Annotated in this window: 55 protein-coding genes, 2 tRNA genes and 1 riboswitch (1 of these 58 running past the window's edge); of the genes, 18 read left to right on the plus strand and 39 right to left on the minus strand. The window is 66.3% G+C overall.

Annotated elements, in window-relative coordinates:
* Positions 1-397: 397 nt before the first annotated feature.
* The 17 genes from KAJ83_RS11260 to KAJ83_RS11340 all read right to left on the minus strand — a co-directional run bounded on the left by KAJ83_RS11260 (position 398) and on the right by KAJ83_RS11340 (position 17,734).
* Complete coding sequence (locus KAJ83_RS11260; RefSeq protein WP_210682184.1) at positions 398-835, minus strand: DUF1489 family protein; 438 nt, start codon at positions 833-835, stop codon at positions 398-400.
* A 46-nt stretch (positions 836-881) separates the two neighbouring features.
* Positions 882-1,415, minus strand: a complete 534-nt coding sequence (locus KAJ83_RS11265) for a response regulator (RefSeq protein ID WP_210682185.1) — start codon at positions 1,413-1,415, stop codon at positions 882-884.
* A gap of 133 nt (positions 1,416-1,548) precedes the next feature.
* Positions 1,549-2,454, minus strand: a complete 906-nt coding sequence (locus KAJ83_RS11270; RefSeq protein WP_210682186.1) for a hydroxymethylglutaryl-CoA lyase — start codon at positions 2,452-2,454, stop codon at positions 1,549-1,551.
* A 22-nt stretch (positions 2,455-2,476) separates the two neighbouring features.
* The gene (locus KAJ83_RS11275; protein WP_343221990.1) at positions 2,477-4,495 is read right to left on the minus strand and encodes an ATP-binding protein; all 2,019 of its coding nucleotides are present in this window, start codon (positions 4,493-4,495) and stop codon (positions 2,477-2,479) included.
* Complete coding sequence (locus KAJ83_RS11280) at positions 4,485-5,096, minus strand: gamma-glutamylcyclotransferase family protein (protein WP_210682188.1); 612 nt, start codon at positions 5,094-5,096, stop codon at positions 4,485-4,487. The genes KAJ83_RS11275 and KAJ83_RS11280 overlap by 11 nt, the downstream gene beginning before the upstream one ends.
* Positions 5,084-5,878: an enoyl-CoA hydratase/isomerase family protein gene (locus KAJ83_RS11285; protein WP_343221991.1), complete on the minus strand. Its 795-nt coding sequence runs from the start codon at positions 5,876-5,878 to the stop codon at positions 5,084-5,086. The genes KAJ83_RS11280 and KAJ83_RS11285 overlap by 13 nt, the downstream gene beginning before the upstream one ends.
* 36 nt (positions 5,879-5,914) lie before the next feature.
* Positions 5,915-7,522 (minus strand): carboxyl transferase domain-containing protein, encoded by a 1,608-nt coding sequence (locus KAJ83_RS11290; RefSeq protein ID WP_210682189.1) that lies wholly within the window; start codon positions 7,520-7,522, stop codon positions 5,915-5,917.
* Positions 7,523-7,567: 45 nt separating this feature from the next.
* Complete coding sequence (gene asnB, locus KAJ83_RS11295; RefSeq protein ID WP_210682190.1) at positions 7,568-9,487, minus strand: asparagine synthase (glutamine-hydrolyzing); 1,920 nt, start codon at positions 9,485-9,487, stop codon at positions 7,568-7,570.
* Positions 9,488-9,492: 5 nt separating this feature from the next.
* Positions 9,493-10,452 carry a glycosyltransferase family 2 protein gene (locus KAJ83_RS11300; RefSeq protein WP_210682191.1) on the minus strand — a complete coding sequence of 320 codons (960 nt, stop codon included), beginning with the start codon at positions 10,450-10,452 and terminating at the stop codon, positions 9,493-9,495.
* A complete protein-coding gene (locus tag KAJ83_RS11305) occupies positions 10,446-11,039 on the minus strand; it encodes a 2-hydroxychromene-2-carboxylate isomerase (protein ID WP_210682192.1) in 594 nt (197 codons plus the stop codon). The genes KAJ83_RS11300 and KAJ83_RS11305 overlap by 7 nt, the downstream gene beginning before the upstream one ends.
* 40 nt (positions 11,040-11,079) lie before the next feature.
* Positions 11,080-11,820 carry an SDR family oxidoreductase gene (locus tag KAJ83_RS11310; protein WP_210682193.1) on the minus strand — a complete coding sequence of 247 codons (741 nt, stop codon included), beginning with the start codon at positions 11,818-11,820 and terminating at the stop codon, positions 11,080-11,082.
* A 5-nt stretch (positions 11,821-11,825) separates the two neighbouring features.
* A complete protein-coding gene (locus KAJ83_RS11315) occupies positions 11,826-12,962 on the minus strand; it encodes an acyl-CoA dehydrogenase family protein (protein ID WP_210682194.1) in 1,137 nt (378 codons plus the stop codon).
* A 42-nt stretch (positions 12,963-13,004) separates the two neighbouring features.
* Complete coding sequence (locus tag KAJ83_RS11320; RefSeq protein ID WP_210682195.1) at positions 13,005-13,667, minus strand: SDR family oxidoreductase; 663 nt, start codon at positions 13,665-13,667, stop codon at positions 13,005-13,007.
* Between the two features lie 15 nt (positions 13,668-13,682).
* Positions 13,683-14,906, minus strand: a complete 1,224-nt coding sequence (locus KAJ83_RS11325; protein WP_210682196.1) for an acetyl-CoA C-acyltransferase — start codon at positions 14,904-14,906, stop codon at positions 13,683-13,685.
* A gap of 70 nt (positions 14,907-14,976) precedes the next feature.
* Complete coding sequence (locus tag KAJ83_RS11330; RefSeq protein ID WP_210682197.1) at positions 14,977-16,152, minus strand: isovaleryl-CoA dehydrogenase; 1,176 nt, start codon at positions 16,150-16,152, stop codon at positions 14,977-14,979.
* A gap of 59 nt (positions 16,153-16,211) precedes the next feature.
* Complete coding sequence (locus KAJ83_RS11335; RefSeq protein ID WP_210682198.1) at positions 16,212-16,622, minus strand: MerR family transcriptional regulator; 411 nt, start codon at positions 16,620-16,622, stop codon at positions 16,212-16,214.
* 455 nt (positions 16,623-17,077) lie between these two features.
* The gene (locus tag KAJ83_RS11340) at positions 17,078-17,734 is read right to left on the minus strand and encodes a hypothetical protein (protein ID WP_210682199.1); all 657 of its coding nucleotides are present in this window, start codon (positions 17,732-17,734) and stop codon (positions 17,078-17,080) included.
* A 302-nt stretch (positions 17,735-18,036) separates the two neighbouring features.
* Here KAJ83_RS11340 and KAJ83_RS11345 point away from each other — a divergent pair, with 302 nt between their 5' ends.
* The gene (locus KAJ83_RS11345; protein ID WP_210682200.1) at positions 18,037-18,387 is read left to right on the plus strand and encodes a DUF6614 family protein; all 351 of its coding nucleotides are present in this window, start codon (positions 18,037-18,039) and stop codon (positions 18,385-18,387) included.
* 7 nt (positions 18,388-18,394) lie between these two features.
* Here KAJ83_RS11345 and KAJ83_RS11350 read toward each other — a convergent pair whose 3' ends face one another.
* The 3 genes from KAJ83_RS11350 to clpS form a co-directional block, all read right to left on the minus strand.
* Complete coding sequence (locus tag KAJ83_RS11350) at positions 18,395-18,838, minus strand: nucleoside deaminase (protein ID WP_210682201.1); 444 nt, start codon at positions 18,836-18,838, stop codon at positions 18,395-18,397.
* 13 nt (positions 18,839-18,851) lie between these two features.
* Complete coding sequence (gene clpA / locus KAJ83_RS11355) at positions 18,852-21,269, minus strand: ATP-dependent Clp protease ATP-binding subunit ClpA (RefSeq protein ID WP_210682202.1); 2,418 nt, start codon at positions 21,267-21,269, stop codon at positions 18,852-18,854.
* A gap of 146 nt (positions 21,270-21,415) precedes the next feature.
* Complete coding sequence (gene clpS / locus KAJ83_RS11360; protein WP_210682203.1) at positions 21,416-21,826, minus strand: ATP-dependent Clp protease adapter ClpS; 411 nt, start codon at positions 21,824-21,826, stop codon at positions 21,416-21,418.
* 573 nt (positions 21,827-22,399) lie between these two features.
* Between clpS and KAJ83_RS11365 the strand changes: the two genes are divergently transcribed.
* Positions 22,400-23,044, plus strand: a complete 645-nt coding sequence (locus KAJ83_RS11365) for a ZinT family metal-binding protein (RefSeq protein WP_210682204.1) — start codon at positions 22,400-22,402, stop codon at positions 23,042-23,044.
* 148 nt (positions 23,045-23,192) lie between these two features.
* Here the strand turns inward: KAJ83_RS11365 and KAJ83_RS11370 are convergent.
* Positions 23,193-23,268 (minus strand) — tRNA-Thr (locus tag KAJ83_RS11370).
* Between the two features lie 638 nt (positions 23,269-23,906).
* Here KAJ83_RS11370 and murA point away from each other — a divergent pair.
* Positions 23,907-25,184, plus strand: coding sequence for a UDP-N-acetylglucosamine 1-carboxyvinyltransferase (gene murA, locus KAJ83_RS11375; protein WP_210682487.1), 1,278 nt, complete (start codon positions 23,907-23,909; stop codon positions 25,182-25,184).
* Between the two features lie 182 nt (positions 25,185-25,366).
* Complete coding sequence (locus tag KAJ83_RS11380; RefSeq protein ID WP_210682205.1) at positions 25,367-25,822, plus strand: DUF2948 family protein; 456 nt, start codon at positions 25,367-25,369, stop codon at positions 25,820-25,822.
* Between the two features lie 35 nt (positions 25,823-25,857).
* Here KAJ83_RS11380 and KAJ83_RS19645 read toward each other — a convergent pair whose 3' ends face one another.
* The 3 genes from KAJ83_RS19645 to KAJ83_RS11395 are packed head-to-tail and all read right to left on the minus strand — an operon-like array spanning position 25,858 to position 27,189.
* Entirely contained in the window at positions 25,858-26,421 is a 564-nt protein-coding gene (locus KAJ83_RS19645; RefSeq protein ID WP_210682206.1) for a MarR family winged helix-turn-helix transcriptional regulator, read from the minus strand.
* 25 nt (positions 26,422-26,446) lie between these two features.
* Positions 26,447-26,791 carry a hypothetical protein gene (locus tag KAJ83_RS11390; RefSeq protein WP_210682207.1) on the minus strand — a complete coding sequence of 115 codons (345 nt, stop codon included), beginning with the start codon at positions 26,789-26,791 and terminating at the stop codon, positions 26,447-26,449.
* 56 nt (positions 26,792-26,847) lie between these two features.
* Positions 26,848-27,189 (minus strand): hypothetical protein, encoded by a 342-nt coding sequence (locus KAJ83_RS11395; protein WP_210682208.1) that lies wholly within the window; start codon positions 27,187-27,189, stop codon positions 26,848-26,850.
* A 37-nt stretch (positions 27,190-27,226) separates the two neighbouring features.
* Positions 27,227-27,470, minus strand: a riboswitch (cobalamin riboswitch).
* Positions 27,471-27,722: 252 nt separating this feature from the next.
* On the opposite strand from KAJ83_RS11395, the gene KAJ83_RS11400 reads away from it, so the two are divergent.
* The gene (locus KAJ83_RS11400; RefSeq protein ID WP_210682209.1) at positions 27,723-28,148 is read left to right on the plus strand and encodes a tellurite resistance TerB family protein; all 426 of its coding nucleotides are present in this window, start codon (positions 27,723-27,725) and stop codon (positions 28,146-28,148) included.
* Between the two features lie 7 nt (positions 28,149-28,155).
* Here KAJ83_RS11400 and KAJ83_RS11405 read toward each other — a convergent pair whose 3' ends face one another.
* Positions 28,156-28,635 (minus strand): Lrp/AsnC family transcriptional regulator, encoded by a 480-nt coding sequence (locus KAJ83_RS11405; protein ID WP_210682210.1) that lies wholly within the window; start codon positions 28,633-28,635, stop codon positions 28,156-28,158.
* A gap of 176 nt (positions 28,636-28,811) precedes the next feature.
* On the opposite strand from KAJ83_RS11405, the gene ald reads away from it, so the two are divergent.
* On the plus strand, positions 28,812-29,936 hold the full coding sequence (gene ald, locus KAJ83_RS11410) for an alanine dehydrogenase (protein ID WP_210682488.1): 1,125 nt from the start codon (positions 28,812-28,814) through the stop codon (positions 29,934-29,936).
* Between the two features lie 410 nt (positions 29,937-30,346).
* Here ald and KAJ83_RS11415 read toward each other — a convergent pair whose 3' ends face one another.
* The 3 genes from KAJ83_RS11415 to KAJ83_RS11425 form a co-directional block, all read right to left on the minus strand.
* On the minus strand, positions 30,347-31,657 hold the full coding sequence (locus KAJ83_RS11415) for a beta/alpha barrel domain-containing protein (protein WP_246484463.1): 1,311 nt from the start codon (positions 31,655-31,657) through the stop codon (positions 30,347-30,349).
* Positions 31,658-31,733: 76 nt separating this feature from the next.
* The gene (locus tag KAJ83_RS11420; RefSeq protein ID WP_210682211.1) at positions 31,734-33,116 is read right to left on the minus strand and encodes a class II 3-deoxy-7-phosphoheptulonate synthase; all 1,383 of its coding nucleotides are present in this window, start codon (positions 33,114-33,116) and stop codon (positions 31,734-31,736) included.
* 137 nt (positions 33,117-33,253) lie between these two features.
* Positions 33,254-34,159 (minus strand): bifunctional helix-turn-helix transcriptional regulator/GNAT family N-acetyltransferase, encoded by a 906-nt coding sequence (locus KAJ83_RS11425; RefSeq protein WP_210682212.1) that lies wholly within the window; start codon positions 34,157-34,159, stop codon positions 33,254-33,256.
* A 294-nt stretch (positions 34,160-34,453) separates the two neighbouring features.
* Between KAJ83_RS11425 and KAJ83_RS11430 the strand changes: the two genes are divergently transcribed.
* On the plus strand, positions 34,454-34,924 hold the full coding sequence (locus KAJ83_RS11430; protein WP_210682213.1) for a 2OG-Fe(II) oxygenase: 471 nt from the start codon (positions 34,454-34,456) through the stop codon (positions 34,922-34,924).
* 138 nt (positions 34,925-35,062) lie between these two features.
* Here the strand turns inward: KAJ83_RS11430 and KAJ83_RS11435 are convergent, their stop codons facing one another.
* Positions 35,063-35,833: a GNAT family N-acetyltransferase gene (locus KAJ83_RS11435; protein WP_210682214.1), complete on the minus strand. Its 771-nt coding sequence runs from the start codon at positions 35,831-35,833 to the stop codon at positions 35,063-35,065.
* 7 nt (positions 35,834-35,840) lie between these two features.
* A complete protein-coding gene (locus KAJ83_RS11440) occupies positions 35,841-36,959 on the minus strand; it encodes an ABC transporter substrate-binding protein (RefSeq protein WP_210682215.1) in 1,119 nt (372 codons plus the stop codon).
* A 417-nt stretch (positions 36,960-37,376) separates the two neighbouring features.
* On the opposite strand from KAJ83_RS11440, the gene KAJ83_RS11445 reads away from it, so the two are divergent.
* Positions 37,377-38,231 carry a DMT family transporter gene (locus KAJ83_RS11445; protein WP_210682216.1) on the plus strand — a complete coding sequence of 285 codons (855 nt, stop codon included), beginning with the start codon at positions 37,377-37,379 and terminating at the stop codon, positions 38,229-38,231.
* A gap of 66 nt (positions 38,232-38,297) precedes the next feature.
* Here KAJ83_RS11445 and KAJ83_RS19650 read toward each other — a convergent pair whose 3' ends face one another.
* Positions 38,298-39,611, minus strand: coding sequence for an Hsp70 family protein (locus tag KAJ83_RS19650; protein WP_210682217.1), 1,314 nt, complete (start codon positions 39,609-39,611; stop codon positions 38,298-38,300).
* A gap of 90 nt (positions 39,612-39,701) precedes the next feature.
* Positions 39,702-41,105: a glutathione-disulfide reductase gene (gor, locus tag KAJ83_RS11455; RefSeq protein WP_210682218.1), complete on the minus strand. Its 1,404-nt coding sequence runs from the start codon at positions 41,103-41,105 to the stop codon at positions 39,702-39,704.
* 210 nt (positions 41,106-41,315) lie between these two features.
* Between gor and KAJ83_RS11460 the strand changes: the two genes are divergently transcribed.
* The 3 genes from KAJ83_RS11460 (at position 41,316) to KAJ83_RS11470 (ending at position 42,811) form a co-directional block, all read left to right on the plus strand.
* The gene (locus tag KAJ83_RS11460; protein ID WP_210682219.1) at positions 41,316-41,726 is read left to right on the plus strand and encodes a (2Fe-2S) ferredoxin domain-containing protein; all 411 of its coding nucleotides are present in this window, start codon (positions 41,316-41,318) and stop codon (positions 41,724-41,726) included.
* A 23-nt stretch (positions 41,727-41,749) separates the two neighbouring features.
* Positions 41,750-42,211 (plus strand): hypothetical protein, encoded by a 462-nt coding sequence (locus tag KAJ83_RS11465; protein WP_210682220.1) that lies wholly within the window; start codon positions 41,750-41,752, stop codon positions 42,209-42,211.
* 75 nt (positions 42,212-42,286) lie between these two features.
* On the plus strand, positions 42,287-42,811 hold the full coding sequence (locus tag KAJ83_RS11470; protein ID WP_210682221.1) for a 2'-5' RNA ligase family protein: 525 nt from the start codon (positions 42,287-42,289) through the stop codon (positions 42,809-42,811).
* A gap of 58 nt (positions 42,812-42,869) precedes the next feature.
* Here KAJ83_RS11470 and glmS read toward each other — a convergent pair whose 3' ends face one another.
* The 3 genes from glmS to KAJ83_RS11485 form a co-directional block, all read right to left on the minus strand.
* On the minus strand, positions 42,870-44,708 hold the full coding sequence (gene glmS, locus KAJ83_RS11475) for a glutamine--fructose-6-phosphate transaminase (isomerizing) (protein WP_210682222.1): 1,839 nt from the start codon (positions 44,706-44,708) through the stop codon (positions 42,870-42,872).
* 20 nt (positions 44,709-44,728) lie between these two features.
* Entirely contained in the window at positions 44,729-46,111 is a 1,383-nt protein-coding gene (glmU, locus tag KAJ83_RS11480; RefSeq protein WP_343221992.1) for a bifunctional UDP-N-acetylglucosamine diphosphorylase/glucosamine-1-phosphate N-acetyltransferase GlmU, read from the minus strand.
* A gap of 196 nt (positions 46,112-46,307) precedes the next feature.
* Positions 46,308-46,550, minus strand: a complete 243-nt coding sequence (locus KAJ83_RS11485) for a hypothetical protein (protein ID WP_210682223.1) — start codon at positions 46,548-46,550, stop codon at positions 46,308-46,310.
* 175 nt (positions 46,551-46,725) lie between these two features.
* Between KAJ83_RS11485 and gph the strand changes: the two genes are divergently transcribed.
* The gene (gene gph / locus KAJ83_RS11490; RefSeq protein ID WP_210682224.1) at positions 46,726-47,445 is read left to right on the plus strand and encodes a phosphoglycolate phosphatase; all 720 of its coding nucleotides are present in this window, start codon (positions 46,726-46,728) and stop codon (positions 47,443-47,445) included.
* A gap of 23 nt (positions 47,446-47,468) precedes the next feature.
* On the opposite strand, the gene KAJ83_RS11495 is transcribed toward gph, so the two are convergent.
* A complete protein-coding gene (locus tag KAJ83_RS11495; RefSeq protein WP_210682225.1) occupies positions 47,469-48,461 on the minus strand; it encodes a DUF3108 domain-containing protein in 993 nt (330 codons plus the stop codon).
* Between the two features lie 140 nt (positions 48,462-48,601).
* Between KAJ83_RS11495 and KAJ83_RS11500 the strand changes: the two genes are divergently transcribed.
* Together KAJ83_RS11500 and KAJ83_RS11505 are read left to right on the plus strand one after the other, a co-directional pair.
* Positions 48,602-49,105 (plus strand): anti-virulence regulator CigR family protein, encoded by a 504-nt coding sequence (locus KAJ83_RS11500; protein ID WP_210682226.1) that lies wholly within the window; start codon positions 48,602-48,604, stop codon positions 49,103-49,105.
* A 110-nt stretch (positions 49,106-49,215) separates the two neighbouring features.
* A tRNA-Val gene (locus KAJ83_RS11505) sits at positions 49,216-49,290 on the plus strand.
* A gap of 66 nt (positions 49,291-49,356) precedes the next feature.
* On the opposite strand, the gene KAJ83_RS11510 is transcribed toward KAJ83_RS11505, so the two are convergent.
* The 3 genes from KAJ83_RS11510 to KAJ83_RS11520 all read right to left on the minus strand — a co-directional run bounded on the left by KAJ83_RS11510 (position 49,357) and on the right by KAJ83_RS11520 (position 52,935).
* A complete protein-coding gene (locus KAJ83_RS11510) occupies positions 49,357-50,376 on the minus strand; it encodes a hypothetical protein (protein ID WP_210682227.1) in 1,020 nt (339 codons plus the stop codon).
* Between the two features lie 237 nt (positions 50,377-50,613).
* Positions 50,614-51,744, minus strand: coding sequence for a SpbR family protein (spbR, locus tag KAJ83_RS11515; protein WP_210682228.1), 1,131 nt, complete (start codon positions 51,742-51,744; stop codon positions 50,614-50,616).
* Positions 51,745-51,990: 246 nt separating this feature from the next.
* Complete coding sequence (locus tag KAJ83_RS11520; RefSeq protein ID WP_210682229.1) at positions 51,991-52,935, minus strand: histone deacetylase family protein; 945 nt, start codon at positions 52,933-52,935, stop codon at positions 51,991-51,993.
* 146 nt (positions 52,936-53,081) lie between these two features.
* On the opposite strand from KAJ83_RS11520, the gene KAJ83_RS11525 reads away from it, so the two are divergent.
* The 4 genes from KAJ83_RS11525 to dxs form a co-directional block, all read left to right on the plus strand.
* Complete coding sequence (locus KAJ83_RS11525; RefSeq protein ID WP_210682230.1) at positions 53,082-53,378, plus strand: exodeoxyribonuclease VII small subunit; 297 nt, start codon at positions 53,082-53,084, stop codon at positions 53,376-53,378.
* Positions 53,379-53,397: 19 nt separating this feature from the next.
* Positions 53,398-54,300, plus strand: coding sequence for a polyprenyl synthetase family protein (locus tag KAJ83_RS11530; RefSeq protein ID WP_210682231.1), 903 nt, complete (start codon positions 53,398-53,400; stop codon positions 54,298-54,300).
* Between the two features lie 23 nt (positions 54,301-54,323).
* A complete protein-coding gene (locus tag KAJ83_RS11535) occupies positions 54,324-54,809 on the plus strand; it encodes a GNAT family N-acetyltransferase (protein ID WP_210682232.1) in 486 nt (161 codons plus the stop codon).
* Positions 54,810-54,983: 174 nt separating this feature from the next.
* Positions 54,984-55,796: the beginning of a 1-deoxy-D-xylulose-5-phosphate synthase gene (dxs, locus tag KAJ83_RS11540; protein WP_246484464.1), read on the plus strand. It continues 1,140 nt past the right edge of the window; 813 of the gene's 1,953 nt are visible here — the first part of the coding sequence; it begins with the start codon at positions 54,984-54,986; its stop codon lies off the right edge, out of view.

A 55,796-nucleotide genomic window follows, 5' to 3' on the forward strand; every position in this document is an offset into this window, starting at 1 on the left:
AACCAGCCCCGAAATACCGAACAGCATCGCCGCCCGCATATCCCTTCCGAATTCTTAACAATGTCCGATAAAGCGAGATAACCCCAAGACACCCGAGGATGCCGACCGGAATTCTCCCGCACCCATGAAACCGGGACCGAAAAGCCCCTACGCCGAACCGATTCGGAACCGGCGCAAGAGTTGATCCTACTCTCATGAGTGAGCCGCTTCAAGTATCAGTCGATACCAGCGACCGTGACGGTGGGCGGTTCCGAACGCTTCGTTTCGGCGCCCCGCCGTCCGTGGATCGGGGATATAAGGGTCACCGCCGGGCGAGGCAAGGATAAATTTCGAAGCGGTCGAGAATTTTTTCCAAGCGCTGGCATGCCGGCCTATCCGACCCCCGGTCCACGCCGCCTCACCAGAGGCCCCGAGCCTTGAGCTCCGCCGTGAGATCGGGCGGCAAGCCCCCTTCGGCCCCATGGGAGACGATATCGGGCGGCGCCTCACCCGGCGTCAGGTATCGCCATCCCTGGAACGGCCGATGCGGCCAGGGTTCCGTCGGCACGAGATCCGCGTCGAGCAGGATTCGGCAAAGGGGTTTCTCGTCCGGGTCCTCGGGGTTCTCCCGCGGAGCGGCCTCGAAGCCGAGCACACGTTGACGCGCGGCCATCTGGCCCCGGATGATCCAATAGAGCGATCCGCCACCATCCAGAATTTCCTGCTGACGGCGCGGCCAGTTCCGAGTTGCGTGCCACAGATGAGCGCCGGGAACGGCGAGGCGGCGCTTTTGCCACGCCTTCAGATCCTCCAGCCGATCCACGCCGACGCAGAGTTTGCGTAAATGAAGCACCATGCCATGTCCGTTAAGTTGTAAGTTGCCGCGCGCCGCCCGCGCGTTTTCAAACATCCAGATAATCGGGTCGTCCCGGATAGCGCGCTCCTTTTATCGGGGTCCCGCGCCGACGTTCCGGACCGGCGAAGGACATCTGGCGTCGCCGCCGATCCGGTCCGAAGAAGCCCGGTGCGCGAACATAGGGTCTCGGATACTCGATCACCGCGGTTATGTGATGATAGAGCCCCCGCGCGGACAGGGGTTTCGAGATCAGTTCCGTCACGCCCGCGTCGCGCGCCTCGATAACGCGTTCCCGCTCCGTATAACCCGTCATCATGATCACCGGCAAATAGGGGTTCGGGCTCGTCCGCTCGGTTCGCAATAGGCGGGTGAAGGTGACGCCATCCATAGGTGCCATCAGGTAATCGACCAAGGCGATGTCGAAATCGGCGCTTTCCAGCACCCGGAAAGCGCCATGCCCCTCGCTCGCATCGGCGATTCGCTTGACGCCAAAAGCCTGCAACATCTGTCGGACGAGATGACGCATGGGGACGTTATCCTCGACCACCAGAAAACCCAGCTTGCCGAGATCATATGCCATGCCGAATCACCGCGTGCGAGCCGTGACGGCCCGGCGCGACGCCCTCCTGCCCGCGATCGTCCCAGCGACCGCCCCGACATCCGTCCTAACCCGGCCCTCGTCCGGGCGCAACCGCCTCAACCGGGCGGTACCCTCATAAAGCCCGCGAGGCGAGTGCCCGAGCGACGCGGGAGGCCGGTTCCCGTTCCAAGCGGTCGGAAATGAAACGGGAAGCAACCATCAATCGGTCGAGATCGACGCCGGTATCGATTCCGGAGCGACCCAGGCTATAGACGACATCCTCGCTGGCGACATTGCCGCTCGCCCCCTTGGCATAGGGACAGCCCCCCAGGCCCGCGACCGAACAATCGAAGGTGCGTACCCCATGATCGTACGCCGCCCAGATATTGGCCAGCGCCTGACCGTACGTATCATGGAAATGCCCGGCGAGCGCCGCGACCGGCACGACGGCGGCGACGGCATCCAGCATCGACGCCGTCTCACGCGGGGTGCCGGTCCCGATCGTATCGCCGAGGGATATCTCATAGCAGCCCATCGCGCGCAGGGCGGCGGCCACCTCCGCGACCGCGGCGGGGTCGATCCGCCCCTCATAGGGGCAGCCGAGAACGCAGGAGATATAGCCACGTACGCGTACGCCCCGATCCGCGGCGGCTTCGCAAACCGGTCGAAATCGGTCGAGCGACTCGGCGATCGAGCAATTGATGTTGCGCCGGGAGAAACTCTCCGAGGCGGCGCCGAAGATCGCGACCTCCTCCGCGCCGACGGCCATCGCGGCCTCGAACCCCTTCAGGTTCGGTGTCAACACGGGATAGGCGACGCCGGGCACCCGGTCGATGCCACGATAGACATCGGCCGAATCCGCCATCTGGGGCACCCATTTGGGGGAGACGAAGCTTCCCGCCTCGACCGCCGCGAAACCGGCCGCGGCCAGCCGGTCGATCAACGCGATCTTCGTTTCGGTGGAAACCTCCACCTTTTCGTTCTGCAAGCCATCGCGCGGCCCCACCTCCACCAAGCGTACGCGATCCTCATCCGCCATGGTCCTGCTCCTCTTCGGGGCGTCAGCCGTCCTCGAAGGTTATCAGCGCCTCACCATCCGCCACCGACTCCCCAACGGCGAAGCGGACCGCCGCGATGGTGCCGTCCTTTGGCGCGCGAATCGTATGCTCCATCTTCATCGCCTCCAGCACCATCAGGGCGGCGCCGGCCGAAACGGCCTCCCCCGCCGCGACATGAACGGCCGTCACCTTGCCGGGCATGGGGGCGACCAGCTTGCCGTCGTCGGTCTCGTCGATCCCTGCGGCGGCGAGCCGATCGATCCGATGAATGCGATGGGTTTCCGCGCCGTCGACAACGGTGACGCTCTCCATCCCCACGGCGACGAAGACGGTGCGCTTGATGCCATCCAACTCGACCGCGAGGCGCCCGTCGGGCCGGCGTTCCGCGCGTGCCTCCATCGTCCCGCCGGGGAGGTCCAGCGAATAGGACCCGTCCGCCCGGTAGCGGCACCGCACCCGCACCTCGCCCGCGCCGGTGTCGTAATGGAGATCGTTGAAGCTCGTATCGTTGAGCCGCCACCCGGTCGAAAGCGCCCAGGGCGACCAGGGGTCGCCGCCCGCCGCCGCCGCGCGGCCCGAAGCCTCCGCCCGTCCCACGATCTCGCCGAGCGCGGCGAGCGCCAGCGCGACCTCCGGCACCGCCGCCCCGGCCGGGTGAATGAGGTCGTCCGCATGTTTCTCGATGAAACCGGTATCGAGGCGCGCGGCCGCGAAGGCCGGATGCCGGACGAGACGCGACAGGAATTCCCGGTTGGTGACGAGGCCCGAGACCTCCGTCGCCTCCAACGCGTCGGCCAGACGGGCCAGCGCCCGGTCCCGGTCCGCGCCGTGGGCGATCAGCTTGGCGATCATCGGATCGTAGTGAACCGTCACCGAATCCCCCTCGACGACGCCGCTGTCGATGCGCAGGCCGGGCCGCCCTTCCGGGAAGCGCAACCGGTCGAGGCGGCCGGTCGCGGGCAGGAAGCCGCCATCCGCGTCCTCGGCATAGAGCCTCGCCTCGACCGCGTGGCCGGTGACGGATATCGCCTCCTGGCGAAGCGGCAGCGGGTCCCCGGCGGCCACGCGCAATTGCCATTCCACGAGATCCTGGCCGGTGATGGCCTCCGTCACCGGATGTTCCACCTGCAGGCGGGTGTTCATCTCCATGAAGAAGAAGTCGGCGGGCGCGCCGTCCTCCGCCGTCTCGGCGATGAATTCCACCGTGCCGGCGCCGCGATAGCCGATGGCGCGGGCGGCATCCGTCGCGGCCTTGCCCATCGCGGCGCGAAGGCTGTCGGGCATGAAGGGCGCCGGCGCCTCCTCGATCACCTTCTGATGGCGCCGCTGGACGGAGCAATCGCGTTCGAAAAGATGCACCGCATTGCCGTGCGCGTCGGCGAAGACCTGCATCTCGATATGACGCGGGCGGGTGACGAAGCGCTCGATCAGCACATGCTCGTCGCCGAAGCTCGCCGCCGCCTCGCGTTTGCACCCGGCGAGCGCGTCGGCGAATTCCGCCGATCCGTCGACACGCCGCATGCCCTTGCCGCCGCCGCCGGCCGATGCCTTGATGAGAAGGGGATAGCCGATCTTCTCCGCCTCGGCGGCGAGGAAATCCGGGTCCTGTTCCTGGCCGTGATAGCCGGGGACGAGGGGCACGCCCGCCTCCGCCATCAGCGCCTTCGCCTGTGATTTCGATCCCATGGCCCGGATCGCGTCCGCCGGCGGGCCGATGAAGGCGATCCCCGCCGCCTCCAGCGCATCGGCGAAATGCGCATTCTCCGACAGGAAACCATAGCCGGGATGAACGGCCTGGACGCCGGTTCGCCGGCATGCCTCCACCAGCCGGTCGATCAGCAGATAACTCTCCCGCGCCGGGGCGGGGCCGAGGCGCACGGCCTCGTTCGCCATGCGGACATGCGGTGCCTGCGCATCCGCGTCGGAGAAGACGGCGACCGTGCCGATCCCCAAACGCTTCGCCGTGCGGATGACGCGGCAGGCGATCTCGCCCCGATTGGCGATCAGGATTCTATCGAACACGACGCACCTCCCGTTTCGCCGCATGCTCCTCATTACCGGCCCCGGCCACGAGGCGCGGATCGTCATCCGCCAGGTCCGGCATAAGCGACATCCAGGCCCGAAGATCCGTCAACGCATGGTCATAGTGCGAGGCTCGCCAGTTCTCGAACGACCAGGGTTCGAAATCGACCATGCCGAAGACGGCGCGGATACGCTCCACATCCGGCACGAAGGCCTCCGCCACCCGCCCGTCGGCCAGCGGGAAATGCTCCAGCCTATATTCGTCCCATTCATACCAGGCGATGCAGGCATGCTCCTCCACGCCCAGATCATGAACCAACAGGCATTCGACCGCCCCGCCCGGTTCCGGAAAGATGCCGGGATAGCCCGCATGGGTCATGATCCGGCCCAGCTTGTGGTCGGGCACGGTGACACGCTCCACCCGCCGTTCGGCGAGCGGACGACCCGTCACCAGTTCGAACACGCGCGCGTCCCGCAAACTGCCGTAGAACAGCTTCGGCAGGCCGTGCGTGAAGACCGCACGATCGAGGAAGGTGCGGTCCGAGCCCTCCGCCCCGTTCGGGTAATATTCGCGGATCGTCTCCCAGCTCAGTTCAGCCATGCCGGTTTCCTCTTCTCCAGGAACGCATTCACCCCCTCCTTGCCCTCGTCGGAGGCGCGCACGCGCGCGATCCGCTCGGCCGTGTCCTCGATCACCGATGCGCTCAATGGCCGGTCGACGGCAAAGATCAGGTCCTTCGCCTCCGCCGACGCCATGGGTCCGGCGGTGAGCGCCGCGTCGATTGCGACCTGCCCGGCCTCGACCAGCGCCGCCTCGTCCGCCACGACCTCATGCAGCAGGCCGAGGCGATGCGCCTCCCCGGCGGAAAACCGCTCCCCCGTCAGGAAATAGCGGCGCGCGGCCCGCTGCCCCATTGCCTTCACCACATAGGGGCTGATCGCCGCCGGAATAAGGCCGAGCTTCACCTCCGAGAGCGCGAAGCTCGCGCGGTCCGTGCCGATCGCGATATCGCAGCAGGAGACGAGCCCGACCCCGCCCCCGAAGGCCGCCCCCTGAACCAGTCCGATCAAGGGCTTGGGCAGGGAATTCATGACATCGAGCAATCCGGCGAGCGCCATGGCGTCCGCCTTGTTCTCGGCCGCGTCATAGCCCGCCATGCGCTTCATCCAGTTGAGGTCCGCGCCGGCGGAAAAGCTCCTGCCCTCGCTCTCCAGCACCACGACGCGGATATCGCCCTCGGCGCCGAGGGCGGCGAAGGCATCCGTCAGGCCCCGAATCAACCCGTCGTCGAAAGCGTTGTGCTTGTCCGGGTTGGTCAGACGAACGCGCGCGACGGGTCCGTCGCGCAGGACGGTGAATTTCCGGCTTTCGGTCTCGGTCACGCGTGACCCTCCTTCCGGTTCGGCGGCATTGCCCCATTACATCCTGAAGAGCCCGAAGCGCGTCGGCTCTATCGGGCGGTTCATCGCCGCGGACAGACCGAGGCCGAGCACCATGCGCGTATCCTTCGGGTCGATCACCCCGTCGTCCCACAGACGCGCGGTCGCGTAATAGGGGTGCCCCTGCTCCTCATACTGCTGGCGGATCGGGTTCATGAAAGACTGCTTGTCGGCGTCGCTCCATTCCTCGCCCTTGGCCTTCATGCCGTCCTCGCGCACGGTGGCCAGCACATTGGCCGCCTGTTCCCCGCCCATGACGGAGATGCGCGCGTTCGGCCACAGCCACAGGAAGCGCGGGTCATAGGCCCGCCCGCACATGCCGTAGTTCCCGGCCCCGAAGCTGCCGCCCAGGATGACGGTGAATTTCGGCACGGCCGTGGTCGCGACGGCGGTAACGAGCTTCGCCCCGTCCTTGGCGATGCCCCCCTGCTCGTATTTCGAGCCCACCATGAAGCCGGTGATGTTCTGCAGGAAGACGAGCGGTATGCCACGCTGGGAACAGAGTTCCACGAAATGCGCGCCCTTCAACGCCGATTCGGAGAAGAGGATACCGTTGTTCGCGACGATCCCCACCGGATAGCCCCACAGCCGCGCGAACCCACAGACGAGCGTGGTGCCGTAGAGTTGCTTGAACTCGTCGAATTCCGATCCGTCGACAATGCGCGCGATCACCTCGCGCACGTCATAGGGTTTCTTGAGGTCGCTCGGCACGATGCCGTATAGCTCATCCGGGTCGAAGGCCGGTTCCTTCGGTTCCGTCACCGTGACGGACGGAGTCTTCGTGCGGTTCAGGTTACCGACGATCCGACGGGCGATGGAAATCGCATGATGGTCGTCCTGGGCATAATGGTCGGTGACGCCGGAGACCCGGCTATGCACGTCCGCGCCGCCCAGATCCTCGGCCGAGACCTCCTCCCCCGTCGCCGCCTTCACCAGCGGCGGACCGCCGAGGAAGATGGTGCCCTGCTCCTTCACGATGATGCTTTCGTCCGACATGGCGGGGACATAGGCGCCGCCCGCGGTGCAGGACCCCATGACGATCGCGATCTGCGGAATGCCCTTGGCCGACATGTTGGCCTGATTGAAGAAGATGCGGCCGAAATGATCGCGGTCGGGAAAGACCTCGTCCTGGTTCGGCAGGTTGGCGCCCCCGCTATCCACCAGATAGAGGCAGGGCAGATTGTTCCGCTCCGCCACTTCCTGCGCGCGCAGATGCTTCTTCACAGTCAGCGGATAATAGGTGCCGCCCTTCACCGTCGCGTCATTGACGACGATCACGCATTCGCGCCCACTGACCCGCCCGACGCCGGTGATGATGCCCGCCGCCGGCACGTCGTCCGCATAGACGCCGTACGCGGCCAGTTGGCTCAACTCCAGGAAAGGCGAGCCCGGATCGAGCAGAGCGCGAATGCGATCGCGCGGCAGCAGCTTGCCACGATCGACATGGCGCTGGCGGGCGCGTTCCCCCCCGCCCTGCTTCGCCGCACGTACTTTCTCCGCGAGGTCGTCGACGAGGGCGGTCATCGCCGCGCGGTTCGCCTCCGCCTCGGGCGTGCGGGGATCGTACTGGGACTTAAGCCGGGTCATGGTCGCTCATGTCCTTCTCTCGGAGGCTCGCGTGGGGCCTGCTAACTAAACCCCCCAATGCTGGCGCCAACTCTGCAGCATCAGCACGGTCCAAAGTTCATTATGCCAGTTGCGTTGCCGTTTCAGATGTTCCTCCCAGACGGCGCGCACGGGCTCGGGATCGATCAGGCCGTCCGCCGCGAGACTGTCGCTGGCGATCAGGCTTTGCGCCCAGTCGCGCAAGGGACCGCGCAGCCAGTCGGCCATCGGCGGCTCGAACCCGCGCTTCGGACGGTCGATCAGTTGCTTGGGCACACGGCGGTCGAGCACCTGGCGCAGCACCCATTTGCCCGTGCCGTCCTTCCATTTATGCTCACTGCCCAGGCTCCAGGCGAAACGCACGATATCCCGGTCCAGAAGCGGCGCGCGCGCCTCCAGCGAGGCCGCCATGCTGGCGCGGTCGATCTTCACCAGCAACTGGTCGGGCAGATAGGTCACGGCGTCGGCCAGCATCAACCGCTGCAGGTCATCATCCAGCGCCGCCCGCCGCGCGCCCGGCGCGAAATAGCCATCGGTCGGCAGCGCCGCCGGGCGATCCCAGATGCGCCAGCGGCTCATCTTCAATTCATAGAGCCGCTCCAGCGAAGGGGCCGAGCGTTCGCTCAACCGGCGCCAGAGTTTGTCGCCGAAGCGGCCGGGCTTGCCCACCCCGCTGGAGATCAGGTTGAGCGGCCCGAAGGGCACCAGCTTCAGCATATTGGCGGATATCGGGCTATCGCGCCGCCACTGCGCCACCGTCTCCCAATAGCGTGGATAGCCGCAAAACAACTCGTCACCACCATCGCCGCTCAACGCCGTCGTCACATGGGCGCGGGTCAGCATCGCCAGCATCATGGTCGGCAGCGCGCTGATATCCGCGAAGGGCTCGTCATAAACGCGCGGCAATTGCGGCACCAGTTCGACCGTACGCGCCGGATCGACATAAAGCTCCGTATGCTCCGTCCCGAGATGGCGGGCGACCTCGCGGGCGAAGGGGGCCTCGTCATAGCGCTTGTCGGTGAAGCCTATGGAGAAGCTGCGCACCGGCCGGTCGGATAATTCCTGCATAAGGGCGGTGACGGCGGAACTATCGATCCCGCCCGACAGGAACGCGCCGAGCGGTACGTCCGCCACCATGCGCCGGCCGATGGACCGCTTCATCAGATGTTCCAGCCGGTCGACGGCCGCGCCCGCGCCGCCCTCGAACGGGGGGGCGCCTTCCGCCTCCGCGATCGGGTCCCAGAAGGCCCCGCGCGTGGCCGACGCCTCGCCGCCGCGATCATCGCCATCAAGGGACAGGGTCACCGTGCCGCCCGGTGGCAGCTTCTCGATCCCGGCGAAAATCGACCGCGGCGCGGGCACATAGCCGTATCGCATGAAACCCGCGACCGCCTCCGGCGCGATGGCGCCCCGGAAATCCGGATGGGCCGCGACTGCCTTCAACTCACTTCCGAAAAGGAAAAGATCGCCGTGCCAACCGAAATAAAGCGGCTTCTCCCCCATCGCGTCGCGGGCGAGGGTCAGCGTCCGTGTCTCCGCATCCCAAAGCGCGAAGGCGAACATCCCGTCGAACCGGGCAAGCGCCGCGTCGAGGCCCCACCGCGCGACCGCGGCCAGCAGCACCTCCGTATCCGAGCGGCCATGCCAGCCACCGACGCCCTCCCCCTCCAACTGGCGGCGGAGGTCCTGGAAATTATAGATCTCGCCATTGAAGACGATGGTATAGCGCCCGCCCGCGCCGGTCATGGGCTGCGCGCCCTCGGGGCTCAAATCCTGGATCGCCAACCGTCGGAATCCGAGGGCAAGGCCAAGTTCCGGCGCCACCCACTGCCCCGCGTCGTCCGGGCCGCGATGGGTCAACGCATCGGCCATGCCGGTTACCTCGGCGATCAGGCGATCGCGCGGACGCCCTCTCTTCCGGTCGATGAAGCCGGCGATTCCGCACATCGCGCCTAGCCCACCCGATGGCCCGCGACGCGGTCGTCGGCGGTCTCGAAGACGCGGCCGCATCGCGCGATGAAATCGGCATGGTCGCCCAGGATCGGCAGCCAAGCGCGTGCCTGACGCCAGAACACCGGGTGGAACAACCAGAAGGGCCGCTCCGTGCGGTGCAGATACTTCCACGCCCGATAGGCCATGCGCTTCGCCGCATATTGCTTCAGCCGCCAGGGCGTATCCGGATAATCCCGCAGGAAATAGGCAAGCGAATGGGTCACGCGCTGAAGCTGACGCCCCTCGTTGTTGCTGAGCCGCCCGGCCACCGCATCCGGCAGATAGGCGACCGGCGCATCCAGCCGGAGCAGCGGCCACCGCCGCGCGAGCCGCATGGTCAGGGCGTATTCCTGGCTGAAGACGATCCGTTCGTCGCACCCGCCGACCGCGACCAACGCCGCGCGCCGCGCCATGAACTGGGTCGGGTTGAAGAGGGAATTGGCCATCGCGCGCCGCAGGGCCCGGTCCACCCGCCGCGCGGGCGGCGGCGACAGCGCCCCGTCGAGGTCGAGGGCCGCCCGGTCCGTGAACCGCTCCGCCCGGCCAAAGGCGAGGCAGGCCGCGCCATCCGCCTCCAACGCCGCCATGAGTATCCGCGTCGCATCGGCGTGCAGCAGATCGTCGGCGTCCACGAACTTCACATAGGCCCGGTCCGCCAGCGCGATGCCGACATTCGTCGCGACGGCGGAGCCCGCATTCGCCTGCGTCTCGACCACCGTATCCGGCCAATCACGTGTCACGTCGCGCAGAATCGTCAGCGACTCGTCGGTGGAGCCGTCATCGACGAAGACATACTGCCGCGCGAAATCGCCCCGTTGGGCCGCGATGCGGGACAGCACATCCTCCAGCCACGGCGCCTTGTTATAGACGGGCACGACGAAGCTGACGCCCGGCTTCTCCGTCGGCGCGCGCTCTACCATCCGCCCGTCTCCAACCATCGCTCCAGCATCTCCAGTCGGTCGGCACCCCAGAAGGGTTCGCCGTCCACGATCATATAGGGCGCGCCGCAGACACCGGCCGCGATCGCGGCCTCCGTCTCATCGGCAAGGCGCCGCTTCACCTCCGGGTCGCGCAGCGCCGCCTCCGCCGCCGCGCGATCGAGCCCGAATTCCTCCGCGACATCCAGCGTCACCCTCGCCTCATGCAGGGTCCTACCCTCGGCGAAGGATGCGCGAAAGAGGGCATGGCTCAATGCCGGACGTTTCTCCGCCCCCACCCAATAGGCCAGGCGCGCCGCATTGACCGACAGGAACGGAAAACGCCCGGGCCATACGAAGGGAATATCCATAAGCCGCGCCGTGCGCTCGATATCGCGCCGTGAATAATCCGACTTCAACGGAATTGTGGTGAGCGGCCCGGCCCCCGTCCGCTTGAAGACGATGCCGAGCAGGAACGGCCGCCAGTCGACCGCACGGCCGTGCCGCGCCGCGATCGCTTCGATCCGTTCGGAGGCGAGATAGGCGTACGGGCTTGAGAATTCATAATAGAAGGCGATGGGACCGGTCATCGGGACACTCCGGGAAATCGCGGCGCGACGGTCGGGCGCTTCACGCCCACCCTCCGGCGACCGGCAGGACATGGCCGCTGACGAAACCGCATTTGTCGGAGGCGAAGAAGGCGACGAGCTCCGCGACCTCCCGCGGCGCGCCTAATCGGCCGAGCGGTATGTTCTTCAGGATCTTCGCGCGCGCCGCCTCGTCGGCCAGCAATTCCTCCGGGAAATAGGTCGGGCTCTCCACGAAGTTCGGCGCGATCGCGTTGACCAGGATGTTGTCGCGCGCAAGCTCACGGGCGAGGCTCTTGACCATCGCGTTCTGGGCACCGCGCGCGGTCGCGTACATGCCGTAATTCGGCAGGCCGACCAGCGGCGCCGCCGACGTGACGAACAGCAGACGCCCGCCCCCCGCCGCCCGCATCGCCGGCACGAGTTTCCCGGCCAGCGCGAAGGGGCGAACCACCAACGCCTCCAGCCCGTCGCGCATGTCGCCCGCCTCGGCCTCGGCGACCGGCGCGCGGATGGCGGGGAAACCGTCATTGCTGACCAGCACGTCGACGCGGCCCTCGAACCGCTCCAATGCCTCGGCGGCGAGCACGTCCGGCTCGGTCGAGGCGGCGGCGAGGAAGCTCGGATTCTCCGCCTCGAAGGCCGCGCGCTTTTCCGGATCGGCGAAGCCGGGATCGCTCGCCAGGACCCGCGCGCCCTCCGCCGCCAGGGTTTCGGCCACGGGCCGGCCGACGAATTCTTCCAGCCCCGTGACCACGATATTCCTGTTCGCGAGCGATACCATCCCCGTCACCCCGCCAGCATCTGGCGGGCGATCACGAGCTTTTGGATATCACTCGTCCCCTCATAAATCTTGCAGACGCGGACATCGCGATAGATCCGCTCGACCGGATAGTCGTTCACATAGCCGTAACCGCCCAGCGTCTGGATCGCGTCGGAGACCACCTCCTCCGCCATCTCGGAGGCATAGAGCTTCGCCATCGACGCTTCCCGCAGGCAGGGTTCGCCCGCGTCGCGCAGGCTCGCGGCATGCAGGACCATCTGGCGCGCGACCTCCACTTTCGTCGCCATCTCCGCCAGCCGGAAGCCGACGGCCTGATGCTCGGCGATCGGCCGGCCCATGCTGGTCCGTTCCCGGGCATAGTCGAGCGCGCAGTCGAGCGCCGCACGCGCCATGCCGATCGCCTGGGCGGCGATGCCGATGCGCCCGCCCTCCAGATTGGCGAGCGCGATGCGATAGCCCTGCCCTTCCTCGCCCAACAGCAGATCGGGCGTCAGCTCCAGATCCTCGAACACGATCTGGCAGGTATCGGAGGCTTTCTGGCCGAGCTTCCTCTCGACGCTCGCGACGTGATAGCCCTTGCTGCCGGTCGGCACGACGAAGGCGCTGATGCCCTTCTTCCCGGCCTCCGGGTCGGTAACGGCGAAGACGATCGCGACATCCGCGTTGGAGCCGGAGGTGATGAACTGCTTCGTGCCGTCGAGGCGCCATTTATTGCCCTCGCGCACGGCGCGCGTACGGATGGCGGAGGCGTCTGAGCCCGCATGCGGCTCCGTCAGGCAGAAGCAGCCTAGCATCTCCCCCTTCGCCAAGGGGCGCAGGAACCGCTCCTTCTGCTCGTCCGTGCCGAAGGTCAGGACCGGCATGCAGGCGACGGAGTTGTGGACGGCCATTATGGTGGAGGTGCTGCCGTCGCCGGCCGCGATTTCCTCCAGCGCCAGCGCGGTGGAAACATAGTCGGCCCCCGCGCCGTCCCATTCCGGCGGCACCAGCATGCCCATCAGGCCAAGAGGGCCCATCGCCGCCAACGCTTCCTTCGGAAAGCGGCTTTCCCGGTCCCAGCCGGCCGCATGGGGGGCGAGTTCGCGCGCCGCGAAATCCCGCGCCATATCGCGGATCATGGTTTGCTCTTCGCTCAGGATCATCGCGCGCGCATCCTCTCCTCAACGCACTATGGACGGGACGGATCACCAGGGAAATTCCGACCCGTCGTAACTCAGGAATCGGCCCGTGTGCTCCATGGTGAAGCCGTCGAGCACGCGTTTCATGCCGGTAACGCTGGTGGCGACGTCGATGGCGGCCGCCTCGCCCCCCATGTCGGTGCGCACCCAGCCCGGATGGATCAGGCAGCAGGCGATGCCGAGCGGCCGGACATCATGCTTGAGGCAAGTGACCGCCATGTTGAGCGCGGCCTTGGAGGACCGGTAGGCATAGGCGCCGCTGGGGTCGCGGCCTATGGAGGCCATCATGGTGCTGGTGAAGGCCATGATGCGGCGATCCGACGCCGCCACGTTCCCGCTGAGCGCGGCCGCCAGCCGCACGGGCGCGAGGCAGTTCACATGCATCGCCTCCAGCCAGCGCGCATAGCTCAATGTATCGAGCCCCTGGCCCTTATCCGGATAAATGCCGGCATTGTTCCAGAGCAGATCGACCGGCCTGTCACCCAGCGTCCGTTTCGCCGCCTCCACATCGTCGGGATCGGCGACATCCAGGGCCAGCGTCTCGCAATCCAGACCCGCCCCATCGGGATCGCGGCAGGCGGCGATGACATCCCAACCGTCCGCCATGTACTGCGTCACGATCTCCCGGCCGATACCGCGATTGGCGCCCGTCACGAGCACTGTGGGCATGGGCTTCCTCTCTCCTCAACCGATGGTCTCGATGGCGAGGGCCGTGGCCTCGCCCCCGCCGATACACAGCGAGGCCATCCCCCGCCGCGCGCCGGCGCGCTTCATGGCGTTCAACAGCGTCACCACGATCCGCGCGCCGGACGCGCCGATCGGATGACCCAAGGCGCAGGCCCCACCGTTCACATTGACGATATCGTGAGGCAGCGACAATTCCTTCATCGCCGCCATGGTGACGACGGCGAAGGCCTCGTTCACCTCGTAAAGATCGACATCCCCCGCCTTCCAGCCGGCCCGCTCCAGCGCGCGTTTCATCGCGCCGACGGGCGCGGTGGTGAACCATTTGGGTTCCTGGGCGTTGGTCGCGTGCGCGCGGATCGCGGCCAGCGGGGTCAGCCCGCGCTTTTCCGCCTCGCTCATCCGCATCAGCACCAGCGCCGCGCCCCCGTCGGAGATCGAACTGGAATTGGCCGGCGTTACCGTGCCGTCCTTGCGGAAGGCGGGCTTCAACTGCGGAATCTTGTCGGGCCGCGCGCTCTTGGGCTGCTCGTCCTCGGCGACTTCCTGCTCTCCCTTGCGGGTCCTGAGCGTGACGGGCGTGATCTCGTCGGCGAAGGCACCGCTTTCCATCGCCTTGCGGGCGCGGTTCAGACTCTCGATCGCGAATCCGTCCTGCGCCTCGCGGCTGAACTGATAGTGCGCGGCGCAATCCTCCGCGAAGGTGCCCATCAACCGGCCCTTGTCGTAGGCATCCTCCAGCCCGTCGAGGAACATATGGTCGATCACCTCGCCATGGCCGAGGCGCAGACCCGCCCGCGCCTTGGGCAGGAGATAGGGGGCGTTGGTCATGCTCTCCATGCCGCCGGCCACCATGATCGCGTTCGTGTCCGCCTTGATCAGATCGTGCGCCAGCATCGCCGCCTTCATGCCGGAGCCGCACATCTTATTGATCGTCGTGCAGCCGACGCCGAGCGGCAGGCCCGCGCCGAGGCTCGCCTGCCGCGCGGGCGCCTGGCCCTGCCCCGCCGGCAGGACATTGCCCATGATGACTTCCTGGACATCCTCGGGCGCCAGGCCGGCGCGCGCGACCGCCGCCCGGATCGCGGCCGCGCCAAGCTCCGCCGCGCTCGCGTCCTTCAGATCGCCCATAAGCCCGCCCATGGCGGTGCGCGCCGCGCCGACGATGACGATCGCGTCGTCCGGGCTGCCGGCATTGTCGCTGTGCTGGGTGTCGGTGCTCATCCGTGCTTGTCCTTTCCCGCCGGCCCCGCCGGCCGTTTCCGCGCGTACTTTCCCATTCGGTGTGATCGGCTCAGGCGCTTTCCTGGAACAGTTCGCGGCCGATCAGCATGCGGCGGATCTCGCTCGTCCCAGCCCCGATCTCATAGAGCTTGGCGTCGCGCAGCAGGCGGCCCGTCGGATAATCATTGATATAGCCATTGCCGCCCAGCACCTGGATCGCCTCCAGCGCCATCCAGGTCGCCTTTTCCGCCGAATAGAGGATCGCGCCGGCCGCGTCCTTGCGCGTCGTCTCGCCCCGGTCGCAAGCCTTGCCGACGGTATAAACATAGGCCCGCGCGGCATTCATGATGGTGTACATGTCGGCGAGCTTTCCCTGCATCAGCTGAAACTCGCCGATCGGCTGGCCGAACTGCTTGCGCTCATGAACATAGGGCACAACCACATCCATGCAGGCCTGCATGATGCCGGTCGGCCCGCCGGAGAGCACCGCGCGTTCATAGTCGAGGCCGCTCATCAGCACATTGACGCCGCGCCCGACCGCGCCCAGCACGTTCTCCGCCGGGACCTCGCATTCCTCGAAGACCAATTCGCCGGTATGGCTGCCGCGCATGCCGAGCTTGTCGAGCTTTTGCGCGACGGAGAAGCCCTTCATCCCCTTCTCGATCAGGAAGGCGGTGATGCCCTTCGCCCCGGCCTCCGGGTCCGTCTTGGCATAGACGACGAGGGTATCCGCATCCGGCCCGTTGGTGATCCACATCTTGGAGCCGTTCAGGATGTAGCGATCGCCCTTCTTCTCGGCCTTCAGCTTCATGGAGACGACGTCGGACCCCGCGCCCGGCTCCGACATGGCGAGCGCGCCGATATGCTCGCCCGAAATCAGTTTGGGCAGATATTTGCGCTTCTGCTCCTCCGTGCCGTTGCGCCGGATCTGGTTGACGCAGAGGTTGGAGTGCGCGCCGTAGCTGAGCCCGACCGAGGCGGAAGCGCGGCTGATCTCCTCCATCGCGACGATATGTTCGAGGTAGCCGAGCCCCGTTCCGCCATATTCCTCCTCGACCGTGAGGCCGAGCAGGCCGAGATCGCCCATCTTGCGCCAGAGATCCATCGGGAATTGGTCGCTGCTGTCGATCTCCGCCGCGCGCGGGGCGATCTCGTCGGCGGCGAACGCCGCGACGCTGTCGCGCAGCATGTCGGCGGTCTCGCCCAGGTCGAAATTGAGCGTCGGATACTGGTTGGAAATCGTCATGCGTTCCTCGCCTATTCCTCGCCATGTCGCGGCCCCGCGTCCGGGCCCGCCTTTATTGTCTATCGTCCATCCGTGCGGCCAAGCTCCCGCAGGCGGCGGCGGCAATTGCCCTCCACCTCCGCCAATTCGTCGAGCGTCAGCGCGATATCGCGCCGCTTCTGTTCAAGCTCCGCGCGCCGTTCCGCGATCTTCTCCAGGAAATGGTCGAGCTGCCCGGCCTCGCCCGGCTCCCGGTCGTAGAGGTCGATGATCTCGCGAATTTCGGCCAAGGTGAAGCCCAACCGCTTGCCCCGCAGGATCAGCTTGAGGCGCACCCGGTCGCGCGGGTGATAGAGACGGTGCTGTCCCTGACGCTCCGGCGCGATCATGCCCTCCGCCTCGTAGAAGCGGATGGCGCGCGTGGTCACGCCGAACTCCCGCGCGAGTTCCGCGATGGTCCAGGCCGCGCGCTCGGCCAGCAATTCGCTCATCGGCGGCGTCCTCCTCGCAAGGTCTGGCGGCGGTCGGGAAGGGGGAGGAGCGAACGGACGGCGGATTCGGCCGTTCTTCCCGCTCGACTTCCCACGGCAACGCCCTCCCACAGCTTCAGCCCGCTAACTCCCCGTGCACGATTCCGTATCATTCGGGTGACGCACGATCCCGTATCATTCGGATGGCGTCATTTTCACGAAGGCACGCTATTTAACGTTTACGTAAACGTCAATCATATGAAATCAGAAAGCGCATCACGTCGCGAAAGCCCCGACTTTTCGCGAATACCGAGGTCGAGCGAGGAAAACGCGTCCCGACACGCACGTAACCGGCCCCGCCGGGATAGCCTTCACGCACGACCACAGGCCGCACCGACCATCACGGCCGGTTTCTGGTCTTTATCGATCGAGAATACCGTCAAATGGCTAATTCGGCACAGCGTGACACTGCAGAATCACGGGAAAATCAGACTTCGTTTCCGATGAAAGAAACCCACATGCCCTCCCATCACCGACTGTCCCAACCGCACAACCGTGCCGCTTGGACCTGAACCAGCTCCAGTGGAACGCACGATGCAGTAGCAGCCGACTTGCCATAAATAGCCATCGAAAACGCACAGGAACTGATAGGTCGGGGTGCTGGTGGGCCAACTGGCTCCCTGTTCGGCAACACTCCAATAGGTGCTGTCGCTCATCCGAAACACCCGGGTTTCCTGAGCGGTCAGGGCCGGCATGCCTTGACCATTCCTGTCATGATAGAAGACATAAGTACTGTTTTGATGCTGATACCTTACCTCCAGGGCGCAGCCGGTCATTTCCGTGGTGATGGCGATCGTCCCGGATGGCACGTTCGCGGGAACGGCGATGCTTGAAGCATTTCCCGCGTAAGGGAAAAAATAATCCGAACCACCTTGTGGCGCTGGCGTCATCCGCAACAGACAGGCGCCCGCGACATCGCCGGTCTCGGAAATCGAGCAGCTAGTGGATTGCCTGAAGGACGGTGTATCCAAGCAATAGGTGTAATTGCCCATGGCCGACGCGGGCGTCGCGCGCAACGCATTGAGGCGCGCACCCAAGGCCGGTCTCGATTGCCCGAAAAGGAAATTCAGCAAGGCCGTCCCCCTCCCGTGCCCTTTCGGGAATCAAACCACGATTCCTTGAGGAGGCTCGCACAAAAATGCGCCAATCACCCGCCATGAGAAATCCGGCCGATCCATGCCGCGCGATAGAAACCGAGCGGCAGGAACAAACCGTCGGCAGGATGCCGATTGAGCGTCCGTGATTAGGGGAATGTCCGGCATCCCCGCCCCCACCCTGTTGTCGCCCGTCCTGGTGTCGGCCACCCTGTTGCCGGTTCCGCCGGGCTGGGGCACTCTTCCTCCGTCCGCGCCGTATCGAGCGAAGAGAGCCCGCGATGGATATCTATCAGGGATGGTTCACATTGAAGGACGATGTGCGCGACGTCGATTTCGCGGACCGCTTCACGGCCTATATGGAGCGCTTGAAGGCCGACGGCGCGATTCTCGGCTGGCGGCTGATGCGCCGCAAGCTGGGCCTCGGTCCGGATTTCCTGCATGAATTCCATTTCATGGTGGAAACCGACGGCCTCGCCCAATTGGACGAAGCCTTCCGGGTCGTCTCCACCCGCGCGGGCGAACACGAGGCGCTGCATCACTGCGTCAATTCCTGCGTGGAGCAGGTATTCTTCGCGCTCTATCGCGATTTCCCAGACCCGCAGCGCGTACGCGGGGAGGAGCGCTTCTGAAGCACCCCTATTCCTCCGCGATATCCTCGTTCCATAGCGCCGGTTTCTCCGCGATGAAACGGCGCATCAGGTCCATGGAAGGGGTGTGGGGGATCACCTCCACCACCACGCCCTGGCTTTCCAGGAAGGGGACATTGCCGGTGAAGTTCTCCACGTCGCCGATGACGACATGGGGAATGCCGAACTGCACGATGGTACCGGAACACATCATGCAGGGGCTGAGACTGGTATAGAGCACCGTGTCGCGATAGCTCGCCCGGCGCCCGGCATTCTGAAGGCAATCCATCTCCCCATGCAGGATGGGGCTGCCCTTCTGGACACGCTGATTGTGCCCCTCCCCCAGCACGGTGCCGGAGGAAGCGACGAGGACGGACCCGATCGGGAGCCCGCCCTCGTCATAGCTCTTCCTGGCCTGGGCATAGGCCGCGTCCAGGAATGGCGCGTGATCCATCGCGGCCCCCGCCTTACCGTCCCTCGACCGGCGCCGGGTCCTTGCCGCCGGCGGGCGTGCCGCCCTCGTCGTCGCCGGAACCGTCGGAGGAATCAGCGGTATCGGTGGCGGGCGGCGCGGCCTTCTTGGCACTGCTCTTCTTGGCCGTGCTCTTCTTCGCCGTTCCGGTTTCCGGGAAGGCGAATTTGAGCGTATCGCCTTCCTTATCCAGATCGACCAGGACGGACCCGCCGTTCGAGAGCTTGCCGAACAACAACTCCTCCGCCAGCGGACGCTTGATCCGTTCCTGAATCACGCGGGCAAGCGGGCGGGCGCCATAATTCTCGTCATAGCCCTTGCGGCCGAGCCACTCGCGCGCCTCGTCCGTCAGTTCGATCGCGACATCGCGATCGGCGAGCTGGGTTTCGAGTTGGATGACGAACTTGTCCACGACGCGCCCGATCACGTCCTGCGACAGCGGGGCGAAGGGAATGACCGCGTCCAGCCGGTTGCGGAACTCCGGCGTGAACATCTTCTCGATCGCTTCGGTATCGTCGCCCTCGCGCTTCGAACTGCCGAAGCCGATGGCCGGCTTGGCAAGTTCCGTCGCGCCCGCGTTCGTGGTCATGATCAGCACCACATTGCGGAAATCGACCGTCTTGCCGTTGTTGTCGGTCAGCTTCCCGTAATCCATCACCTGCAACAGGATGTTGAAGAGATCCGGGTGCGCCTTCTCGATCTCGTCCAGCAGCAGCACGCAATGCGGCGTCTGGTCGATCGCGTCGGTGAGCAGCCCGCCCTGGTCGAAGCCGACATAGCCCGGCGGCGCGCCGATCAGGCGGCTGACGGTGTGACGCTCCATATATTCAGACATGTCGAAGCGCTTGAGCTCGATCCCCATGGAGCGGGCGAGCTGCCGCGCGACTTCCGTCTTGCCGACGCCGGTCGGGCCGGAGAAGAGATAGGAGCCGATCGGCTTGTCCGGCTCCCGCAGCCCGGCGCGGCTGAGCTTGATCGCGGCCGACAACGCCTCGATGGCCTTGTCCTGGCCGTAGACCATGGTCCGCAGTTCACCCTCCAGGTTCTTCAGCGCGGTCCGGTCGTCCCGGCTGACCTGCTTCGGTGGGATGCGGGCGATCTTGGCGACGATACCCTCGACGTCGCGCGGCCCGATCTGCTTCTTGCGCTTCGAATCCGGCAGCAGCATCTGCGAGGCACCGACCTCGTCGATCACGTCGATCGCCTTGTCCGGCAATTTCCGGTCGTTGATATAACGCGCCGACAGTTCCACCGCCGTCTTGATCGCATCCTGGGTGTATTTGACCTTGTGATGCTCCTCGTAATAGGGCTTCAGGCCGATCAGGATCTTGATCGCGTCGGCGATGCTCGGCTCGTTAACGTCGATCTTCTGGAAGCGCCGCGCGAGCGCGCGGTCCTTCTCGAAATGACCGCGGAACTCCTTATAGGTGGTCGAGCCGATGCAGCGCAGCGTGCCGGAGGCCAGGGCCGGCTTCAGCAGGTTGGAGGCGTCCATCGCCCCCCCGGTCGTGGCGCCGGCGCCGATCACGGTGTGAATCTCGTCGATGAAGAGAATGGCGCCCTCGGTGGCCTCCAACTCCTTCATCACGGCCTTCAAGCGCTCTTCGAAATCACCGCGATAGCGCGTGCCGGCCAGCAGCGCGCCCATGTCGAGCGCGAAGATGGTGCAATCCTCCAGCACCTTCGGCACGTCCTTCTCGACAATCCGCTTGGCCAGCCCTTCCGCGATCGCGGTCTTGCCGACACCGGGGTCGCCGACCAGCAGCGGATTGTTCTTGGTCCGCCGGCAGAGAATCTGGATCACCCGCTCGACCTCCTGGGCCCGGCCGATCAGCGGATCGATCTTGCCGCCGGCCGCCTTGGTGTTGAGGTCGATGCAATAGGCGTCCAGCGCCTCGTGCCCGTCCTTGTTCACCTCGTCGGACTTGGCGCCCTCCTCGGTGCCGGACGGCGCCTTCTTCTCCGGCGCGTCATGGCCGGGGACCTTGGCGATGCCGTGGCTGATATAATTCACCGCGTCGAAGCGGGTCATGTCCTGGAGTTGCAGGAAATAGACCGCGTGGCTCTCTCGCTCCGAGAAGATGGCGATCAGCACGTTGGCGCCCGTCACCTCCTCCCGGCCGGAACTCTGAACATGGATCGCGGCGCGCTGCAGGACCCGCTGGAAACCGGCCGTCGGTTTCGGGTCCTCGGTCAGCACGGTGACCAGGTTGGAGAGATCGTTGTCGAGATATTCGGTAACGTCGGCTCGAAGCTTCTCCATATCGACGCCGCAGGCGCGCATCACGGCGACCGAATCCTGATCCTCGGTCAGCGAAAGCAGCAGATGCTCTAGCGTCGCATATTCGTGATTGCGCGTGCTGGCATAAGCGAGAGCGCGGTGCAGGGTCTCTTCGAGCGTCTTGGACAGCATGGGCCGCCTCTATCCTTTCTGGCCGGCGACAGGGTGGGCGCCGACCTTCATGCAAGCGGTTCGGATCGGTAAAGCGTAGGGCCGCATCGCCCCGGGCCGCAAGCCCTTCGCGCGCGTCCCGTCCGATCCATCACTCAACCGTCGCCTCACGCATCCTTCTCCAGCGTGCATTGCAACGGATGTCCTTCCTTTCGCGCGGTGTCCATCACCTGGGTGACCTTGGTCTCGGCCACCTCGTAGGTATAGACGCCGCATATGCCCACCCCCCGATGATGGACATGCAACATGATCTGCGTCGCCTCGTCGCGGGTCTTGGAGAAGAAACGCTCCAACACATAAACGACGAATTCCATCGGTGTGTAATCGTCGTTCAGCATCAAGACCTTATACATCGAAGGCTTCTTCGTCTTCGGTTTGGTCTTGGTGACGACGGCTCCCCCGGGCCCGGTCGGCGCGCGGGGGTCGTCCACGCCCTCGTCATCGCCGGCGCGCACGATCAAGGTGCTGACGGCGATCGGAAGAGGGCGCGGGCAGTCGCGGTGCGGTCTCTCGGTCATATCGTCCCGTTCGATGATCCCGCTGGAAAGGTCCCGTCGGCCGGCGAAAGACCTTCCAGCCTCAGGCTAGCCATGTGAGGGTAATATTGTGCGACGCGGTTGGGAAGGGAAGGGCGTACGGACAAAGAATTCCTTCCCGCGAGCCGGGGTGCGCGCGCCGCCCCCCTGGCACGTCCCGGCCGGGGACACGAACAGGCCACGTTCCCTCCTTCCCGCCTCCTCTCGAAGTCTGGGTTCCCCTGTGAGCCGGCGATCACCTTCCTTCCGGGACGCCGGAATCATGGCGCGCGCGGCGCGCGACGAGGCGAACGTCAGGACGAGAATATCCAGGCCGGCAGCACGATCCGCCCCTCCCATGCCCACGCCTTGATCGCGATTCGGCGCGCCGGCACCGGAAACGATACGCAATCGGTTCTAGCCCGCGAAGCACTCCGCCACCCGGCATATTCACCCCGCTTCGACGGAGGGCAATGCGCCTATTGCCATAACGCGCGTCCCCCATTAAGCAGAATACGTTATGTAATAACATAACATTCACCATGCAAGACATCCCCTCTGACGATGGAGAACCACATGAGAAGGACGGTCACCGGTTTCCTGGGCGCGCTCGCGGCCAGCGCATTGCTCGCCATCGCGGCGCCAGTGCTCGCGCAATCCGCCAATGATGGGCACGAGCACGGTTCCGACGATATCTACAGGGGCTATTTCGACGATGACCAGATCGCGAGTCGCCCTCTCTCGAACTGGGAAGGCGACTGGCAGTCGGTCTATCCCTATCTGCTGGACGGGACGCTCGACGCGGTGATGGCGCACAAGGCCACGCACGGCGAGAAGACCGCCGAGGAATACCGCGCCTATTACGAGGTCGGATACGAAACCGATGTCGACCGCATCGTGATCGACGGCGACAGCGTCACCTTCTTCGGGCCGGACGAACCGGTTCAGGGACGGTACGAGGATGACGGCTACGAGGTGCTGACTTACAAGGCCGGCAACCGCGGCGTCCGCTTCATCTTCAAGAAGGTCGGCGGCGACGAGGAAGCGCCGGCGTTCATCCAGTTCAGCGACCATCGCATCGCGCCCGCCAAGGCGGATCACTATCACCTGTATTGGGGGGGCGACCGCGCCGCGCTTCTGGACGAGGTAACGAACTGGCCGACCTACTACCCCTCCGAACTGAGCGCGGATCAGATCGTGGAGGAGATGCTGGCGCACTGAGCCCAGCGGACAAGTCCCATGCCAACCTTGAAGGCATGACATCGGGATGCGCCGGGCATGGAGCCCGGCGCTCCCTCGCCACAGAGGCGCGCCATCGGGCACATGCCCCTTAACAAGCAAAAAGCCCCGGTTTCCCGGGGCTTTTTGGTGGTGCTGCAGGGCGGATTCGAACCGCCGACCTCGCCCTTACCAAGGGCGCGCTCTACCGCTGGAGCTACTGCAGCTCGAATGGCAAAGGAGGGGCGTACGCGCCACATCCCCCGATGCGCGGCGGTGTATGCCATAGGGGGTCGCGGGCTGCAAGCGGGTCGTGCCCGGAAATGCGCACCCCCCGCCCAGCATATATTCGCCCTTGCCCCGGCGCGTATCCGCCCTTGATTGACCGTGCGCCGACGCCCGGTATAGTGGCGCGCGCTGAACATCGGGGCACGAAAGGTGACCGCTCCCGTCTCATCGGACGGGCCTCTTCCGGACGCCCCGCAGCAAAGATACGCGCGCCATCAAGAGGTCGATCGAAAGGATGAGCCCCGCCGACCGCCCAACCACCCGCGGGTCCGGGAAATCCGGCGCCGGTCAACCGGCATCGGACCCGGCGACGGACCGTCTGGCCGCGAAGCTGCGCGAAAATCTCGCGCGGCGGAAGGCCCAGCAGCGGGCACGCCGCGACACGGCGGATGACGGTGGGCGGAACGAGCCCCCCTCGCGGTCATGATTTCGCCCCTTTCCCTAACCACGCTCGCGCCCATGCCTTGCATCGACGCTCGGCGTGCCGCTTTTCAACTCAGCGTTTCGGAGAAGTCCCTTCATGGCCCCGCACGATCTTTCGCCCCTTATCGAGCCGGCACGAACCGGCGCCGCCGGCATGGATAGCATCCGGATAAAGGGCGGGCGTCCCCTGGTCGGCGAGATCCGGGTCGGCGGGGCCAAGAACGCGGCCCTGCCGCTGATGACCGCGGCGCTGTTGAGCGACGAGCCTCTCATCCTCGCCAATATGCCGCGCCTTGCCGATATCGAGACGATGAAGGCGTTGCTGGAACAACACGGCGTCACCATCACGCTGGAAGAGCCGGAGGACGGCGTGTCCGGCCGCAATGCCACCCTCGACGCGCGCGGCGTGAACAATACGACCGCGCCCTACGATATCGTGCGCAAGATGCGCGCCTCCGTCCTGGTGTTGGGCCCGCTGGTCGCACGGCACGGCCAAGCGCGCGTGTCCCTGCCCGGCGGCTGCGCCATCGGCACGCGGCCGGTCGACCTGCATCTCAAGGGGCTGGAACAACTCGGCGCCGAGATCGAACTCGATCAGGGCTACATCCTCGCCCACGCCCCGAACGGCTTGACCGGCGCGGATATCGTCTTCCCCTTCGTCTCGGTCGGCGCGACCGAGAATCTCCTGATGGCCGCATGTCTGGCGCAAGGAACCACCCGCCTCAAGAACGCCGCGCGCGAGCCGGAGGTTACCGACCTCGCCGAATGCCTCAACGCCATGGGCGCGCGGGTTTCCGGTATCGGTACCGACACGCTGGTGATCGAGGGCGTGGAGAGCCTGGGCACCGCCAACCACGCCGTGCCGCCGGACCGGATCGAGACCGGCAGCCTCGCCATGGCGGCGGCGGCGACCGGTGGCGACGTGACGCTGCTGGGCGCGCGGCCCGACATGCTGGAGCAGGTCTTCCGCGCGATGGGTCAGGCCGGCGCGGTGATCGACTGCGAGGCGGATCGGGTGCGCGTGCGCTGTCCCCGCGTCGTCGGGATCGATGTGATGACGGAGCCCTATCCCGGCTTTCCCACCGACCTGCAGGCCCAGATGATGGCGATGCTGGTCCGCGCGGAAGGCGCCTCGATGATCACCGAATCGATCTTCGAGAACCGCTTCATGCATGTGCCGGAACTATGCCGCATGGGGGCGAATATCAATTTGCACAGCCGCTCGGCGATGGTGCGCGGTGTCGCGCGCCTGACCGGGGCGGAGGTCATGGCGACGGACCTGCGCGCCTCCATGTCCCTGGTCATCGCCGGACTGGTCGCGGAGGGCGAGACGGTGATCAACCGCGTCTATCATCTCGACCGCGGCTATGAGCGCCTGGAGCGGAAGCTCGCCACCTGCGGCGCGGATATCGAACGCGTGGCGGGCCGGTAGCCCCTCCTCCTCCCCCTTCCCGCGCACCGTATAGCCATGAGCACATGGTCGCTTTATGGCCCTGTCGGCCGCAACGGTGGACCCGGCAAGCGTGATCGGTATAGTTCCCCGGTGGCGGCATTGGTCGTCGTGACGACGAGTCCGGAAACGTCAATGCACTTGGTTTAAGGATGCACGACCCCATGACCGAAACGATGTCCGGCCCGCTCAAGCTCGTGGCGCAGGATCTGGAGGATCTCTCCGTCCTGTCCAGCATGGTGCAGGATGCGATCGTGCCGCCGGCGGACATGGCCTATTGGCCCGAGGACAAGGCCTTCGCGATCGCGCTCAACCGCTTCAAGTGGGAGACGGCGAAGAACGGCCCCCCCTATGCCCGCACGCACGCGGCCCTGCGGGTGGAGAAGGTGAAGGCCGTACGCCGCAAGGGTATCAGTCCCGGCGGCGACAGGGAGCGGTTGCTCTCCCTTCTCGCCGTCGCCTATGCGGCGGGCGGGGACGGCGCACCCGATTCGATCCACCTGCAATTCGCCGAGGATCGCGCGATCCGTATCGAGGTCGAGGGCCTCGCCGTCAGCCTGACCGACCTGGGCGATCCCTGGCCGACGCAATGGAAGCCCGGCCATGAGATGGGGGAATAACCCCTCGCCATCGCCCAGCCGGCCGCGTCTCCATATCAATCGCCGTCGGTGTCCGACTCCCGGCGGAACTGAAACGCCCGTTCCGTCAATTTCGTAAGCGCCCGGTCGAGCACGACGCGCTCCTCCGCGTCGAGGACACTTGCCAAATCCTGCTCCCAGGCAAGTGCCAAGGGGCCGATCTCGTGATGCACCCGCTCCCCCTCCTCCGTAAGGCTGAGGATCACGAGACGATTGTCGTGCCCGTCCGGGGCGCGGGCGACCAGCCCCGCATCGACCAGGCGCGCGACCGCGCGGCTGACCTTCGCCTTATCCATCGCGCCGAGTTCGGTGATCCGGTTGGCCGCCAACGATCGGTGCCGGCCGAGATTCGCTATCACGCGCCATTCCGGAATCGTCAATCCGAACCGATCGCGATAGATCGTCGACAGCGCGCGACTGACCGTGGCCGCCAACACCGCGAATCGATAGGGCAGGAACGCCTCCAACCGGAATACACCGTCTTCGGCCGCGGCCTCGCCGGCGCTTTCCGACCCATCACGTCCCGCTATCTCCTGCCCCCGCGCATCTTCCTGCCGGTTTTCCACCGTTTCCTCGCACACTCGCCGGGTCCGCCGGTCATCCGGGTCACCCGATCTTATCGCCGCCAACGATGTCGGCGAGCCATTTCAAATGGCCACGCAATTCCCGCCGCCGGCTCAACTTGTCGCGCGCCGTGGTAGGCAGTTCACCCGGGCTCAACACACCCTTGCGAATCAGGAGATCGATCAGATCCTCCAGCACGCGCGACATCTCCAAGTCGCTCTGCGCCAGCATGTTACGCGGGTCGCGGGCGCCCGAACCTATTCCGGCCTGTTCCAGGAAGACGGCGAGGTCCGCATCGTCCGGCGACAGGAACTGCGGGCATTCCTCGCTCCGCTCCGCCTGGACCGCCAGAACCGCCCCGTCCGATCCGCGTCTGACATAGGGCATGCACATACCTCCACCGACCGCCGTGGTCCGCTACTTATTCGTTATTGGCACCGATCCTATCCCCGCGCGCGGCGGCGGGAAAGCCTGGCGGCGGGATAGCGGGCCACCTCCTTGAGCAAGCCCAGCAATCGTTCGATTTCGGGATGCATGCCGCCCTCCGGCGCTCCGGGCGCGAGATGGCCCGCGGCCTCGGCCGGGTCGATCCCCGGCGGCAAGGCGATCAACCAGGCAAGCAGTACCTCCTCGGCCCGACCGCGCGGGGGAGTCTCCTCCAACAAGGCGCGGCGCAGGCATGCGCTGGGATCGAGACGCCGCAGCGCCACTTCCGACAGGCCGAACAGAGACGGCGACAAATGATGATCGAACGAACGCGACGACGGCGCGACGGCATGCGTCATGAGCTACCTCCTCCCGGGACACCCCGCCCGGTCGAACGAATGGGCCAACGAGGCGGCAGGTCTCCTGGCTCGCGGGTCAAGGCGCATCCTGCCGGCCTTCCCGGACGCGTCCCCGGCCTGTTCGGCCCGGTCGGCGCCAGTGGCGCATCATGGCAGGAGGCTCGCCGCTTACAGTTGCGGGGGCAGCTCCGGCATGGTTCCGTTCGGTTTCCCGACCGGATCGGCACCGGATTCCCTCTTCGTCCCCTTTGCATCGGGGAACCGCCTCACGATAGAGCCTAGGATAGGCCCGCGCGCGCCCCTTGCCCAGGCGAAAGCGACACCCCTCCGCCCGCGCGCGACACCGTCTCCACCAGATCGACACCAGACATCGGTGCGTGAAGCCGTTGAGAAGCGCGACATGGCCGCGCGCGACGAAGAACCGCGCACGCGTGATTGACCGTGGCACGGCCTTTGCGCGAAACTCCCGCCTTGTTCGAGTTTCGTCTCCGCCGCGCCGTCGGCCGGGACATGCGCAGGATCGCCCGGCCCCTATGTTCGACACGCTGAAGAAATCCATCGAGGAGATGCTGGAACGTCACCGCCAGCAGCCATTCCTAGATGCCTGCATGGCCTCCTGCGCGCTCGTTGCCATGGCCGACGGAAAGGTCTCGCTGTCGGAGCAAAGCCGCATCGACGACGTATTGGAAGCAATCGACCGCCTGAGCCTGTTCGACGTGCACGAGGCGATCGACCTCTTCAACGCCTATGTCGACGGTATTCGGGAGAACCCGGTGAAGGGGCGGAAAGCCGCGCTCGATACCGTGGAACGGATGGCCGACGATGCGGAGTCCGGGGAACTTCTGGTCAGGATATGCTTGGCCGTCAGCCAGGCCGACGGCGACTACGCCCGCAGCGAGCGGGATCAGATCATCGGCGTCTGTTCCCGCCTCGGCCTCCTCCTCGAGGATTTCGAGTAGGCCCCGTTCAACGCGGCTCCCGCGCCGTCCCCGGGATCGGCACACTACGGTGGACCACCGGGCGCAGGGCCACGTTGGACTGGATCCGCTGCACATGCGGCAACCGCGAAAGATGACGCTGGTGGATGCGCTCGAAATCCCGCATGTCCCGCACGACGACGCGCATCAGATAATCCGCCTCCCCCGCCAACAGGAAGCAATCGACCACGCCCGGACAATCGGCCGCGGCCGCCTCGAAGGCGCCGAGCGCGGCTTCCGTCTGGGAATCCAGCGTGATCTTGACGAAGACACTCGACTGATAGCCGAGGCGGCTCTCATTCAGGATCGCGCTATAGCGCTCGATCACACCATCCTGCTCCAACCGCTGCAATCGGCGCTGGCAGCTTGAGGCGGAGAGGCCGACCCGTTCCGCCAACTCCGCCAGCGTCATCCGGGCGCCATCTTGAATCGCCTCGAGGATGCGGATATCAGGAGCATCGAAGTCCATAATTGCACGATATCCCCATTTTTTGTTCCTTCAACGCAAAATATCGCCAAAAAGAGAGAGTCCGTCCCACTACTACGCAAGGACATTCCCTACCCGTTCCGGCTATCCTCCCCGAATAATCAGGCGGCGGAGACCGCCTTCTCGCAACAGGCGCTTAAGAAAACGGGGTGACGGAAATGCTGGTCGGTGTTCCGAAAGAGGTAAAGAATCACGAGTATCGCGTGGGCTTGACGCCGACGAGCGTGCGCGAACTGGTGCATCACGGCCATCAGGTGATGGTGGAAACCGGCGCAGGCGGCGGCATCGGCGCCGCCGACGCGGAGTACGAAGCGGCGGGCGCGCGCATCGTGCCGGATCAGGACGCCGTCTTCGCCGACGCGGAAATGGTCGTGAAGGTCAAGGAGCCGCAGCCCTTCGAATGCGAGAAGCTGCGCAAGGGGCAATTGCTCTTCACCTACCTGCATCTCGCCCCGGACCCCGGGCAGACCGAACTCCTGGTGAAGAGCGGCGCGACCGCCATCGCCTATGAGACCGTGACCGACGAGCGCGGTGGCCTGCCGCTGCTGGCTCCGATGAGCGAGGTGGCCGGCCGCATGTCCGCCCAGGCCGGCGCCCATTGCCTGGAGAAGGCGCAAGGTGGGCGCGGCGTGCTGATGGGCGGCGTGCCGGGCGTGCCGCCGGCGAAGGTTCTGGTCATCGGCGGCGGCGTCTCCGGCATGAACGCGGCGCGCATGGCGGTCGGCATGGGGGCGGACGTCACCATCCTGGAACGCCGCACGGCGCGCCTCGCGCAACTCGACGACCTGTTCCAGGGCCGGGTGCGGACGCTCTACTCCACCGTCGACGCGATCGAGAAGGGCGTGCAGGAAGCGGATCTTACGATCGGCGCCGTTCTGGTCCCCGGCGCCGCCGCGCCGAAGCTGGTGACCCGCGACATGCTGAAGACCATGCCCGACGGGGCCGTGGTGGTCGATATCGCCATCGACCAGGGCGGATGCCTGGAGACCTCTCGTCCGACGACGCATGCCGATCCGACCTATGTCGAGGAAGGGGTCGTGCATTACTGCGTCGCGAACATGCCGGGCGCCGTCGCACGCACCTCGACCTTCGCGCTCAACAACGCGACCCTGCCCTTCACGCTCGCGCTGGCCGACAAGGGCTATCGTCAGGCGATGGCCGAGGACCGGAATCTGCGCCAGGGACTCAACGTCCATGAGGGAACGGTCACCTATAAGGCCGTCGCCGAAACGCTCGGCTACGACTTCCAGACAGCGGAAGAGGCCCTCGGCATCTCCTACTAGGCGACACGGACCTTATCGTTCCATGAAGCCCCGGCGCGCGCGTCGGGGCTTCTTCATGCGTGATCCGGGAGAAACCGATGCCGAAAAACGACGGCGGCGCGCGTGCCGGCCCTTGCGAACCGTCAGACGGGTAGGCCCCTGGGAAAAGCCGTCCCCATTTCGCGCGCCGCCGCCTTGCGGGCCGGACGGTAAACAGGAGGGAAAACCGTCCGCTGCGGATAAACCGATGATAGGGACATGATTTCGAATTGTTAAGCTTAAAGTTGAGGGCTCGGCGAAAAAAATGCGACCCTGCCGTGCGTGCGCGCTGAGAATCCGCGCACTACGGGTCTTACTCCGCCATTTCCCCGGTGCCGTTTCGCCAGTACCATTTCGCCAGTGTGGAAAAGGAGGTCCGGGCGATGGGAAGACTACCCACGCCCGCGCGCGATTGGATTCGGCGGGGCGTCGCTGCCGCTGGCCTTGCCGGAGACGGCACCAGCGGTCGGCCCGCCATAGCCGGCGCCGATCGCCGCCCGGGCCCGTCGCTCCGATGGGTCGGCGTCCTCCTCCTCGGTCGGTCGGCGCAGCAGGAACTCCCGCCCGACCTTGACGCGCGACTCACCGTCATAGGCGACGATATCCGCGGTCGCATAGGTCTCCGACCAGCGGTCCGGCAGGTAGGAACCCGACCCGATCACGTCGATCGGCGTGTCGGCGAGCGCCATCGTCTTGCATTTTTCCGGGTTGAAGCCAGAGGACGCGACGATCTTCACCTTGTCGAATCCGGCGCTGTTCAGCCGCTCCCGCATATGCCAGATCGCGGCCGCGGAGACGCCGGCGCCGATCAGGTGGCGTAGTTCGTTCTCTGTCCGGTAGCCGCGAATCGCGCGGGGCGCGTTGCGGTCGAGCACGGCATAGGAAGCCGCCGGGTCCAACCCCTCGCAGAACCGCCCGCCCGGCGTATCCAATCGCACGGAGAGCTTGCCCTCCGCCGCAAGGTCGCGGAACCGTTCGCAAACCGCCAACGCGTCCGTCACCTCCTGCCCGAAATAATCGACCAGAACGACCAGGTTGGTATCGGGATGCGCTTCATGGAACATCTCCGCCGCGCGCACGGTGGAGTTGGCATAGCCGATCAGGGCGTGCGGCATGGTACCCAGCCCCTCGTCGCGTCCGAAATAATGGGCGGTCGCATCCGTCGCGTTGCCGACGAAGCCGACGGCGCCGGATTTGCGCTTCGCCCGGTCCGAGCCGACGGAAGCGGCATAGGCCATCAGTTCCGCCATCTCCGCGCCGGCGCAATGGCGCGCATCCATCGCCAGGAAGGCGACCCGCGGCAGTTCCTGGCACATGGTGAAGGCGTTATAGGCGGCGACGGAGGCCGGGCCGATCTTCTGCAGCAGCAGCGTCTCCAGATCGACCAGATGCCGGAAGGAGCCGGTGATATAGAGGATCGGCTCGCCCGCGCCGACCCAGCGCCCCTCGGCATAGTTCAAGTCGATCCGGAAGGCGGTGCCGCGACGCTTCGCCATCGCCTCCAGCCATTCGATCGCCAGGCGCGGCGCGGAGACCACCGGCCGGCGCATGAAGACCGCGTAGGTGACCTCGCAATCGCCGAACGTCTCGATCGTGGTTTTCGTCCGGTTGAAATAGGCATCGGTCCAACGCCGCACCTCCGCGTCGTCGCGGCCGGTGAGCGCCCCGCCGACGCCCGTGCTGTCCCGCCGATCGCTGCTCATCGCCTCATCCCCACAAGACGCCGTGGCCCGCCGGCCATCGGTCATACCCTTTTTCCAGGAACCGAACGAACGACCGTCAGGACGCCGCCGCGAGGCTCTGGGCCAGCGCGGCCCGCTCGGTCTTGAGTTGCTCGGCGATCAGAAAAGCGAGTTCCAACGCCTGCGGCCCGTTGAGACGCGGATCGCAATGGGTGTGATACCGCGCGGAGAGCCCGTCGTCCGTGATCGCCTGCGCGCCACCCAGACATTCGGTGACATCGCGGCCGGTCATCTCGAAATGAACGCCGCCGGCATAGGTGCCCTCGGCCGCGTGCACATCGAAGAAGGACCGGACCTCCGCCAGGATGCGGTCGAAGGGACGGGTCTTGTAGCCGCTCTCCGCCTTGATCGTGTTGCCATGCATCGGGTCGGAGGACCAGACGACCTTCCGGCCCTCGCGCTCCACGGCGCGGATCAGGGCCGGCAGATGCTTCTCCACCTTGTCGTGGCCCATGCGGGTGATCAACGTCAGGCGCCCCGGCTCGTTCCTGGGATTGAGGATATCGATCATGCGCAGCAGATCGTCGGGATCGAGCGAGGGGCCGCACTTCATCCCGACCGGATTCTCGACGCCCCGCAGGAACTCCACATGCGCGCTGTCCGGCTCGCGCGTGCGATCGCCGATCCAGAGCATATGGGCCGAGCAATCGTACCATTTGTTCGTGATGCTGTCCTGCCGGGTCAGCGCCTGCTCGTACCACAGCAGCAGCGCCTCATGGCTGGTGTAGAAGTCCGTCTCCTGGATCTGCGGCACCCGGTCGGCCGTGAGGCCACAGGCCGACATGAAGCTCAGACATTCGGTCAGGCGATCGGCCAGTTCCCGGTACCGCTCGCCCGCCGGGCTGTTGGAAACGAAATCCTGCGTCCATTGATGCACCTGATGCAGGTCGGCGAAACCGCCCTGGGCGAAGGCGCGCAGCAGGTTCAGCGTCGAGGACGCCTGATTATAGGCACGCACCATGCGCTCCGGATCGGGGCGGCGGGCGCCTTCCTCGAAATCGATGCCATTGACGATGTCGCCGCGGTAGCTCGGCAGTTCGACGCCGTCCTGCGTCTCCGTCGGCGCGGAGCGGGGCTTGGCGAACTGCCCCGCCAGACGGCCTACCTTCACCACCGGACAGGCCGCGCCGAAAGTCAGCACGACCGCCATCTGCAGCATCACCTTGAAGGTATCGCGGATGTTGTTGGCGCTGAACTCGGCGAAGCTTTCCGCGCAATCGCCCCCTTGCAGCAGAAAAGCGCGGCCCTCCGCGACCTCGCCCAGGGACTTCTTCAGCTTGCGCGCCTCGCCCGCGAAGACCAGCGGCGGATAGGCGGCGAGCTGCTGCTCGACCGCTTCCAACTGCGCCTGATCCGCATAGTCCGGGACCTGCTTGATCGGCTTTTCGCGCCAGCTTCGCGGAGTCCAATTGCCCGCCATAACGTCCGTTCCTTCAAAAACCCGCGTCATCGCTTGTTGGTTTGCGCCGCGCCTTCATGAATCACGGCGAAGGCGCACATATAAGCGCCTCCCCGTCACTTTTCCACAGCGGACCCGGGATTGAAAGACCGGCGGCGTCACGCCCGCGCGGACAGATCCTTCTCGAACCAGTGGTGGGCATAGGGTTCGTCGCTGAAAGCCGGGACCTCTCGATATCCGCTGGCGCGATAAAGCGCCTGAGCTTCGCGCAACGCGCCGTTGGTTTCGAGCCGGAGCGTGTCGAGCCCAAACTCATCCACCGCCGCCTCCTCGATCGCCGCCAACAGGCGCCGGGCGACGCCCAGGCCGCGCACGTCCGGCGCGACCCACATGCGCTTCACCTCGCCCCCCCCTTCGCGGCCCGCCTTCAACCCGCCGCAACCGACCGCCCGGCCATCCAGCCGGGCCAGGAGGAAAAGGCCACGCGGCGGGCGCATCTCCGCCGCCGCGGCGGAAATGCTGCGCGCCGGATCGAATCCGGCCTCGAATCGCGTCGACAGCTCCTCCACATAGCGGGCGAGGCATGCGCGCGCCTCCTCCGCCTCGGGATCGACCGGCGCGACCGCCACCGACGCGGCGGTCAACAGCCGCTCGACCTCCGCCATGGCGCGGACCAACCGCTCCCGGCGGCGCGGATCGACCGCCATCAGCAGGTCGCGCGCGAAACCGTCCGACAATTCGTCGAGCGTGCGCCACTCGCGCGCGCCCGCCTCCGTCAGCGTCGCGCGCCGGACCCGGCGGTCCGCCGGATCGGGGGCAAGCACGATCAGCCCCTCCCGTCCCAGCGATCGAAGCAGCCGGCTCATATAGCCGGAATCGAGACCGAGCCGCGCGCGCAGTTCCGCGACGCGCACGCCCTCCCCCGGCCCGATTTCGAACAGCACCCGGCATTCCGCCAACGGGCGCCCCCGCCCAAGGAAGGAGCTTTCCAACGCCCCCACCCGCCGCGTGACGACCCGATTGAAAGCCCGAACGCTTTCGATATCCGTTTCGGCGACATTCATTATCTGACTTTAGTCAGATAATTGTCCGGAAGGCAATATCCTAAAAACCCGATCCGACCGGGGTCCAAGCAACCAAGGCCCGCACTTTCCAGCTACTCACCGTGCAAAAATGAGCCTATAGAACGAACCGAAGAACGTTGCGGGCAAATGCGGGCGCATCGAATGTCTCCCATAAAATCGGACTCTCAGTTTCCCCCCGGTCCGGGCAGAGGGAAACCTCCACGCCATTGGGTCGTCATCAAGGACGCCTTCTCCCAAGGTGAATGCGAACGACTCGGCACGGCATTCTCGGCCATGAACGCTCGAAAGGGTGGCTTGGTCGCCGGAAGGTTCGATACGGAGGTACGCCAGTCGTCCCTCGTGTGGCTTCCGGACGGGGAAGAGTTCGAGTGGGTCGCGCAACGCATGGCGCGCTTGGTGGGCGACGCGAACCGGGACCGCTTCCGTTTCGTGCTCGACGGGTTCGAGGAGCGCACGCAACTCGCATCCTACGGCCCCGGTCACTACTACAATTGGCATATCGATCGTGGCCGCGGCGCCGTCGCGGGCCGCCGGAAGCTAACCCTATCCGTGCAACTGACCGATCCGGCCGGTTATCTGGGTGGGGAGCTTGAACTGAACGCCGACGGCCATCCCTTTCAGGCACCAAGGGATCAAGGGACGATGGTGGTATTCGCGGCCCATACGATCCACCGCGTGGCCCCGGTGATATCCGGCAACCGACTTTCCCTGGTGGCCTGGGTACACGGCCCGGACTTCGTGTGACCCGGTTCTTCCTGGTCGCCCGATGCACGCATGACGGATATGACGGTTCACGCCGTATAGCTTGGGGTCAAAAGCGCACACGACCTCCGTTCGGACTTTACGCCCCCCCCCCGATCAAGGCGCGCCCCGGCCCTCCGCCTACGGCGCGAGGGGGCGGGCGTAGAGGATCATCGGAGCTCCGTCGCGGCGGTGGAAATCAACGCCCAGATACCCCTTGGCGATCAGCGCCTGTTGCGCGGCCTTGTCCATCGCCGGCACGGCGACGGGGGCGATATTGGGGTCGAAATGGACCGGGCGGCTGACATCCTTGTGGAACAGGCAGCGCAGCTTCCGCCCGCGCGGGGTCGGGTGCATCTCCGCCACCGCGCGAACCAACATGCCGCTGCGCGCCATGTTATGGCCGGAGACGGTATTGCGCGGGCTGGCGTTCGCCAGGAAATGCCGGCAGCCGCGCGCCAGCGCGTGATCCATCCGAACTCGGATCAACAGCCGTTGCAGCGCGTGCCCGCGCAGATCGGGCGGCACATAGACACCGTCGATATGGGCGACCAGCCGGCGTTCCTCCGCCGGCACGGCCGAACTGCCCGGCGGCAGGAAGTCGGCGAAATTGCCGAGCCGCGCACGCGGCAGGCCCAGCATGCAATAGCCGGCAAGCGCGCCGTCGATGAAGAGACCGAAGATCGCCCCCTCGCCGTCGAGGAAAAGCTCGATCTCCTCGCGCGGATGGGGATGGAACAGGTCCCAATCCTCTTCCGCGATGCCGGCGGCGGCGGCCTGCTGGGCGGTGGCGAGCGCATCCAGATCCTCCGCCCCGATGACGCGCACGACGAAATCGGTCTCCCGTCCGCCGATATCGACCCGCCCGCTGGCATGCAGCGGCGGCTCCTCTTTACGTACCGCTAGGTTCATCTTCCCCTCACCATGCCGCATCCGGCTCGACGATTTCGGCGAACCGCAGCAACTCCAAAGGCGGATAGGCCCCGACGGCCCGCGCGGTCCTCATATTGACGACATAGGAGAAACGCGACAGCGTCTCGATCGGAATGTCGCGTGGGGCCTTGCCCTCGACCAAGATTTGCCGGGCCTTGTAGCCGGTGAACCGGCCAAGCGCCATGAACGAACTGACCAGCCCCGCCATGATGCCGTTCTCGCGGATGACGCGCTCGGTCGCGGCGAAGGTCGGCAGCTTCAGGCGCCGCGCCTCCTCGGCATATTCCGCGCCCCAGGAGCCGATATAGCTGTCGGGCCCGATATAGAGCGCATCCGGCTTCTCCGCCGCGACCTCCCGGATCAGTCGGATCAGCGTATCGCCGCCGATCGCCTTGCCCGTCGCCGGGTCGAGGGGGGCCGCGCGCTCGATCAGATCGATACCAAGCGCCGGCGCCGCCTCGCGCAACCGCTCGACCGTCCAGACCATGTTGCTTTCGCCCGGATTGTAGATCACGCCCAAGCGCTTGACCGGCAGATAGGCCTGGATCGCGCGAAGCTGGGTTTCCACGCCCGGCACGTGGCTGGTGCCGGTCACATGCCGCCCGCTGCTTTCCTCCGAGGGCACGAGGCCCGCGCCGGTCGCGGTCGTCACCATGGTGAACACATGCGGGATATCGGTGATGTAGCGCTCCGGGTCCGTTTCGTCGTAGCGGCCGGAGAGCGCCAGCGCGGGCCCCGTGCCCCAGCTATAGACGAGGTCCGGACGCTCGCGCTTGATCTCCTCGATGATGGCGGGGAATTTCGCGCGCTCGCGATCGACGTCGCGATGGCGGAAATCGACCGACAGACCGGCCTCCGCGAAGGACGCCTTGAAGCCCTCCTCCACCTCCGTCAAACCGCGCCAAGTGACGATATAGATGACGAAGGGGTCCTCGGCCGTGCCGCTGCCCGCCCTGGCCGGGTGAGCCGAGGCCATCGCGACGAGAACCAACGCGCCCAGGGTCACGCGCCAAGTCACCCCGAACAGGGCGGAACAACGATCACGCCGCCGCGCCGCGCCATGCCATCGCGACCACAGGACCGAAAGACGCCCCTTGCCTGCCACGTCCGTGCTCCCTCTCACCGACGACCCTCCCGAGGTCGAATAGCTACCACAAGGTGGCACCGGGCGCACGCGTCAGCTATGCCCGTCGCCTTACGGACTTGTCCGGCCCGAAATCGAAACCATGAGCCGCGCCATGGCCGGCCTTGCCGGGTGCTTGCCGTGCGTTCGGGCCCCGTCTAGAATACCATCCATGATGCCGAACACGCCCCTTTATCGCCACACGCCTTTGCTGGGCCGTTCCGCATCCGGCATTTCGCCTCCAATCGCACCACCTGAACTGGTCGCGCGGGTTAGCGCCGTGAATGCGGCGTCGCCTCCGCCACCGGTCGTCGCGGCCGGCTAAGCCAGCCAGTCGATCCGCTCGCGCGGCCGTCCGGCCACGCGCATGCAACGACCCCATATTCAGGTGTTTCAACCATGTTCACTCGACATGCGTCGGCGTTCGCGCCGACCGCCGCCTTCGTGCTGCTGTGGAGCAGCGGCGCGATCGTCTCCGAAATCGGCCTTCGTCACGGCTCGCCCTTCGCCCTGCTGATCCTGCGCTACGCCATCGCCCTGGGCGTGCTCGCGACCTTCGCGATCGCCAACCGAAGGCTGCTTCCCGAACGGGGAAGCAGGGCACGCGTCGCGTTCGTCGGCTTCGCCATCGCGGGGCTTTATTCGATCTGCTATCTCCTGGCGCTGGACCACGGGGTCACGCCGGGGGCGCTGGCGACCATGCTGGGCGTGCAACCGATCCTGACCGTCTTCCTGACGGAACGGCGGGTCACCACGCGGCGGCTGGGCGGTCTTCTCTGCGCCCTGGGTGGGCTGGCGCTCGTCGTCTGGGACGGTCTGGCGGCGGCACGCTTCACCATCCCCGGCATTGGGTTTACCTGCCTGTCTCTCCTGGGGATCACGCTCGGCGCGATCGCCCAGAAACGCGAAACGCAGGCACCCTGGGCCGTCCTTCCCATGCAATATGCCGTCGGGCTGGTCCTGATCTGCGCCGTCGCGCCGGTGGCGCCGTTCAAGGCCACATGGGACCCGGCGTTTCTGTTCGCCGTCCTCTGGCTTGGGCTGGTCATCTCCGTCGGCACGACATTCCTGCTTTACCGGCTGATATCGCGCGGCAATCTCGTGAACGTCACCAGCCTGCTCTATCTCGTGCCGGGCGTCACCGCGGCGATGGATTGGGCATTGCTCGGCAATCCGATGCCGGGCGCGGCATTGCTCGGGCTGGGCGCGATCATCGCCGGGTTGGTGCTGGTCTTCCGGGAACGGGCGGCTTGACCCGGGACGCGGCCCGCTTCCGTCGCACCGGAGGCGGGCCGCGGTCCAGGCGAGACCCACCCGGCGTTATCTCGCAAGCCACAGGTCCGAATCCGGCGCGCGCCCGATAAGCGCCAGCCCTTCGGCGACGGCGCTGAATCGTTCCCCGGCGCGGATTTTCCCGGCGCCGAAGCGATCGACGAACAGGCCGAGGGCGGCGGGCACGAGCGACGTGCCACCGGTCAGAAAGACATGGTCGATTTCCGTCTCGCGCAGACCGGCCGCGTCGATCGCGCGCGACATGACCGAGGAGATTTGCGCCAGATCCTCCGCGATCCAAGCCTCGAAATCCGCCCGTGCCACCGTCTCGCGCAGCCGCGCCGCGCCCAGATCGATCGCGACTTCCGCCGTCTCCTCCTCCGTCAGGCGTGCCTTCGCCTGCGAGACGGCCCGGGCGATCGCCAAGCCCGCATTATGCTCGATCGCATGGATCAGGGTATCGATCGCCGCCGGTGCCTCCGCCGTTCGTCGAATGTCCTTGAGCGCATCCAGATAGCGCGGCGCGCGCAGCCGCGTCAGCCGGTGCCATTGCGATAGGGCGGTATAGTAGTTCTTCGGCACCGGCAGCAGCTTGCCCTCGTTGCGATAGCCCGTACCGGCGCCGAAATGCTTGAGCAGCGCGTTCTGGACGATGCGGAAATCGAACCGGTCGCCCGCGATGCCCACGCCCGCATGGGACAGCAGGGCGGAGCGCACGCCGTCATCCCCCAGGCTGAAGCGCGCGACGGCGAAATCGCTGGTCCCCCCGCCCAAATCGGCGATCAGCACGCGCACCGAGGAGCGAAGCGCACGAAAGAACGAGAAGGCGCCACCGACGGGCTCCAGCGCGAGGTCGAAATCCGGGATCCCCGCCGCCGCGAAGGCCGCGCGATAGCGCGACACGGCCAGATCGTCGTCCGGCGCATCGCCGTGGAAGGTAACTGGCCGCCCGACCACCACGCGTTTCGGTCCCGGCGTCTCGCGGATCAGGCGGGCGATTCCGGCGCGGGTCAGATAGGCGCTCAGCAGGTCCGGAAACTCGAACCGCCGGCCGAGGATGTGCGTGCCGTCGAACGCATGGCTCGCGACATAGCTCTTGAAGGATTGAACGTAGCGAAAATCCTCGGGATGGCGCGAGGCGAGATCGATCGCGCGATCGCCCGTCTCCGCCGCCAGGACGGGGCGTCCCCGCTCCTCCGCCTCCTCGAAGGCGAGGACCGACGGATGGACGCCCCGTTCACCCGGCGGCGTGCCGAGGCGCAGAATCTCTACCGCCCCATTGCTGTCGGGCGCGGCCTTCGCCACGACGGTATTGGACGTGCCGAAGTCGATCCCGAAGGATGTAACCGGTGACGCGGACACGATTGGAAATCTCCCGACGGCACCGGAAAAGGGCCTAGGATCAATGAACGCCCCCGGGGCGGCGGGGCCCCGGGGTCGTGGGGGTGTGCGTTACTCCGCCGCCGCGCTCGCTTGTTCGCGGGTCACGCGCCGCGCGGCCTCGCGCATGGTGACGAATTCCTCCGCGCTGGTCGGGTGGATGCCGACCGTGGCGTCGAAATCGGCCTTGGTGGCGCCGGCCCGGAAGGCGACGGCGAAGCCCTGGGCGATCTCGCCCGCGTCCGGGCCCACCATGTGCAGGCCCACGACCCGGTTGCTCGCCACATCGACGAGGAGCTTCATCAGCGCGCGTTCCTCATTGCCGCTCAACGTATGCTTCATCGGGCGGAACTCGGCGCGATAGACGTCGATCTCGCCATATTGGGCGACCGCCTCGGCCTCGGTCAGGCCGACGGTGCCGATCGGCGGCGCGCTGAAAACGGCGCTCGGCACGTCGCGATAGTCCATCTTCCGGCTTTCGCCGTTATAGGTGTTGTAGGCGAAGACCATTCCCTCGCCCAGCGCGACCGGCGTCAGTTGAATCCGGTCGGTCACATCGCCGATGGCATAGATGCTGGGAACGTTGGTGCGATAATCCGCGTCCACCACGATGGCGCCGTTGGGCTTGGTCTTCACGCCGGCGGCCTCCAGCCCCAGCCCTTCGACCTTGGGGGAACGACCGATGGCGTAGAGCACCAGATCCGTCTCCAGCGTGGAACCGTCGGAGAGGTGGAGGAGAAGCGAGCCATCGGCCTGCTTCTCGGTCTTCTCGACCTCGGTCTTGAAGCGCAGATCGATGCCCTTCTTGCGGATCTCGCCCGCCAGATGCCCGCGCACCTCGTCGTCGAAACCGCGCATGAACAATTCACCGCGATAGAGCTGCACCGTCTCGACGCCCAGGCCGTTCAGAATGCCCGCGAACTCGACCGCGATATAGCCGCCGCCGACCACGACCGCGCGCCGGGGCAGCGTGTCCAGATAGAACATATCGTCGGAGACGACGCCGTATTCGGCGCCCGGTTCGCTCGGCCGGTTGGGATGGCCGCCGACGGCGATCAGGATACGCTCCGCCGTCACGGCCTCGCCGCCGACATCCACCGTGTGGGCGTCGCGCAGCACCGCGCGCGATTCATAGAGCGTGACCCCCGCATTGGAGAGCAGCTTGCCGTAAATGCCGTTCAGCCGCTCGATCTCCTTCGTCTTGTTGTCGCGCAAGGTCGGCCAGTCGAAGGACCGCTCACCGACCGTCCAGCCATAGCCGGCCGCGTCCTCGATCTCCTCCTCGACATGGGCGGCATAGGTGAAGAGCTTCTTCGGCACGCAGCCGATATTGACGCAGGTGCCGCCCAGATGGCGCTCCTCGGCGATGGCGACCTTGGCGCCGTTGGTCGAGGCCATGCGCGCCGCGCGCACCCCGCCGGACCCGGCGCCGATGACGAAAAGGTCGTAGTCGTATTGCGTCTCGCGCTCGGCCATGATGATGCTGTCCCCTATCCGTTGCACCCGCCCCCTTCGCGGCGGGTGGCGCCTGCGTGCGCCGCCGGTCGCGGCGGATGAAAATCGTGGTGATCCCGTCTCCACGGGATGATCTGTCGCTTAGATGGGCCCATATCGCAATGGGGCAAGACCCGGTCGGGCGAGACAGCTATGATCGGGCGGCACGAAGCGGCGCGAACGGGACCGAAAATGACCGATAGGCCAGAATCGAGCCGGGGGGACAGGGATACACCCCCCACGTCCAGGCAAGGGAAGGGCCAGGAAGAGAACGCGTCGTCGGAGGCGGGCTTCAGCACGCTGCGCCTGTGCATCAATTTCCGGGCGGGGGATTTCCTGCCCTCCTGCGGGGCGCGCGGGGCGAAGAGGCTCCATGAGGCGCTCGGCGAGGAAATGGCGCGCGCCCTGCCCGACATGACCCTCAAGCCCGTCCATTGCCTTGGTCGATGCCATCTCGGCCCGACGCTCAGGCTCTCGCCCCGGGGGCCGTTCCTGCTCGGCGCGCAAGCGGAGGACGTGCCCTTCATCGTGGACCGCCTGGCCGCCGGGGACATCGCCGCGCTCCAGGCCGCCTTCCCCGACCCGGAGGCCGGCGGTCGATGAACAGGCGACCGATGAACAAGCTGATGGCAGAAACAATCACCCGCCCCTTCGCGCCGACGATCCTTGCCGCCGCCCTACTCGCCGGCGCGGGACAGCTATCCGCCCAGACGCTCTACGACACGGGCGAGACCCGCCCGCGTCTGGAGGTTCCCCGCGATAACGCGCCGGCGATGGACGGTGTCCCGGATTTCGATGCCCTCGGCACGCGGGTGCGGATGGCGGCCGATGCGGGCAAGCTGAAGGAAAACCTGTCCCAGCCGCTCTCCAACGCCTGCGCCACCGATCGCTTCAACCAGCGCAAGCGCGGGCGCTATCACATCACGCTGGATCTGCCGTCCGGCGAGCGCAAGCGCTTCGGCTTCGCCGGCTCCAACGGCATGAACCTGCGCGATCCAAACAACCTGAAGGGTCCCAATCAGGGCTATCTCTTCGACCTCGACGGCACCAGCGAATGCCGCGTCTACGTGTTCCCGGTGACGTGGTGACGATATGACCCGCTTTCCGTGCCCAATCACTAAAGCATTGGAGGGGGACGGGATATCGATCCCTAGGAATAGCGCATGCCTCTCGCCGTAACGATCAGGTTGGACCGTGCCCTGTCGGCGGACATCGAATCGTTCTGGCGGGATCTTGGCCCGACTGACAAGGATATGGTGCCCCGCCTGCCCTATCCGCCTCACCTGACCCTTGCCATCCTGGATGATGCCATGCCGGCCGAGGAGGCGACACGGGTCCTATCCGGGCTGTCCGGCACCTTCCCGCGAACACCCATCAAGATATCGCATGTCGGTGTCTTCCCGGGAAAACCTGCCTATATCTTCCTGGCCCCCGTGGTCACGGAAGATCTTCTCACCCTCCACGACACGCTGGTGCGGGTGTTCCCCACCGATACCGTCCATATGCATCACCGTGTCGGAAACTGGGTGCCGCATATCACCGTCGGCGCCGCCTTGCGAAATATCGGGGGCATCATGGACCGCGCCCACGACATGACGACGACGTTACATGGCCGGACGGCGGAAGCAGAACTCGTCCAGTTCCCACCCGTCCACGTGATCGCGACCGTGCACCCAAGCACCCGGTGACAGGGAGGAATGGGCGAAACGTCCCTCGCCCATAACATCGCACGGTGTCTTCGGGGGCCTATTCGACCGTCACGCTCTTCGCGAGGTTCCTCGGCTGGTCGACGTCCGTGCCCTTCAGCACCGCCGTGTGATAGGCGAGAAGCTGGATCGGGATGGCATAGAGGATGGGCGCGACGAAGGGGTCGACCTTCGGCAATTCGATTTCCGCGAAGGGCTTCGCCATCGTGCGCATGCGGGTCAGCCCCTCGGCATCGGAAAGGAAGATCACCTTGCCGCCACGGCTCACCATCTCCTGCACGTTGGAGGCGGTCTTGTCGAACAGCGGGCCGGAGGGCGCGATCATGACGACCGGCACATCTTCCTCGATCAGCGCGATGGGGCCGTGCTTCATCTCGCCGGCGGCATAGCCCTCGGCGTGGATGTAACTGATTTCCTTGAGCTTCAGCGCCCCTTCCAGTGCGATCGGATAACCCGTCCCACGCCCCATGTAGAAGACGTCGCGCGCGTCCGCGACGGCGCGCGCGATGCTGGCGATATGCGCGTCATGGTTCAGCACCTCCGCCGCGCGGCCCGGCACCTCCGCCAGCGCGGCGGCCAGCGCCGCCTCCCGCGTGCGGTCGAGCGTGCCGCGCGCCTTGGCGAAGGCCATGGCGAGCGCGGCCAGAACCGTCAATTGCGTGGTGAACGCCTTGGTGGAGGCGACGCCGATCTCCGGCCCCGCCTGGGTCAGCAGCACGGCGTCGGATTCCCGCGCGATGGTCGATTCCGGCACATTGACGATGGAGAGGATGGTCTGGCCCGCGCGCTTGGCATAGCGCAGCGCCTCCAGCGTATCCATCGTCTCGCCCGACTGGCTGATGAAAAGGGCGAGGCCGCCTTCCGGCAGCGGCGTCTCGCGATAGCGCAGTTCCGAGCCGATATCGACCTCGGTCGGCAGGCGCGCCAATTGCTCGATCCAGTATTTCCCGACCATCCCGGCATAGGAGGCCGTGCCGCAGGCGGATATCGTGACCTTCGGCACCGCCGCCGGATCGATCGGCAATCCCGGCAGGGTCAGCGTCCCCTCCGCCGGGTTCAGATAGCTGTGCAGCGTATCGCCGATCACGGCGGGCTGCTCATGGATTTCCTTCTCCATGAAATGGCGGTAATTGCCCTTGCCGATCATGGCGCCGGAGACGGCGGTCTCCCGCACCGCGCGTTCGACCGGGCGGCTCCGCCCATCCTCGCCGAGTTGCCGGATCGTCGCGCCATCGGGCCGGACCACGGCCCAGTCGCCTTCCTCCAGATAGCAGATCCGCTTGGTCAACGGCGCCAGCGCCAGCGCGTCGGACCCGAAGAACATCTCCCCCTCGCCATAGCCGATGGCCAGCGGGCTGCCCCGCCGCGCGCCGATCATCAGATCGTGATGGCCGGCGAAGATCATGACGAAGGCGAAAGCTCCTTCCAGGAGGGGCAGTGTGCAATCGACCGCCTCCTCCGGCGAGAGCCCCTGGGCCAGATAGGCGCCGACCAGATGGGCGACGACCTCGGTATCCGTCTCGGACAGGAAGAGGCTCGGGTCGCCCACCCGCTCGCGCAGCTCCTGGTAGTTCTCGATGATGCCATTATGGACGATGGCGACATGGTCCGTCGCGTGGGGATGGGCGTTCGCCTCGTTCGGCACGCCATGGGTCGCCCAGCGCGTATGGCCGATGCCGGCGGTGCCGGTCAGAGGCTCGCCCTCCAGCACGCGGGCGAGATTGTCGAGCTTTCCCTCCGCGCGGCGGCGATCGATCCGGCCGTTGACCAGGGTCGCGATACCGGCGGAATCATAGCCGCGATATTCCAGCCGCTTCAACCCGTCCATCAGGCGGGGCGCCGCCTCCTGCTTGCCGAGAATCCCGATGATGCCGCACATGGCTTGATAGACCGACCTTTCTATTTGGATTTCTTCTCGCGGGCGGCTTTTTCCGCCGCCTTCGCCTCACGGAAGCGTGCCGCGCCGCCGTCGCGGGTCTCCTGCCGTGCCCGGGCAAGCGCGAGCGCGTCCGGCGCCACGTCCTCCGTCACCGTGGACCCGGCGGCGACCAGCGCGCCCGCCCCGATCTCCAGCGGCGCGACCAGCGCGCTGTTGGAGCCGATGAAGGCCCGAGGCCCGATCAGGGTGCGATATTTGGAATAGCCGTCGTAATTGCAGGTGATCGTCCCGGCACCGATATTGGCCTCCGCCCCGACCTCGGCGTCGCCGATATAGCTCAGGTGGTTCGCCTTGGCACCGGCGGCGAAGCGGGCATTCTTGACCTCGACGAAATTGCCGATGCGCGCGCCCTCCCCGATCGCGCTGCCGGGGCGCAGCCGGGCATAGGGGCCGATGGTCGCGCCCGCATGCACGACGCACCCTTCCAGATGACAGAAGGGCTTGATCACCGCCCCCTCCCCGACCGTCACGCCGGGACCGAAGACGGTGTTCTGGCCGACGCTGACATCGCGGGCGAGGGCCGTGTCGTGGCTGAACCACACGCTCTGAGGATCGAGGAGGATCGCCCCCTCCTCCTCCATCGCGTGGATACGGCGCGCGCGCTGCCAGCGCGCCTCCGCGTCCGCCAGGTCGCGCTTGCTGTCGACGCCGAGCAATTCGTCCTCCGCCGCCTCGATTACCGAGGCGCGGGCCCCATCCGCCAGCGCCAGGGCGACGATATCGGTCAGATAATACTCACCCTTCGCATTGTCGTTGCCGATCCGGTCGAGCCAGCGGAAGAGCCGGCCGGCCTCGATCGCCATGACACCGGCATTGCAGAGATCGACCGCGCGTTCCTCCGCGTTGGCGTCGCGATGCTCGACGATACGGGCGAGCGCGCCGCCCTCGTCCCGGATCAGGCGGCCATAACCCGTCGGGTCCGCCGCGCGGAAGCCCAGGACGACGACGCCCGCGCCCTCCTCCCGCGCCGCCGCCATGGCACGCAGCGTCTCCATCCGGATGAAGGGGGTATCGCCGAACAGCACGAACACCGTGCCCACCGCGAACCCGTCGAGCGTCGCGCGCGCCGCCTTGACCGCGTCGGCGGTGCCAAGCCGTTCCGCCTGCACGGCGACGGGAACCGGCGCCACGGCCCCGGCCAGCAGGGCTTGCGTATCCGGTCCGGAGACGACGACCCGCCGCGCGGGCGCCAGCCCCTCGATGGCGGCCAGCACATGGCCGATCATCGGACGCCCCGCGATCTCATGCAGGACCTTGGGCCGCGCGGATTTCATCCGGGTGCCGAGACCGGCCCCCAGAAGAACGGCCGCGATCGGTTCCTTGAGGGATGGGGATGTCGGCACGGGCTATAACGCTCTCGGCTCGGGATCGTTCGGATCGTGGAAGGGGGGCCCGGCGCGCCGTCTCTAAACCCGCCGGAAACCGGGCAGAACGTGCCACAGCCCATGTCCGAGGCCAAGTCACAAGCTGTTACCGGATTTTACCGACTGTTACGGTTTATGACGGTTTCGTTCAGGGTGCACGAGCAACTCGGGACGATCAGTCTTGTTGCGCTTGCCGCCCGCGCCCTTCCGCCAGAAGCTGGTCGATCAAGACCAGCGCGCGCGCCCGCCTTTCCGGCGGCAGGCTCTCCAACCCGTCATTGATGGCGAGTTGCATGTCGAGGCCCCATTCCCCGCGATGCCGCGCGGCGCGAATCAGACTAACCGCCAAATCCTCGCCCAGGATCACGGCGAGTTTCCCCTCCAGCACCGGAAGCGTGTCGGTACATCTGTCGCTCATGCGCCCTCACCACCCTTGGATACCATCATAGCCAATCGGGCGCGGCGCGTGTAGCCGCCAAATGCGCGAAACGGCCATCAACTCAGCACCCTATGCGCGATTTCCGACATCCCGCTCGCCCGGCCCCTTCCGGGACATTGCCGGGCGGGACGGCGCACGGCATAAGACGGACGCCATGACGTCATCGACATCCGCATCCCCCTCCCCCGCCACCACCCGGTTTCCCGTGCTGCTGTTCGATCTCGACGGCACGCTGATCGACAGCGCGCCGGATCTCGCCGCCGCCCTCAATCGCGTGCTGGCGGTCGCGGGCCGCCAGATGCTGCCCTTCGCCCGGGTCCGGAGCATGGTCGGCAACGGCGCGGCGAAGCTGGTGGAGCGGGGATTCGAGGCCACCGGCGGTCCGCCCGACGACCTGGGGGCGGAGACCGAGCGCTTCCTCGCGATCTATGGCCGGGCGCTCGCCTGCCATACACGGGTCTATGACGGGGTTGTGGATACGCTCGACCGTCTGGCGGAGGCAGGTCATGCGCTGGCGATCGCGACCAACAAGCCGCTGGCACCGACCCTGGCGGTGCTGGACGCGCTCGACCTCGCGCGGTTCTTTCCGGCGGACCATGTGGTCGGCGGCGACAGCTTCGCGGAGAAGAAGCCCGCGCCGGACCCGCTGCTCGGGCTGCTGGGCCGGATCGGAGCCGCGCCAGAGGCGTCGGTCATGATCGGCGACAGCCACAATGACGTGGAGGCCGCGCGCGCCGCCGGCATCGCCGCCGTCGCGGTCGGATACGGCTATTGCCGGGGGCGGCCCGAGGACCTGGGCGCCGACGCGCTGATCCAGGATTTCGCGGGGCTTCCCATGGCGCTCGACGGCTTGGCGCGCCGGTCCCGACCATAGCCGCGTGCGTCGGACAACCGGCGCTACTCCTCCGCCATGATGTCCCGACCGGGGTCGAGAGCTATCCGTTCAGCCCCCGCATAGGCACCGACCAAATGAATGACGAGCCGTCCGAAGGCCGTCTCCACCTCCGCGCGCACGGGCACGGGCGGCGCGTCCGCGATCGGACGACCGACCCAGACGGTACGGTCCCGCGCCGTCTCGGAATATTTCGACTGCTCCGCGCGGAAGCCGCCGATGCGTTCGATCTCCAATCGGCAGGCGCGCGCCTCGCCGGCATAGATAGTGTAGTCGTTCCGAGCGAATTGCGTCGTGCCCCCATCGCTCACCCTGACGTCATAGCGCCGCCTTCCGTCGAACAGACGCAGCGTCGCCTCGCATGTCCCGCCGGAAGCCAGCATCTCCGACAACGCGACGATCGCGCTCATCGGATCGACCGTGCCGTCGGTCGCGCCCACCGGGATGGGGGTGAAGTCGTCATCCTCGTCGGGACGGGACGCCCGGCGGCTTTCGAAATCACCATCCGCGTCATATTCGAGGATTGCCCAGCGCGGATCTCCCTGCCATTCGCCACGATTGCGGTGCTGGGCCGGTTTCGGGATCAAGGGAGGGCGATGCGCCGCCTGGCCGTCGCTTTCGGCCGTGCGCCTGGCAAGCGTTCCCCGGCTTTCCGCCCGGCCGCGCCATTCGGAGAACCAGTCGAGCAGGCCGCGCGCCCGCGCCTCCCCGCTGAGGTGATAGCGGTCCGCCCGTCGCTCCAGCGCCGCGCGGGCGGAACCGATATGCATGCCGCCGAAATAGGCCTCGTATTCCAGACGCAACCCGCGATCCAAAGGCACCTCGATCGGCGCGCCCGGCAGTGTCTTGGGGAGGGCGGCATCGGTGTCCACCGCGGTATCGGCGCGCGCCCCCACCGGACCGGCCAGCATGAGGGAGAACACCGCGAACGCCAGCAGCCCGCTCCTACCGGACCCCGCTCCGCGCCCATGCCGCGCGATATCTGGAATGGTCTCCATGATGTCCGATATAGGCACGCCCCCGCGCGGAGCCAGGGCTTCCTCGCGAAAATCTTGCCTCGGACCGGTCGGGACACCATTTCCCTGGTTGGGAGGGCAATCTCGTCGAGAACCGGGAAACACCGGAAGGGAGACGCCCTATGTCATATCCCCATGTCTTCAGTCCGCGCCCGACCACCCGCCGCGTTTCCACGGCATTCGCGGGTCTGGCCGTGGCGCTCGTCCTCGGCCTGACCCAAATTCCGGTAGCGCAGGCCAAGAACGACAAGGCGAAAGGGGTCGGTCATTCCGCCTCCCAAGGCCAGGGCGGCAACTCCACCGGCGACCGCCTGGAGGACGAGGTGATCGACGAAGTCCTCGACGGCATATTCGGCGAGGATGAACGCACGATCATCGAACGCTATGCCCAGAGCCACGGGTTGAAGGGGAAAAGTCTGCCGCCCGGCATCGCCAAGAACGTGGCCCGCGGCAAGCCGCTGCCACCGGGTATCGCGAAACGCACACTGCCGGCGGATCTTTCCTCCCGCCTGCCGCGACTGCGGGCGGGGCTGGAACGGATCATCGTCGGCGACGACGTCACGATCATCGAGGAAGGAACCCGTGTCGTCGTCGACATCCTGAAGGACGTGCTGCGACGCGGATAAGCCCCTTCGACGCATCCCGACACGCGCCCCGTGCTTGACAACGCCCCCCGCGCCCGCGTAAAGGACGCGGCGTCGCGGGCGGGGCAATGCCCTACCACTCATCGCGAAACGGGCGCGTAGCTCAGCGGGAGAGCACTGCCTTCACACGGCAGGGGTCACTGGTTCAATCCCAGTCGCGCCCACCACCGAAACCCCTTGGTATCCAAGGGGTTTTGTTGTTTTGGAAATGCCTTGGACGCGGATGCGGCCGGTCAGGCCAGCAGCGAGACCAGCGCGCTCTGAATGCGTTGACGGCCGGCTTCGATCTCGTCGTCGCGAGTCATGCTCTGCAGCGTGTTCTCGACGACCGTGATGGTGCCGTCGGCCAAGGCGTCGAAATGAAAGCCCTTGCCCGCGTTATAAAGGGCGAGCGCCTCCTCCTGCCAGGGGGCCGTGGTCTCCGGCCCATCCTCGTCCGCGGCCAGGAATTCCGGAGTCACCGTGTCGATCGTATTGCGCTGGACGGTGACATTGCCCGCCTCATCCAAATCGAGAAAATAGTCGTCGCCGCTGCTGGCATTGCCGATCGCGCTAAAATGCCAAGCCTGGGTCGCGATCGAGTCGCCGCGCAGGATCGACCGCAACTCGTCGCGCGCGCGCATCAGCTTGAGCCGATCCTCGCCATTCTCGACATCGCTGAAATTATGCTCGAGCTGGTCGATCACGACCTTGTTGCCCTCCCCGTCGAGGGCGAGCTTCACCGGCCGGCCGGCTTCCGCCAGGGACTGGAAACGCCGCTCCCAATATTCCTCCGGCGGGGAATAGTTCTTCATCTCCTCGATCCGCAGGATACCGAAAGCAAGCTCGGCGCGCATATTGGCCTTGGTATCCTCGAAATCTGACTGCTTCACCAAGTCCTGCATCTGCGTTATGGCCTCGCGGATCGCGGCCTGCTGACGCGCCGTCTTGCCCTGGAGGTCGCTCTCGCTCTGGGCGGCCGCCTTGATCTGTCCCTTCTCGTCGATTTCCAACGTGAAAGGCTGTCCGGTCGACTGCAGGAAGCCGCCGATGGTCTCCCACTCCTGCTCGGGCTGGATCACGCCTTGGGCGATGCCCCGCAGGCGCGTTAGCGCGGACTGGAAAATTCGTTGGCGATTGGCATCGGCCCCCAGTTGATCGAGGGTGCGGCGAATATCGACGGCGCCACCTGTCTTGATCTTGAAGGATCCAGGCTTCTGCTGCGCGGCGGAGAGAATCTGGCTCGCGCCCGAGGCACCAATCTCCGAAGCCATTTCTACGACTCCCTGGTTCGCACGATCAAGGATATCGTCGTCACGGTTTGTGGGATCGGGGGCGTCGTCCCCCGCCACGGAAACCGCGCGCGATCAACTCATGGCGCCATAGTCCACGAAATCACGCCATTCATGCCCTTCTGGCACGCAAAACCTATACCATTCGCACTTCCCCGCCGCAAGTTGGATGCACCCCCCTTCCATGCCTCCCCCGAACGGGGAGGAGGGAGGGAGCATTCAGGCCGTATGACGGGTATCGGAGAGCTGATTGAACTTGGCGAGGAGGTAATCGACATTATCGATTCCGAACTCGTCCACGATCGCCTCATTCTCGGTCAATACATGTTCGAGGAGCCGACGCATCCGCGTATCCGGGTCCTCGTCCGTGCGCTCCAATTCGGCGTTATGGGCCTGCCGGATGGCGGTCTCGAAGGCCGGGTAGAGCGGTTTCGGCAGGCGGGCCTTGTCGTAGAGGGATCTTAGGCCCAGCGCGCCCTCGTCATGGATCAGCACCCGCGCGTTCTCGAGCGGAACCCGGGCGAGACGCGCCATCGCGGCCTCGAAGAAGCCGAGATCGCCGAGGCACACGCTGCGCAGCACCAGCGAGGGCGTCAGACGGCCATTAGCCGCCAGTTGCTCGACCAGCGCCGCCGCATCCCCGCTATTCTCCGCGGCGAGTTGGACCGTCGCGCGTTCGCGGCTGTGCATGACGAGATCGGTCGCGGTCTCCTCCGGCAGCGCGTGATGCGTGACCAGATGGGTACGCAGAGCCTCCGACACGAGGCTCACCAATTTCTCCGCGATCGTGACCGGCAGATGCTCCCGATTCACCAGGGGGGCTTGCACCCGCTCGCTATGGCCGAAATCGGAGACCACCTTCTCCAACGTCGTTTCCGAAAGGTCGGCCCCCTTGTTGCCGACCAGGCTGACCACGGCGTCCTCGTTACCGATATCGACGATCGCGGAAGCCACCGCGTCCGAAACCGTTTCCCGTTCCGCGATCGCGATCTGACGGGCCGGCGTGGCCGCGCCCAATATCTCGACCAACTCCTCATCCGACAGCGCCGAGGATTCACGGAGCATCGGCAGCGCCACTCCATCCTCCCGGTCGCGCGCCAGTGCCCCGGCGATTTCTCCCGACAAATCGGGCGCGGTTTTCAGATTCTGGGCGAGGGCGGCGCGAACCCGTTCCTCCGCGTCCTTCACCAGCACGCGAAAGATATCCTCCGCGATGACGCGTTCCTCGGCGGTCATTCCCCCGGTGCCGAATGCACCGGAAACCTTCTCGGCCGCGGCGATGCGGCCTTCCCCCGAAGGGTCGGTCATCAGCCGTTCGACATCGGCGGCGGAAAGCGTGTACTTGGCCATGCTGTTCATCCGGTTTCACGCCGGGACGGAAGGGCCGGGCCGTCGATCCGGCGACGCGATCGCCGGGAACCCGGACAGGGACGGCCCTCCGACCCCGGCCGCGACACCCATCCCACTTAGTTCACAAGATAGGACCAAAGCACCGGCCTGACCAGTATGCACGATCACGCGGCCTCGATACGATATCCCCCTCGCCCGGTTTCACCCCGTGTTCGCGGCGGAAATGGGGGCGACGGCCAAACGCCTTCAGCCACCGATCAGCGCGCGCATATGCTGGGTCGTGCAGCGGGTGAGCGCGCCCAGGTCGTAGCCCCCCTCCAGCAAGGAGACGACCTTGCCGCCGCATGCCGCCTCGGCGATCGCGACGAGTTGCTCCGTCGCCCAGAAATAATCCTCGTCCGTCAGATCGCAATCGGCGAGCGGATCGTCGTGATGCGCGTCGAACCCGGCGGATATGATCAGAAGTTCGGGTTGGAATGCCGCCACCTTCGGCAGCAAGCGGCTCTCCATGATCTCCCGAAACTCCACGGAGGTCGCGCCGGGCGGCATGGCCGCGTTCACGATATTCTCCGCTATGCCGCCGATGCCGGGGCGGCCGGTGCCGGGATAGAGCGGCCATTGATGGGTCGACGCATAGAGAATCGCCGCCTCGTTCTCGACGCACGCCTCCGTCCCGTTGCCGTGATGAACATCGAAATCGACGATCGCCACCCGGTGCGCCCCATGGGCATGATGCGCGTGCATGGCGGCGATCGCGGCGTTGGAATAGATGCAGAAGCCCATGGAATGGGCCGGTTCCGCATGATGGCCGGGCGGACGGGTCGCGCAGAAGGCACGCGGTATCTCGCCCCCCATCACCGCGTCGACGGCGGCCACGGCCGCGCCGGCCGAACGCAGCGCCGCCTCCCGCGATCCGGGCCCGACCGCCGTGTCGGCATCGAGCCGCACGCGGGCGTCCTCCGCCTCCGCCTGATCGAACACCGCATCGATCCGGTCAAGATATGGCTCTGGATGAACGCGGGCGAGGACCTCACGCGGCGCGCGCGGGGCCTCCCGGCGGGGCAGATGCTTGAATTCATCGGCATCCAGGGCCCGCAGCACGGCCTTCAGGCGCGCCGGGCTTTCCGGATGGCCGGGGCCCATGTCGTGGCCGGCGCAGGCGGGATGGGAGAGAATAAGGCAATCGGTCATGATATCCGTAAGCTAGACAGGCACCGCCCCCCGGACAAGGGCCCTGACGCCACTCGCTGACGCGTTGAAGGCGGCATCGGCGCCGTCTATGCTCGCGCCTCCATCGCGAGGCCGTTCACGCCAGATAGAGAGGGAGCCCGAGCGCCATGGCCAGAGCCAAAGCCAACACCGCGCGCACAGACCCGGACGAATCGGGAGCGGAGCCCCTGCCCGAGGATATCCGGGCCATGAGCTTCGAGCAGGCGATGCAGGAACTGGAAGCGATCGTGCGCGAGTTGGAGCAGGGCGAGGCCAGCCTCGACGCCGCGATCGAGCATTACAGCCGGGGCGCCCAGTTAAAGCGCCATTGCGAGACGAAGCTGAAGGAAGCGAAGGCGCGGGTCGAGAAGATCACGGTCGGATCGGACGGCACGGTCTCCGCCGATCCGGCGGATCTCGACTGAAACGGAGCGGCAAGCGGTCATGAACGATCTGAAAACCGCGCTCAAGGAGAGCGCGAAGGCGGTCGAAGGCGAACTGGAGCGGCTGCTGGAATTGGAAAAGGCGCCGGAGAAGCGCTTGATAGAGGCGATGCGCCATGCGGTTCTGGGCGGCGGCAAGCGGATCCGCCCCTTCCTCGTGATGCAATCGGCGAAGCTGTTCGGGGTGGCGGAGCAATCGCGGCTGCGCGCGGGCGCGGCGCTCGAGCTGGTGCATTGTTATTCGCTGGTGCATGACGATCTGCCGGCGATGGATGATGACGATTTGCGGCGCGGCCGACCGACCGTGCACAAGGCCTTCGACGAGGCGACGGCGATCCTGGCGGGCGACGCGCTGCTGACCCTCGCCTTCGAGGTAATCGTCCACCCGGCGACCCACTCCAACCCCATGGTGCGGGCGGAACTGACCCAGATGCTGGCCAAGGCCGCGGGCGCCCACGGCATGGTGGGCGGACAGATGATCGACCTCGCCGCCGCCGAGGCGGCGACCGGCGGCAAGCCGCTCGACATCGGTGGAATCACGCGCCTTCAGCGCTTGAAGACCGGGGCGCTGATCGATTTCGGCTGCGCGGCGGGCGCGGCGCTCGGCCGGGCGCCGGAACATGCGCGCGGCGCGCTCAAGGGCTACACGCACGATCTCGGCCTCGCCTTCCAGATCGCCGACGACCTGCTCGACGTCGCGGGGGACGAGGCCAAGGCGGGCAAGAAGCTCTTCAAGGACGCGGATGCCGGAAAGGCCACCTTCGTCTCGGTCCTTGGGGAGGATCGGGCGCGCGACCAGGCCAACCGGCTGGCCGACCAAGCGGTGGAACATCTATCGATCTTCGGCAAGGAAGCGGACCTGCTGCGCCAACTCGCCCGCTTCGTTGTGGAGCGGGAGAGCTGACGGACCGGCCCCATATCGCCGAGATGGGCGCCGACGATCCGGCCCTGCCCCACATCGCGCGGCGGATCAACGAGACCTGGGCGGATTCTCATACCTATAGCCTCGCGGAAACGACCGCCTGGCTCCGCGATACCGCCGGCGCGGCCAGCGAGGCCGTCTTCCTCGCCCGCGCGGGGGAGGACCCCGTCGGCTGCGCCCTTCTGGTGGCGAACGACCTGCCCTGGCCCGCGGCGGAAGGACCCTGGCTGTCGAGCCTGCTGGTGGAGCCCGGATGGCGCCGAACCGGGATCGCCGGGCGGTTGATCGAGGCCGTCGCCGCACGCGCCGCGATGTTGGGCCATGCGAACCTCTATCTCTACTGCGTGCCCGGGGCGCTCGCGCGTTACTATGCGACACGGGGCTTCGCGCCGGTCGAGCCGGTCACGATCGACGGCCGGCCCTATCAGGTCATGAAGCACCCCCTCGCCCACCGTCGCCCCTCGCCGACGAACGGCGTGTTCCGGCAATGACGAATGCGCGGGTGGCGAGGGAACGCCGCCCGGTAGCCAGGCTTCGGGCTGGAAATACCCGCCGCGACACGTTACATCGACCCTTCCAGCCCTGCGGCGCACGGCCTGCGGAGAATGGCCCGCGGAAGATACCCCCGCGAGAGACAGGGCGGCTGGGCGACGAGGAGCGATCTCTTGACGTTGACGACCCCAACCCTCGACACGGTCCACCTGCCGGCCGATCTACGCCGCCTGCAGCCGGAGGAATTGCGGACGCTGGCGGACGAGTTGCGCCAGGCGACGATCCACGCCGTTTCCAAGACCGGCGGACATCTGGGCGCGGGCCTCGGCGTGGTCGAACTGACGGTGGCGCTCCACTACGTCTACGACACGCCCGCCGACAAGCTGATCTGGGATGTCGGGCACCAGTGCTATCCGCACAAGATCCTGACCGGCCGGCGCGACCGGATCGAAACGCTGCGCCAGGGCGGCGGCCTCTCCGGCTTCACCAAGCGGGACGAGAGCGAATACGACCCCTTCGGCGCGGCGCACAGCTCGACCTCGATCTCCGCCGGTCTCGGCATGGCGGTGGCGCGCGATCTGTCGGACGGCGACAACCACGTGGTCGCCGTCATCGGTGACGGCGCCATGTCCGCGGGCATGGCTTACGAGGCCCTCAACAACGCCGGCGCGATGCATTCCCGTCTGACCGTCATCCTTAACGACAACGATATGTCGATCGCGCCTCCCGTCGGCGCGATGAGCGCCTATCTCTCCCGCCTGCTCTCCTCCAAGCAGTATATGGGGCTGCGCGAATTCGGACGCGGCATCGCCGAACGGTTTCCCAAGCGCCTGGAACGCGCGATGGAGAAATGGGAGGAGTATGCGCGCGGCTTCGTCACCGGCGGCACGCTGTTCGAGGAGATGGGCTTCTACTATATCGGCCCGATCGACGGCCATAACCTCGACCATCTGCTGCCCGTCCTGAAGAACGTGCGAAACGCCAAG

Source organism: Marivibrio halodurans, assembly GCF_017963645.1.
Taxonomy (GTDB): Bacteria; Pseudomonadota; Alphaproteobacteria; order UBA8366; family Aestuariispiraceae; genus Marivibrio; species Marivibrio halodurans.

Excerpts from the sequence above, each read along its gene's own strand:
- KAJ83_RS11260 (WP_210682184.1), bottom strand. The coding sequence starts at position 835 with ATGGTGCTTCATTTACGCAAACTCTGCGTCGGCGTGGATCGGCTGGAG.
- KAJ83_RS11265 (WP_210682185.1), bottom strand. The coding sequence starts at position 1,415 with ATGGCATATGATCTCGGCAAGCTGGGTTTTCTGGTGGTCGAGGATAAC.
- KAJ83_RS11270 (WP_210682186.1), bottom strand. The coding sequence starts at position 2,454 with ATGGCGGATGAGGATCGCGTACGCTTGGTGGAGGTGGGGCCGCGCGAT.
- KAJ83_RS11280 (WP_210682188.1), bottom strand. The coding sequence starts at position 5,096 with ATGGCTGAACTGAGCTGGGAGACGATCCGCGAATATTACCCGAACGGG.
- KAJ83_RS11290 (WP_210682189.1), bottom strand. The coding sequence starts at position 7,522 with ATGACCCGGCTTAAGTCCCAGTACGATCCCCGCACGCCCGAGGCGGAG.
- asnB (WP_210682190.1), bottom strand. The coding sequence starts at position 9,487 with ATGTGCGGAATCGCCGGCTTCATCGACCGGAAGAGAGGGCGTCCGCGC.
- KAJ83_RS11300 (WP_210682191.1), bottom strand. The coding sequence starts at position 10,452 with ATGGTAGAGCGCGCGCCGACGGAGAAGCCGGGCGTCAGCTTCGTCGTG.
- KAJ83_RS11305 (WP_210682192.1), bottom strand. The coding sequence starts at position 11,039 with ATGACCGGTCCCATCGCCTTCTATTATGAATTCTCAAGCCCGTACGCC.
- KAJ83_RS11310 (WP_210682193.1), bottom strand. The coding sequence starts at position 11,820 with ATGGTATCGCTCGCGAACAGGAATATCGTGGTCACGGGGCTGGAAGAA.
- KAJ83_RS11315 (WP_210682194.1), bottom strand. The coding sequence starts at position 12,962 with ATGATCCTGAGCGAAGAGCAAACCATGATCCGCGATATGGCGCGGGAT.
- KAJ83_RS11320 (WP_210682195.1), bottom strand. The coding sequence starts at position 13,667 with ATGCCCACAGTGCTCGTGACGGGCGCCAATCGCGGTATCGGCCGGGAG.
- KAJ83_RS11325 (WP_210682196.1), bottom strand. The coding sequence starts at position 14,906 with ATGAGCACCGACACCCAGCACAGCGACAATGCCGGCAGCCCGGACGAC.
- KAJ83_RS11330 (WP_210682197.1), bottom strand. The coding sequence starts at position 16,152 with ATGACGATTTCCAACCAGTATCCGACGCTCAATTTCGACCTGGGCGAG.
- KAJ83_RS11335 (WP_210682198.1), bottom strand. The coding sequence starts at position 16,622 with ATGAGCGAATTGCTGGCCGAGCGCGCGGCCTGGACCATCGCGGAACTC.
- KAJ83_RS11345 (WP_210682200.1), top strand. The coding sequence starts at position 18,037 with ATGGATATCTATCAGGGATGGTTCACATTGAAGGACGATGTGCGCGAC.
- KAJ83_RS11350 (WP_210682201.1), bottom strand. The coding sequence starts at position 18,838 with ATGGATCACGCGCCATTCCTGGACGCGGCCTATGCCCAGGCCAGGAAG.
- clpA (WP_210682202.1), bottom strand. The coding sequence starts at position 21,269 with ATGCTGTCCAAGACGCTCGAAGAGACCCTGCACCGCGCTCTCGCTTAT.
- clpS (WP_210682203.1), bottom strand. The coding sequence starts at position 21,826 with ATGACCGAGAGACCGCACCGCGACTGCCCGCGCCCTCTTCCGATCGCC.
- KAJ83_RS11365 (WP_210682204.1), top strand. The coding sequence starts at position 22,400 with ATGAGAAGGACGGTCACCGGTTTCCTGGGCGCGCTCGCGGCCAGCGCA.
- murA (WP_210682487.1), top strand. The coding sequence starts at position 23,907 with ATGGATAGCATCCGGATAAAGGGCGGGCGTCCCCTGGTCGGCGAGATC.
- KAJ83_RS11380 (WP_210682205.1), top strand. The coding sequence starts at position 25,367 with ATGACCGAAACGATGTCCGGCCCGCTCAAGCTCGTGGCGCAGGATCTG.
- KAJ83_RS11390 (WP_210682207.1), bottom strand. The coding sequence starts at position 26,791 with ATGCCCTATGTCAGACGCGGATCGGACGGGGCGGTTCTGGCGGTCCAG.
- KAJ83_RS11395 (WP_210682208.1), bottom strand. The coding sequence starts at position 27,189 with ATGACGCATGCCGTCGCGCCGTCGTCGCGTTCGTTCGATCATCATTTG.
- KAJ83_RS11400 (WP_210682209.1), top strand. The coding sequence starts at position 27,723 with ATGTTCGACACGCTGAAGAAATCCATCGAGGAGATGCTGGAACGTCAC.
- KAJ83_RS11405 (WP_210682210.1), bottom strand. The coding sequence starts at position 28,635 with ATGGACTTCGATGCTCCTGATATCCGCATCCTCGAGGCGATTCAAGAT.
- ald (WP_210682488.1), top strand. The coding sequence starts at position 28,812 with ATGCTGGTCGGTGTTCCGAAAGAGGTAAAGAATCACGAGTATCGCGTG.
- KAJ83_RS11415 (WP_246484463.1), bottom strand. The coding sequence starts at position 31,657 with ATGAGCAGCGATCGGCGGGACAGCACGGGCGTCGGCGGGGCGCTCACC.
- KAJ83_RS11420 (WP_210682211.1), bottom strand. The coding sequence starts at position 33,116 with ATGGCGGGCAATTGGACTCCGCGAAGCTGGCGCGAAAAGCCGATCAAG.
- KAJ83_RS11425 (WP_210682212.1), bottom strand. The coding sequence starts at position 34,159 with ATGAATGTCGCCGAAACGGATATCGAAAGCGTTCGGGCTTTCAATCGG.
- KAJ83_RS11430 (WP_210682213.1), top strand. The coding sequence starts at position 34,454 with ATGAACGCTCGAAAGGGTGGCTTGGTCGCCGGAAGGTTCGATACGGAG.
- KAJ83_RS11435 (WP_210682214.1), bottom strand. The coding sequence starts at position 35,833 with ATGAACCTAGCGGTACGTAAAGAGGAGCCGCCGCTGCATGCCAGCGGG.
- KAJ83_RS11445 (WP_210682216.1), top strand. The coding sequence starts at position 37,377 with ATGTTCACTCGACATGCGTCGGCGTTCGCGCCGACCGCCGCCTTCGTG.
- gor (WP_210682218.1), bottom strand. The coding sequence starts at position 41,105 with ATGGCCGAGCGCGAGACGCAATACGACTACGACCTTTTCGTCATCGGC.
- KAJ83_RS11460 (WP_210682219.1), top strand. The coding sequence starts at position 41,316 with ATGACCGATAGGCCAGAATCGAGCCGGGGGGACAGGGATACACCCCCC.
- KAJ83_RS11465 (WP_210682220.1), top strand. The coding sequence starts at position 41,750 with ATGGCAGAAACAATCACCCGCCCCTTCGCGCCGACGATCCTTGCCGCC.
- KAJ83_RS11470 (WP_210682221.1), top strand. The coding sequence starts at position 42,287 with ATGCCTCTCGCCGTAACGATCAGGTTGGACCGTGCCCTGTCGGCGGAC.
- glmS (WP_210682222.1), bottom strand. The coding sequence starts at position 44,708 with ATGTGCGGCATCATCGGGATTCTCGGCAAGCAGGAGGCGGCGCCCCGC.
- KAJ83_RS11485 (WP_210682223.1), bottom strand. The coding sequence starts at position 46,550 with ATGAGCGACAGATGTACCGACACGCTTCCGGTGCTGGAGGGGAAACTC.
- gph (WP_210682224.1), top strand. The coding sequence starts at position 46,726 with ATGACGTCATCGACATCCGCATCCCCCTCCCCCGCCACCACCCGGTTT.
- KAJ83_RS11495 (WP_210682225.1), bottom strand. The coding sequence starts at position 48,461 with ATGGAGACCATTCCAGATATCGCGCGGCATGGGCGCGGAGCGGGGTCC.
- KAJ83_RS11500 (WP_210682226.1), top strand. The coding sequence starts at position 48,602 with ATGTCATATCCCCATGTCTTCAGTCCGCGCCCGACCACCCGCCGCGTT.
- KAJ83_RS11510 (WP_210682227.1), bottom strand. The coding sequence starts at position 50,376 with ATGGCTTCGGAGATTGGTGCCTCGGGCGCGAGCCAGATTCTCTCCGCC.
- spbR (WP_210682228.1), bottom strand. The coding sequence starts at position 51,744 with ATGGCCAAGTACACGCTTTCCGCCGCCGATGTCGAACGGCTGATGACC.
- KAJ83_RS11520 (WP_210682229.1), bottom strand. The coding sequence starts at position 52,935 with ATGACCGATTGCCTTATTCTCTCCCATCCCGCCTGCGCCGGCCACGAC.
- KAJ83_RS11525 (WP_210682230.1), top strand. The coding sequence starts at position 53,082 with ATGGCCAGAGCCAAAGCCAACACCGCGCGCACAGACCCGGACGAATCG.
- KAJ83_RS11530 (WP_210682231.1), top strand. The coding sequence starts at position 53,398 with ATGAACGATCTGAAAACCGCGCTCAAGGAGAGCGCGAAGGCGGTCGAA.
- KAJ83_RS11535 (WP_210682232.1), top strand. The coding sequence starts at position 54,324 with ATGGGCGCCGACGATCCGGCCCTGCCCCACATCGCGCGGCGGATCAAC.